Source organism: Nocardia sp. AB354 (assembly GCF_049538315.1).
Taxonomy (GTDB): Bacteria; Actinomycetota; Actinomycetes; order Mycobacteriales; family Mycobacteriaceae; genus Nocardia; species Nocardia nova.
This window is the reverse complement of sequence record NZ_JBMVFU010000008.1, coordinates 115,344-172,243: the sequence shown is the minus strand read 5'-3', so window position 1 is coordinate 172,243 and position 56,900 is coordinate 115,344. Positions and strand designations below refer to the sequence as shown.

The following is a 56,900-nucleotide window of genomic DNA, read 5'->3' as shown; positions in this document are numbered from 1 at the left end:
CTGGCAGCCGTGGCTGCGGTGGACGATCCTCGCGGTGACCGTCGTGGCCGCCGCCGCTCTCGTGCTGACGGCGCTGCCGGTGCTGTCGCGACGTGTGCCCGCCCGCGCGGTCGCGGTCGCCGTGGGCGCCGGTGTGCTGGCCGCGACGGCCGGGTCGAGCGCGTATGCGGTGGCGACGCTGCCGCAGTCGCATACCGGCGGCAGCCCGGTCGTCGGGCCGGCGCATCCGGACCTGCCGCAGGCGTTGAATCCGTTCCGCCGCCAGATCGGCATGCTGATGGGCGGCACGGACACCGATCCGAAGCTGGTGGAGATGTTGCGGGCAACGCAGACGACGTGGTCGGCGGCCATCGACCGCTCGGGACCGGCGGCCGGACTCGAACTGGCCAGCCGGACACCGGTGATCGCCATCGGCGGATTCACTTCCGAAGATCCGGTCCCCACCGTGGCGGGATTGCAGGACCTGATCCGCGACCACCGGATCACCTACTATCTGGCGCCCGAGATGAAGCTGCCGGACTCGTGGCGAACGCATGACCAGCACCGATCCCCCGGCGGCGCGCACACTCCGGCGACCGCACCGAACCCGCCGGCCACCGACGCGGAGCCGGAGATGTGGCATCCGGTCGGCAACACCGACATCTACGCCTGGGTGTCGGCGCACTACACGCCGCAACACCTCGGTGGTCTCGAGGTCTTCGACCTCACCGCACCGCCGCACTGACCCCGGCGTCGAGCGGCCGATCGCCCGCTCGACACGCCCTTGCGCACACCGGAATTCAGCAATCTCACAGCTACGATTGCTGGATGCGAGAGCCGAACCGCCGCCAGGTGCTGGCCACCGGACTGGCCGCAGCCGCCGCGCTGCTGCTGCCGGTCCGCGCGGGCGCCGACCCCGTCCGCCGGGCGGCGTCGGCTCTCGCTCCCCTGGGCCCCGAATTCGTGTGGGGGGTGGCCACATCCGGATTCCAGACCGAAGGCCACGCCCCCGACAGCAACTGGACCCGCTACATCGCGACCGGGGCGGCCGAACCGTATCGGGATTCGGTGCGCTTCCTCGACACCTACGCCGACGATATCGAGCGCGCCGCGCAGCTGGGCGCCAAGAGCTTCCGCATGAGTATCGAATGGGCCCGGGTGCAGCCCCATCCCGACGAATGGGACGAGCAGGCATTCGCCCGCTACGACCGGATCGTCGACGCCGTTTACGCCGCGGGTATGACCCCGATGCTGACCCTGGACCACTGGGTGTATCCGGGCTGGGCCGCCGACCGCGGCGGCTGGCGCAACCAGGGCATGGTCGACGACTGGCTGGCCAATGCGCGGAAAGTGGTGCAGCGCTACGGTTCTCGCGATCCGATCTGGGTCACGATCAACGAACCGGCCGCCTATCTCGGCACCGAGATCCGCATCGGCGCCCTCTCGCACGAGGAGTGGCCGGCGGCGATGGACCGGCTGGCGCAGGCCCACAATCAAATCTACGACGACATTCACGCCGCCTATCCGAAGGCGATGGTCACCAGCAACATCGGCTATGTGCCCGGCGCCGACACCGAGGTGAATCAGCCGTATATCGACAAGGTGCGCGACAAACTCGACTTCGTCGGCGTCGACTACTACTTCGGCCCCACCCCGGCCGCGGACGGCTCGTCGGCGACCTCGGCCGGTGCGCCCGCGATGTGGGAGTTGCCGCTGCAGACCGAGGGCGTCTACTACGCGCTGCGCCGCTATGCCCGCCAGTTCCCCGGCAAACCGCTGTACGTGGTGGAGAACGGGATGCCGACCGAGAACGGTAAACCCCGCCCGGACGGCTACACTCGCGCCGACCAGTTGCGCGACACCGTGTACTGGATCCAGCGCGCCAAGGCCGACGGTATCGATGTGCGCGGCTACAACTATTGGAGCCTCACCGACAACTACGAATGGGGCAGCTACACACCCCGTTTCGGCCTCTTCACCGTCGATGTCATCTCCGATCCGGATCTGGTGCGCCGGCCCACCGACGCGGTGGAGGTGTTCGCCTCGCTCGTGCGCGCGGGCGGGGTGCCCGCCGATTACCGGCCCACCCGCGCCCCCGTCGCCTGTTCCCAGGTCGATCCTCCGGCCAGTTGCGACGAGCCGGTGATGTTGCCGGGCGCGGATCCGGCCGCCACAGCGAGCCCGTAACCACCCGTCTCGGCGGGCGCACCACGCGATCGATTCCGCATACGGAGATACCGCGGCCAGGGCGCGCGGGTCACCGGTCTGCGGACCCCTGCCCTCTCACTCGAGGGAGACCGTGAATTTTTCGACGCCCAGCACCTTCAGCAACGCGAGCTTCTGCTGGTCCTCGGTACCCGGGGTAGCGGTGAAAATGAGAAGCGCCTGTCCTTGATCCGGCTCGAGCAGAAGCTGGCAGTAAAGGTCCAGCCGCCCGATCTCGGGGTGGACGAATCGCTTGGTGTCGCTGGAACGCAGGCCCACCTCGTGCCGGTCCCACAATCGGGCGAACTCGTTGTTGGTCTCACGCAGAAACTCGACGAGATCTGCCGCCGGCGAGCCGGGCCCGTCCCGGGTGAGCGCCGCGCGAAGCTGCGCCACATTGGCCCGGCTGGTCATGTCGTGATCGTCGGGGTGGTAGCGCGCACGCGCGGCCGGATCGGTGAACCAGCGGAACGCCGCGCTACGCGCGCGGCCGGTGTACCCCGTCTGTGTGCCCAGCAGGGCCACCGCGGACGCGGTCTGCAGCAACGTTTCCCCCAACGGCCCCATCACCTGCGCCGGCATGTCGCGGAGGCCGTCCATCACGCGCATCAATCCGGGACTCACATGCTGAACCTGCAGGTCGCGGCGAACTGTGCGGTACCCCGTGAGCAGGAACAGGTGATCGCGTTCGTCCGGGGTGAGCCGCAGGCCGCGGGCGATGGCCGCGAGCATGCTCTGTGATGGTAGCGGCCCGTCGCCGCGTTCCAGCCGTGCGAAGTAGTCCGCGGACATGGCGCACAGCTCGGCCACCTCTTCGCGCCGCAGCCCGGGTGCGCGCCGCCGCGGCCCCCGGCGCAGCCCGACGTCTTCCGGTTGCAGAGACGCTCGCCGAGCCCGCAAGAAAGCGCCCAGCGATGAACGGTCGAACCCACGATCCATGATGTGCATTCTGATCCGTCCGGCGCCGCTCAGCCGCGACCTCTCGTTCAGTGGTTGTGTGTGTCCTTCCGCGGCCGGACGGCGGCGCATTCACTGATCACAGCGATCACCGGTCGCTTCCGACGAGCACGGCATTCGAACAGCGAACAACGAACAACGGAGTGCGGACGTATGGCCACATGGAGCAGAAACGAACTTCCCGACATGACAGGACGGACGGTGGTGATCACCGGCGCCGGCCGCGGGCTGGGCCTGATCACCGCGCGAGAACTCGCCGGTGCCGGAGCACACGTCGTGCTGGGTGTGCGTGACACGCAGCGGGCCCGCCGCGCCGTCGCGGACCTCCCCGGCATCTTCGACGTCCGACCGCTCGATGTCGCGGAGCTCGGCTCGGTGCGCGCCTTCGCCGAGGCGTGGTCCGGCGACCTCGACATCCTGATCAACAATGCGGGTGTGATGGACATCCCCGCCGCACGTACCCGGGACGGCCTCGATCAGCAGACGGCCACCAACTACATCGGTCCCTTCCTGCTGACCACCATGTTGCTCGACCACATCACCGATCGTGTGGTGCATGTGACCAGTCAGCTGCACCGGCAGGGCAAGATCGACCTGGCCGATGTGGACTGGCGCACGCGCAAATACGACGCGATGGCGGCCTACCGGGCATCGAAGCTCGGTGTCGTGTTGTTCTCGCTGGAACTGCAACGCCGGCTGACCGCTGACGGCAGCCGGGTCCGCTCGGTGCTCGCCAGTCCCGGTATCGCTCGTACCGGTCTGGCCGCGCACTCCCGGGCGAACCTCGTCAACCGGTTCACATTCCTGACCAATTCGCCTGAGCGTGGTGCGCTGTCGGTGCTGTACGCCGCGACTCAGGACGTTGTCGGCAATGCGTACGTCGGGCCGGACGGGCCGGGAGGCCTGCGTGGCTATCCGGCGGTCGGCCGGCAAGGCAAGGCCGGTCTCGACGAGGAGCTGGCCGCACGGCTGTGGAACGCGACCGCCGAACTTCTCGCGGCAGTGGATCGATGAGCTGTCGGGCAGCCCCGAACCAGGCGTTCGCCGCTCAGGCGGGAAGTTGCAGCCCGGCCGCGAGGACCGGCCACGACTGGATCAGCGCGTCGTGCCAGTAGCCCCAGGAATGGGTTCCGGTCGGAGTGAAGTCGTAGGTCGCCGGAATGCCGAGACCGTTGAGCTTGGCCTGCAGGTTGTGGCTGCAGTAGTTGACCGCGGCCTCGATCACGCCGCCGATGATCACTTGATTGGCCAGGCCGCCCGGTCCGGGCAGCGTGTAGGGCCCGTTGAGCGTGTCCCACTGCCCGGGCAGTCCGGATCCACTGGAGATGAACAGGTTGAGCCCGCGCAGCTGGTCGGCGTGCACGTAGGGATCGTTGGCGGCCCACATCGGATCGTTCTGCGGCCCATACATGTTCACGGTGTTGCCGCCGCCCCACACGTTGACCGCGAGATTGACCGCGGTGTAGCCCACGGGGTCGCTGATCTGGGCGCAACCGCTGTAGGCGGCAACGGATTTGTACAGGCCGGGTTTGGCGATCGGCAACTGCAGCACCGAGGTGCCGGAGGTGGACAGCCCGGCGATGGCGTTGAGTCCGTTGGTGCCCAGGGCGCCGTCGATGATGGGCGGCAGTTCCTCGGTGAAGAACGTCCGCCACTTGTTGACGCCCAGCTTCGGATCCGGTGCGCGCCAATCGGTGTAGTAGCTCCAGGCGCCGCCGACGGGCTGGACGACGTTGACGTCCTTGTCGGCGAGGAACTTCAGCGCGTCGGGGGCCTTGTTGTCCCAGGTGGCGCTGTCCTCACCACCGCCGGCGCCGTTGAGCAGATACAGCACCGGGCGCGGTGTGGAGGCGTCGGCGGGCCGCTGCACGTTGATCGTGATCGGTTTGTCCATGGCTGCGGAGTACACCTTGAAGGTGACGTTGCGGCCGTCGACGACCGAGAAGTCGACGATCTTGGATCCGTCGGCGGATACCGGATGTGCCAGCGGGGCACCGGAATCGACGACCGGATCGCCCGCGGCGGCGGCCGGTCCGGCCGCCATGGTCGCCGATACCGCGGCCAGCACCGCCGCGGCCGCGACCGTCGCGATCCGGGTGCTCCCGCGTACCCGCTCTCGCACCGCCGATCTGCCTGCCCGAGTACTGCTCGCCACGTGCACCTCCGAATCCCGTTCGGTCTTGCGCGTTCCCCTGCTTGGGCAGACTAATTCAGCGGCAACCGTTTGGCGATCGGTTAGGCGGGCGCGTCGAGCAGGTCGTCACATTCGTCGCATCACGGACACGACTTTGCCGAGCACGACCGCACGGTCGCCGTCGATGACGTCGTAGGCGGGGTTGCGGGGTTCGAGGTAGACATGGCCGTTGCGCCGGCGATAGACCTTCACGGTGGCCTCGTCGTCGATCATCGCGGCCACGATGTCCCCGGAATGCGCTTCGTGCTGGCGGCGCACGACCACGATGTCGCCGTCGCAGATCGCGGCGTCGATCATCGAATCACCGCGCACTCGCAGCCCGAATACGGTTCCGCGCCCGACCAGTTGCCGCGACAGGGTGAGCTGGTCGTCGGCGTGTTCCTCGGCGAGGATCGGGGCGCCGGCGGCGATATCGCCGACCACCGGCACGATCACCGAATCCTGTTCGCCGCCATGGCTTTCGGCGGGGGCGAGGAACAGGCGCACGTCGATGGGCCGGGAGACACTGGCACTGCGGCGCAGGAATCCCTTGTCCTCGAGATCCTTCAGGTGTTTCGACACCGACGAGCCCGATTTCAGTCCGACGGCGGCCGCGATCTCCCGAGACGACGGCGCATACCCGTTGCGCTGCACCGCATCCCGGATCACGCCGAGGATGCGGCGCTGCCGCTCGGGCAGCCGGGAGGTGTCGAGATGGTCGTATGCGTCGTCGTATCCGGTCACCGGGGAATCGTAGACGGCCGCCGCCGCGGCGCCTCAGTTCACGCAGGGTATGTCGGATCCGATGCTGGTGGTGACCGGTTTACCGGAGTCGGGACGATCGTCGGTGGTGGCGGTGGTCGACGCCGAACTGCCGCCGCTGGTGGTCGTGGTGAGCCCGGTGGTGGGGTCGGTGGTCGTCACTGAGGACGCCGAGGACGAGGTGAGGCTGTCGGGCATGCTGAAGTCGCTGCCGATCACGATCTTCACCGTCCCCGGATCGAGGGATTTCGATGCGGCCGTGGGCAATCCGCCCAGCATGTCGGCGGCCTGGGTGGCGTCGGTGTCGGCGCCGGAGCCGAAGTACACGACCGAACTGGATCCGTCGCTGTAGGTGGCGTTCCCGACATTGCCCTTGCGGAAGCCCTTGTCCACCAGCGCGGTGGACACCTTGGCCGCCATGCCGCTCGCGCCGCCGGCGTTGACGACGTCGATGGTGCTGGTGGGGGTGGTGGTCGGGGCGCTCGATTGTGGTTCGGCCACGCCGAAGGCGGTGCGCACGGTCTTCTTGATAGCGGCCGGGTCGACGATGTTGACGTCCTGGCCGTCGACGGTGTCGTACGCCTTCACCGGCAGGGTCTGGAATTCGATCGGGATGGATCCGGCGCGGCCGAGGGTCTGGGCGAAGTCGAGCAGGTTCCAGCCCTGCGACAGCACGATGTCGTTCTGCGCCGCGCTGATCAGGTCCTGCAGTTTGCCGATATTGGTGAGCGTGCCCGAATCCTTGAGCTGTTTGGCGACCGAGGTCAGGAATGCCTGCTGGCGGTGGGTGCGGTCGAGGTCGCCGTTGTCGAGGCCGTGCCGCTGACGCACGAACGACAGCGCGTTGGCGGCGTCGAGATGCTGGCGGCCCGCGGGAAACACCGCGCCGGAGTAGTACTCGTCGTCGACGGCGTGGTTGAGACATACGTCGACGCCGCCGAGGATATTGGCCAGATCGTAGAAGCCGACCAGCGAGATCTCGGCGAACCGGTTGATCGGCACTCCGGTGAGCTGTTTGACCGTCTGCACGATCGATTCGCGCCCGGCCTCGCGGCCCTGGCGTTCGAGTTCGACCTTGTCCTTGACGCCCTGATTCTCCAGCTTCTGTTCCACCGAGGCCTTTTTCAGCCCGTAGGCCTCCTTGATCTTGGCGTGGTCGTAGCCGGGGATGCCCGAGACCGCGACGTAGTCGTCGCGCGGGATGGAGAAGGCGGTGACCTTCTTCAGATCCTTCGGAATGTGCACCAGGATCAGCGAATTCGCGTTGTAGCCGCCTTCGCTGCCGTCACCGGCGTGCAATTGGTCGAGGATGTTCTTGGGCAGGTCGTTGCCGTTCTGGTCCTTGCGGGTGTCCAGGCCGATCAACAGGATGTTCAGATCGCCGTCGAGGGCGGCGGCATCGGCCTCGCTGATCGCATTGGACCGGGTGAAACCCTGATCGACGCTGCGTTCGGTGTAGTAGGCCAGGCCGGTGCCGCTGACCACGACCACGGCCGTGACCGCGGCCAGCACACGACCACCGACCCGCACGGCCTTACCCCCGCGATTCGGGCGCGGCGGCGGTGCGGTGCGGGCGCGGCGGGCCCGCCGATTCGGCGGCGGCGCGGCGCCTTCGGCGGCGGCCACGGTCTCTGTCGCGGCGCCGGCAGCGGTCGGTGCGGCGCGGGTGGCTCGGCGCCGCGGTTCGGTGTCGCCGCGTTCGGGTGCGAGGGCCTGCGCGGGTGCGGGACGACGCCGGGGGCTCGGTTCGGCGGCGGCGTCGGGTTGTTCCCGTCGTCCCGGACGATGTGGCGGCGGGGCTGCTCGGCGGGTGCGTTCGCTGTCGCGCTGGTCGGCGGGTGCGGCCATGCCGCGACTCCAGGGCGGGGTGGCCGCCCGGACCGTGCGGGGGCTATGTCGACCGGACCGATCTTGCGGCGACTCGTCGTCGGGTCGCGCGTGCCGCGATCGGCCGCTGCCGCCGCGGGGATCCACCACCGGGATCGGTTCGGTTTCGTCGTTCATTTCGCCGTTCAGTCTTTCATTCCCGGATATGGGAAAGCTGAGAATGAGCTTTATCGGGTTGTGACATCCTGCACGATGGCGGTCACGAATGCATACCCGCCGCGCAGGCTAGTCCGCTGGGGCAGCGCGGAATCCGAGGATCGCGCACAGATTGTCCAGGTGGATGTCGAAAACCTGGGTGCGATCGGTGAAGGTCTGCGCGCCGTACATGTCGAACACGTCGAAGCTCACCGCGCCGAACAGGCCGGTCCACACCGTCAGCGTGCGCACCATCGCCCAGTCCGGCAGCTCCAGCCCGAATTCGGCCCGGATGCGCTCGATGTCGGCGGCCAGTTCGGCCGGGGTCGCCGGGACGGGGTCCGGCGTCGTGAGCTCTCCTGCGCGACAGGCGTTTTCGACGATCGCGAGCAGTGATCCGATCACCCGGGTGCCGGGAGCGGTCGTCTCCTGGGCGGGTGCGTCGTAGCCAGGGACGGGAGTCCCGAACAGCAGGCCGTAGCGGGCCGGTTCGGCCAGCGCCCAGTCGCGCACGGCATGGGCCAGCACCCGCAGCCGGGCGGCGCCGTCGGCGGGTGCGCCCGCCAGGGCGGCGTCGACGGCGTCGGCCAGTTCGGTGTAGCCGTCGACGACGAGCATGGTCAGCAGTTCGTCGCGGCTGCGCACGTAGCGGTACACCGCCGAGGAGACCACGCCGAGGTCGCGGGCGACAGCGCGCAGCGACAGCGCCGCGGCGCCGTGTACCGCCAGATGGTCACGGCCGATGCGCACGATCTCGTCCATCGTGCGGGCGCGGGCGCGGGATCGGGGAGTGCTCATACCCCCACCCTGCCATACAGAGAGCGGTGCTTACCAGAGTGATCGGCGATCTGGCGATGCGAGTCGTACTTGTCACAAATCGTGACGCAGATTACTGTTACCCGCCGGTAATGAGCGTGCCCGGCCACCGACCGGCGAACAAAAGCGAGGAGATCGACACCTGATCGATTCGAGATCGCCGCTCGCCCCGCCGTCGCCGCCGACCCGCACCGAAACTCGGCCGGACCTGCCGCGCCGGCCCTGCGGTCACGCGCCGATTTTCCCTCGATCCGCGCCATGAGCAGGCGCGACATTGTTTAGGGATACCGGGGGACACACCTAAACTACTCGGTAGTAGCGTTGATATTCGTCACCGGCGACACACACTCACGGAGGCCCGATGAGACACCATGCGCAGCCCGTTCACGGGGCCGACCGGTTGCGGGTTGCCCGCACCCGGCAGGAGCGGCCATGACCGCGCGCGACACCGATTTCGACGTCCTGATCGTCGGCTCCGGATTCGGCGGCAGCGTCACCGCGCTGCGGCTGGTCGAGAAGGGTTACCGGGTCGGCATTCTCGAGGCCGGTCGCCGCTTCGCCGACGACGAACTGCCCGAAACCAGCTGGGACCTCCGCAAATTCCTGTGGGCTCCCGCCCTGGGCTGCTACGGCATCCAGCGCATCCACCTACTGCGCGATGTGCTGATCCTCGGCGGCGCGGGCGTCGGTGGCGGCTCGCTCAACTACGCCAACACCCTCTACGTGCCGCCGGAACCGTTCTTCCAGGACAACCAGTGGCGCGACATCACCGATTGGCGCGCCGAACTGACGCCCTACTACGAGCAGGCCACCAAGATGCTGGGCGTGGTGCGCAATCCGCACATCACCCCCGCCGACGAGGTGTTCAAGCAGGTCGCCGACGACATGGGCGTCGGTGACACCTTCGTGCAGACCCCGGTGGGCGTGTTCTTCGGCGAGCCCGGAAAAACCGTGGACGACCCGTATTTCGGCGGTGCCGGCCCGCAGCGCACCGGCTGCCTGGAATGCGGCGAATGTATGACCGGCTGCCGCCACGGCGCCAAGAACACGCTGGTGAAGAACTACCTGTATCTGGCCGAGCAGGCCGGTGCGCAGGTGCTGCCGCTGACCACGGTCACCGCGGTGCGGCCGCTGCCCGACGGCAGCTGGCAGGTCGACACCCGCCGCACCGGCGCGAAGATCCGCAGATCACCGGCCTCCTACACGGCCGGACACGTCGTCCTCGCCGCCGGCACCCGCGGCACCCAGAAGCTGCTGTTCGACATGCGCGACAAGGGAATTCTGCCGCAACTGTCGCCGCGGCTGGGCGAGCTGACCCGCACCAACTCCGAATCCATTCTGGGCGCGGCGACCCCGACGGTGGACCCCGAGCGCGACTTCACCCGCGGTGTGGCCATCACCTCCTCCATCCACCCCACCCCCGACACCCACATCGAACCGGTCCGCTACGGCAAGGGATCCAATTCGATGGGGCTGCTGCAGACGCTGATGGTCGACGGCGGCGGCCGGATCCCGCGCTGGCTGCGGTTCCTGCTGGAAGTGCTGCGCCATCCGCTGACCCTGCTGCGGATGCTCAGCGTGCGCAACTGGAGCGAGCGCACGGTCATCTCGCTGGTGATGCAGCATCTGGACAACTCCATCACCACCTACACCAAGCGCGGTGTGTTCGGCCGCAAGCTGACCTCCAAACAGGGCCACGGCGAACCGAATCCGACCTGGATCCCGGCCGGCAACGATGTGACCCGCCGCGTGGCGGAGAAGATCGGCGGCACCGCGGGCGGCACCTGGGGCGAGGTGTTCAACATCCCGCTGACCGCCCACTTCCTGGGCGGCGCGGTGATCGGCGCCGACGCCGACCACGGTGTCATCGACCCCTACCACCGCGTCTACGGCTATCCGACGCTGAGTGTGGTCGACGGCGCGGCGGTGTCGGCGAACCTCGGTGTGAACCCGTCGCTGACGATCACCGCGCAGGCCGAACGGGCGGCCGCACTGTGGCCGAACAAGGGCGAAAAGGACACCCGCCCGCCGCAGGACAGCCCCTACCAGCGCATTTCCCCGGTCGCGCCGCGGCAGCCGGTGGTTCCGGCCTCGGCGCCGGCGGCGCTGGTGCTGCCGATCGTCGAAATCAAGCGCGACAGCGCCTGATTCACCCGCACCCGCGATCCGGCCGCCGTGGCGATCTGTCGCCGCGGCGGCCGGTTCAGTTCGCGGAGATGTGGGCGAAGCCCATCGGCGAGGTCGGCGGCGGCGCCGAGGTCAGCGGCGCCCGGAATTCCTGCAGCGCGGTGAGCACATCGACGTGACGTCCGGCATAGCAGCGCACCTGCGGTAGCGCGTGGGCGACCTCGCTGCGTTCCATGGCCTCGGCGTCGATGTAGCCGATCGCGTCGAGTTCGATCCGCAACTGTGCCGCGATCCGCGTGATCGCCGCCGATTTGCGACCCCACCCGACCTCGACGGCGGCGAACAGCCCGTGCAGGCCGTGACGTTCCAATTTGTCGGTCGTCCAGGACCATTCGCCGCGGCTGGCCACGGCGTGCATCACGCCCCGGCCGGTCAGCGTATGCAGCGCCCGCACCGCGTCCGGGCGCAGTGCACCACTGGTCGAATCGCAGACCACACCGTCCCACATGGTGTTGTCCAGTTCCCAGACAAGACATTTCACTGCCGGTGCTGTCATCTCGCCCCTACGGTCCACTCTCCTCAACACCCACATCGGCCACACCCGCGGGGCACAGCCGATGGGTACCGCCACCATCCAGGTACCGATTGTGCCGGACAAGCCCCCGCTTTCCTGGGCCGGTCCCGCGAGAGGTCATAGTAGGGATGCGGGGCCGCGCACACCAGCCCTGGCAAATCACTGGCTCGCGGCACGGCTCACAGCGTCGGTGTCACCAGCGGGACGGCCTCCACCGGATGCCCGGCCTGGATGGGGGCGCCGATCGAGGCCACCCGCCACACGCCGCCGTCGCGATACACCTTCGCCACCACCATGCCGGTGTGCGGCCCACCGCCGCGCAGATTGCCCCGCGCCAGCTCGGCGGTCGAGGAACCGTCGATCATGCGCCAGTAGCCGTTTCGGATGCGTTCGAAGGTATGCCCCGCATAGGAGGTGACCACGAAGACCACCGACGTCACCTGCGCCGGCAGCCGGGCCAGGTCCACGGTGATGACCTCGTCGTCGCCCTTACCGTCGCCGGTCAGGTTGTCCCCGGAGTGGCGCACCGCACCGTCACGGGAGGAAAGCTGCTGGTAGAACGCCACATCCACGAGTGTCTGCCCGACGAACAGCAGCGCCGAGGCGTCCAGGTCGATCTCGAGGGCGCGCAGCCCGCGCGGGCCGTGCACCTTCATCGGATCCCATCCGACACCCATCTTCACCATCGACAGCTCACCCTTGCGGATCTGGCTGAGCGCCACCTCCTGACCGGGCGCCAGCACCGCCGGTCCGCGATAGGGCAACTCGTCGGCCCCGCCGCCCACCGCGACACCGTGCGCGGTCACCAGCGCCGCGAACCCGGCCGGGAATCCGTGCCCGAGCGGGCGCACCTGCCAGGTGCTGCCGACACGGTCCAGATCGGCGACGATCACCGCCGGTTCCTCACCCAGGCCGTCGACGGTGTACTCGTACACCGCATTTCCGCTCGAATCGGCCACGATCAGCTGCGGCGGCGCGTAATCGCCGAAGCGATCCTGCTGATCCTCGAGCGAGGCCACGATGCGCACATGCTCGATTTCCGGTGGGAGCGAACGCAATCCGATCGACAACTCCGGGCGGCCGGAGGCCAGGCGCACCCCGTGCGCTGCGGGCTGGTTGTAGAAAATCAGATCGGTTTCGTCACGGACCCTGCCGGCCGAATTCAGCAGCAGCGCCGAGACATCGACGGGTTCGCTGTGCCGGACGGATACGACGACCTCGTCGTGGGTCAGACGATCCACCTGTCCCTTGGTCAACTGAGCGGCCACCCTCCCACTCTACGTCGACTCCCGGCGGTATTCGGGCAACACGGGCGGGCGGCCCCGCCGGTTCCGGTGCGCCCGGGCGTGGCGGGTAGCGTGAGCGGCGACGGTGGATCGCGACGTCGAAAGGGACGCGGATGAGGTCGGGGGCACGACGAGCACCCGGTCGCGGGCCGCGAGGGGCCGCGGCGGCAGCGTTGGTGGTGTCGGCCGTGTTCGCGGTCGCCGGATGCGGTGACGACTCGGCGAGCACCGAATCCCCCGCGCCCGCAACCACGACCACTGCCGTGCGCACCTCCGAGGCACCGACGAGCGCGCCGCCCGCCGAACCCACCACCGATCCGTTCGCAGGCAGCCCGCTGATCGATCACACCGAATGGACCGACGACCCCGACGGCCGCCGCCTGCACGTCTATCCGACCGCCGCCGGTCGCGCCGACCAATTCCCCACCGCCCTGGACCGCGCCTGGTCGGAGGTGCTCGCCGACTCCCCCGACGCCGATTCGCCCGGCATGTACGACCAGTTCCAATGCCATTGGGTGTGGGCGCGAATGGTCGCACCGAACAAGCCGAGCTGGAATCTGGAACCGTGGCGCCCGGCCGTCGGCTACCAGGCCACCGTCCAGGCGATGTGCAATCCCGGCGGTCCCGACCCGGCCGGCAACTGATCGCGAAACCGGCCTGCTCCGGCCACGATTCGCGGTTCTGGACGATCGACCGGTGAAAAGCGTTGTCCGCGACCGGCTTCGAAGGAGACCGCGGCGATAGGTATCGTGGATGTGGTCGCCAGCGTACGAGCCGAAGGGAGCGTCACGTTGCGGTCGCCGATCCCTCGGCCCGCGCACGCCCACCCGGCGAGCGCCCCGGCCTCCGCACCCACTCCCGCGCACTCCATCGCCCGGATCTCCTCACCCCCTGCGTGTTCGCCTTGCCGCCCGGTCGGCGAGGCCACCGCCCCGGCGGCCGTCCGCGATCTCTTCCCCGCGCTCACCGGCGACGGACCGGTCTATCTGGACAGCGCCGCGACCACGCAGAAACCGCTGCCGGTGATCGAGGCGATCGAGGGCTATCACCGCCGCCACACCGCCAATTCCGGCCGTGGCACCTACCCGTGGGCGACGACGCTGACGCGCGCGATCGAACAGGTCCGCGCCGATACCGCCCGCTTCCTGCACGCCGAGCCGGACGAGGTGGTGTTCACCGCGGGCGCCACGGCCGGCCTCAACGCGGTCGCCCTCGCCTGGGGGCTGACCACCCTCGCCGACGGCGACGAAATCCTCTACAGCCCACGCGATCACGCCTCCAACGTGTATCCGTGGCTGCAGCTGCGGGCCACACTCGCCCACTTCGGCCGCCGGGTGCGGCTGGTCCCCTATCGGACCACCGCACTGGGCGAGGCCGATATCGACGACATCGCCGCCAAACTCGGGCCGCGCACCCGGCTGCTGACCCTCAGCCATCTGCACCACGTCTACGGCGCGCGCACCACTCTCGAGGAGCTGCGCGGCCGCATCGACCCACGGGTGGCCGTATGTTTCGACTGCAGCCAGAGCGCCGGGCACATCCCGATCGATGTGCGTGAGCTGGGCGCGGATTTCGCGGTGCTGTCGGCGCACAAGATGTTCGCCGCGCCCGGCACGGGGGTGCTGTTCTGCCACCGCCGCATCCACGACCAGCTGAGCCCGTTCCTGCCGGGCGGCAACTCCGGTGTCAGCGTGCGCGATTCGGCGCTGCTGCCGGCTCGGATGCCGCATCGACTCGAAGGCGGAACCCACAACATCCCGGGCATCCTCGCTCTCGGCGCCGCCCTGCGGGTACTCGACTCGATCGGCATCGACACCGTCGAACGGCACAACCGGATGCTGACCCGCCGCCTCCTCGACGGCATGCGCGCACTACCCGGGCTGCGCCTGCTGCCCGGCCCCGGCCACGCCCCCTGCGACACCGGGTACGGCATCGTGTCGTTCACCCTCGACGGGATCACCGCCACCGATCTCGGCTTCGTGCTCGCGGAACTGGGTTTCCTGGTGCGCACCGGCGCGCACTGCGTCCCCACCGGCACCGCGAGCGACGACGCCGAAATGGTTGCGGCCGAGACTGATTCGGTGCGTGTGAGTACTCACGTCTACACCACGGCCGAGGAGATCGACCGTTTCCTCGGTTGCCTCACCACCATCGCCACGGAGGTCCGATGACCACACGCCGCGAAACCGCCGCAGCCGTCTCCACCGCCGCCCCCGAACCGGAGTCCGGGTCCGACGCCGGCAGCGCACCCGAAGGCAACGCAGCGGATTACGACCGCCGCAGCGCGTCCCGGATTCTCGCCGAACTGGCCCGACCCGGCCTGTTCACCACCGCCGCACCCACGGCGGCGCGCACCATCGCGGTGACCCGCACGCCGGTGCGACCCGAGCCGGGCAGCCACCTGACGCTGTCGCAGCGGATGTATCTGGAATCGTTCATGCGCCCGTGCCGTGCCGATCAGGTCACCAGCGCCACCCATCGGGTGGTATGGACCGACAGCGACGGCATACCCAATACCGGCCACGTTCGCGCCGGTGGTCTCGGGCCGATCGTGCCGGTCGCGGTCCGCGAAACCGTGCTGGCCCTGTGGCACAGCCTCGAGGCCGATACCGCACTGGCCGAACGGATCGCCGCGCTCACCCCGCACGATCGCGCGGTGCTGGGCGCGACCACCACCGATCAGGATGCGATCGACATCTTCCGCGTCGGTATCGAAGCCACCGGCCGGGCACTGGCACAGCACGCGCTGCTCGCCGCCGCGACTCCGTACCGGACCGCCACCGAATTCGCCCGCGGGCTGCGCGATTCCGGCATTTTCGCCGCGGTCGCCACCCGCTGGTACTGGGAGCAGCAGGCCTCCACCTATCGGCGCGGCATGATCGCGGCCGCCTTCGACACCCAGCCCGACGGCACCGTCCGCTACACCGCCGACACCATCGCCACCCTGCGCGCGATGAAGGACGCCACCATCCACGACGCCCACACCGTGATGCGGCGCGCCACGACCGAGGAAAACCTGTCGGTGGAGGCGGCCATCGGCAAGTATCACGACGAACTCGACCTCATCTCACGCCAATACGCACTGCTGCCGGCGGGAGTGCGCCCGTCGTGCCTGGCGGCGATGCCGCATCGCATCGACGGCGAACACTACAGTCTGCTGCCCGAGGTGGTCGATCGGTTCGTGGACCTGTTCACCCACACCGTGGCCGGACTCGACATCGTCGAAACAGCCGATGCCACAGGCGATCTCGCGGGAGCGGCCGAGCATCTGTTCTATGTGCCGGATATGAACTGCAAACATTGTGTGCGCACCATCGGCGGCGTGCTGGAATCGATGCAGATCGCGGTGCACGAGATCGATCTGACCAGCAAGCGGGTGCGCGCCGAATTCCGCAGCCCCCGCAACCGGCACCGGGCCTTCGAAGCGTTGCGCGACAGCGGTTACAACCCGACCCTCGCGGCCCCGGACCCGGCGGGATGAGCGCACCGCCCGCGTTACCGGCGCTGCTGCATCCCCTGGTCCGCGCCTACCTCGACTGCCCGCACGCCCTCACCGCGGCCGTCGCCCGGTTCGGCACACCCGCGCATCTGCTGTTCCCGCAGGTCTATCTCGACAATCTGCGACGACTGCGGGCCGTACCGGTGCGGCATCGGCTACGGCATCGGATCTGCTACGCGCACAAGGTGAATCATTCGACAGCGTTACTGGCGACCGCGCACCGAGCCGGTATCGGCGTCGACGTCGCCTCGGCGCAGGAACTCGCCGCGGCCCGCGAGGTGGGTTTCGCGCCCGGCGATATCGAGGTGACCGGACCGAAGGGCAGGCGATTGCTCACCGCACTCGCCGGTTCCGGTGTGACGGTGAACGTGGACAATCCGTGGGAATTGCGCGAGCTGGCCGGCCTGGCCACCTCGTCCGCGCCGATCCCGGTGCTGTTGCGGCTGAGCGGCTTCCCCGTCCCCGGCGGACAGCCGGCGGTGAGCCGATTCGGCATCGGCCCCGACGAGGTGGCCGAACAACTGGCGTTACTGGCCGCGAGCCGAGACCGGATCACGTTGCGCGGCTTCGCCTTTCACCTCGATTCCGGAGACATCGGTGAACGGGTGCGGGCGGTGGAGGCGTGCCTGGACTGGATCGAACGCGCCTATGCCCACGGCCTGGCCCCCACGGTGCTCGATATCGGCGGCGGGTTCCGGCAGGTGTTCACCGCCGACGCCGACCGGTTCGACCGCTACGCGCTGGCGCTGCGGGATTCGCTCGTCGGGCGCGGGGAGCCGATGAGCTGGGCCGGCAACACCTTCGGATACACGATCGACGACACCGGCGCGCACGGCATCCCGATCTTCCACAAATACGCCAACACGATGCCGGGGCCGCGCATGCTCGACGACCTGCTCGGCGCGCCACTGGCCGCCCAGGGCGGGCAACCGCTGGCCCGGGTACTCGCCGACAACCTGCTGGAACTGTGGTGCGAACCGGGGAAGGCGCTGGCCGATCATGCCGGGATCACGGTGGCGGGAGTGGAATTCGTCAAGCGCACGGCGGACGGCAGCACGGTGGTGACCGTCGATATCGGGCGTGACACGATCACGCCCGCCGACCAGGAGGTGATGGTGGATCCGCTGCTGCTGCCCGGACCCGAATCCGGCGACCGCCCTGTCAAGGATCCCGGCGGGCCGGTCGGGGTGTACATCGGCGGGCATCTGTGCCTGGAACGCGATCTGGTCAGCAATCACAAGGTGTGGTTGCCGCGGCTGCCGCAGCCCGGTGATCTGCTGGTCTTCCCGAATACCGGCGCCTATCACATGGATTTGTCGGCAGCGCGCGCATCGATGCATCCCCTGCCGCCCAAATTGGCCGTCGACTACCGCGACGACGGCTTCCACGTGGTGCCCGACGCCGAATACCGCCCCGGGAGGCCGTGATGCGCTACGACGACATCACCGATCTGATCGGTGACACGCCCCTGCTGCGCCTGGACCCGGCCGTGCACCGGCTGCCCGGGGTGCAACTGTACGCCAAACTCGAGTTCTGCAACCCGTTCGGTTCGGTGAAAGACCGCGTCGCCTGGGGCATGATCCGCGACGAGCTCGACGAGATCACCGCGCGCGGGCAGACACTCATCGAGGCCTCCAGCGGCAACACCGCCAAGGCGTTGCGGCTGCTGGGTGCCCGCCGCGGTGTGGGCCTGCACGCGGTGACCAACCGGATCAAGGTCGACGAGGTGCGCGATCTGCTGCAGCTGTTCGGCACGCGGATCGAGGAGCTGCCGGGACTGTCGGAATGCCCGGATCCGACCACACCCAACGACGTGTATTCGGTGATCGAGACGACGATGGCGAAAAGTCCCGGCGCCTACCATCATCCGTCGCAGTACACCAACGAGAAGAACATCGACGCCCACTATCACGGCACCGGGCGCGAGATCCACGAGGACCTGGCCGCCGCCGGACTGGGCGCCGACTATCTCATCGGCGGACTCGGCACCACCGGTTCCACCCGCGGCACCGCCACCTATCTGCGCAAACACCATCCGGACCTGCGCACGATCGCGGTCGTGTCGCAGCGCGGTGACTTCATTCCCGGCATCCGGTCGGAAACCGAGATGTGGGATGTGGGGCTGTTCCAGCCGGAGTTCTACGACCGGATCGTGACGATCGACGCAACCCGGGCGATCGAAGCCACCCTCGAATTGGCCACCGGCTACGGCATTCTCGCCGGCCCCACCAGCGGCGCCGGATACGCCGCCGCGCTGGAGGTGTTGCGCGAGCTGCCGCCGGGGCCGACGCCGATCGTGGCGGTGCTGATCGTGTGCGACCGCATCGAACCGTATCTGTCCTACATCAAGAAACGCCGCCCGGACCTGTTCGGCCGCACGGGTTCGGCTGTGGCGGCGCCCACCGACGCGGAACTGCACACCGTCCGCGAACTGTCGGCGGACCAGTTGCGCGAACTCGACGCCACCAGCCGCCCGACGATCGTCGACACCCGCGGCGCGATGGCCTACCGGATCGGGCACATCCCGGGCGCGATCAATATTCGCGACGACCAGCTGGACGACATGTTCGCCCACGGGGTGCCGTTCTCCCGTTCGCGCCCGGTGGTTTTCGTCTGCCCGGTGGGTGATCTGTCGCGCCGCTTCGCCGCCACGGCCGCCCGCGCGGGCTACGAGGCGGCAAGCCTCGCGGGCGGCATCGTCGCCTGGCGCGATGCCGGGTTCGAGCTGGAAAGGGCAGCGCCATCGGCGATCTGAGCGCCGACGGCTGGGCGGGCGCATTGCCCGAAGGGGTGCTGCTGTCGCATGCGCGCGGCGCGCACGACGCCGGGGTGGCCGAATGGGTTCTGGGAGCGTTGATCACGCTGTGCCGCGACTTCCCGGTCTTCGCCCGTGCCCGGCAGGAACGCCGCTGGGCCACCCGCCCCACCGACACCCTGTACGGGAAGAAGGTGCTCATCGTCGGCGCCGGCGATCTCGCCGATGCCCTGGCTCGCGCGCTGGCGCCCTTCCGGACTCCGGTGACGGTGGTGGCGAGTACCGCGCGGGCGGCGCGATTCTGGTGAACGTCTCGCAGGGTCGGGTGGTCGACACCGAAGCCCTTGTCGCCGAGCTGTATTCGCATCGGTTGCGCGCCGCGCTCGATGTCACCGATCCCGAACCGCTGCCGCCGGATCATCCGCTGTGGGGTGCGCCGGGGCTGTTTCTCACCCCGCATGTCGCCGGCACCGGCAGCCACAGCACGATCCGCGCCTATGCGGTTGCCGCCACCCAGACGAGCGGTTCCTCACCGGCCGGCTTCCGGACAACCTCGTCCGCCGAGCACGGTGAGCGTGCGCCGCGAGTCGTTGCGGCGCAACGGTTGTCAGCGTGAGCGCGGCCGGCGGATGTGTTCGGTCATGGCCTCGGCGATCGGCGCCGGTGGGGGCGCGGCCGGTGCGGCCTGGGTGCGCCCGTCGTGGGAGATGCGGATCAGCAGTGCCACGATCACGTAATTGGCCAGCAGCGACGATCCGCCGTAGGACATGAACGGCGTGGTCAGTCCGGTCAGTGGAATCAGCTTCGTCACACCGCCCACGACGACGAACAACTGCCAGCCCACCGAGAACGCGAGCCCGCCGCCGAGCAGTTTCCCGAACGCGTCCCGCGTGGCCAGAGCCGCCGCGAAGCCGCGCACGGTGATCACCCCGAACAGCAGAATCACCGCCGTCAGCCCGAACAACCCCAACTCCTCACCGATGGTGGAGATGATGAAGTCGGTTTTGGCGAACGGCACCTCCTGCGGCCGGCCCGCCCCGAGCCCGGTCCCCCACAGCCCGCCGGTTCCCAGCCCGAACAACCCCTGCGCGATCTGATAGCCGTTGGTGTAATAGGTGGCCATCGGATCCTCCCAGACCCGCACCCGCACCCGCACGTGCGCGAACAGGTGATAGGCGACCACGGCGCCGACGGCGAACATCGCCACCCCGATCAGCAGCCACGACGCCCGCCCGGTCGCGATGTACACCATCGCCAGCACCGTGCCGAACACCAGCAGCGAGAACCCCAGGTTCTTCTCGTACACCAGCACCAGCACCGACACGAACGTCACCACCAGCAGCGGCCCCAGATCACGCAGTCGCGGCACTGTGAAACCCAGCACCCGCCGTCCGGCCGCGCCGAACAGATCGCGGTTGGCAACCAGGAACGCCGCCACGAAGATCAGCAGCAGCACCTTGGCGAATTCGCCGGGCTGAATCGAGAACCCGGAGAACAGGATCCAGCTCTTACCGCCGTTGACCTCGCTGAAGCGAGCGGGCAGCACCGCCGGAATCAGCAATGCCACCACACCCGCCAGCCCGCACGTGTAGGCGTAGCGCGCCGGCTGCGTGTGATTGCGCACCACCACCAGCACGAGCGCGAACAACGCGATACCGGCTGCGGTCCAGATCAATTGGTGCGCGGCGTCCGAAGAGGGCGCGGCCGTCCCCTTGGCGGCGGCGCTCACGGCCTCGGCCCGGTCGAGCCGGTCGATCAACACCAGCCCGAGGCCGTTGAGCAACACCACGCACGGCAGGATCACCGGGTCGGCGTTGCCGGCGAACTGCCGCACCGCCAGGTGCGCCAGCAGCGTCAACGCGGCGAACACCAGCAACGACCACTGCAGCGATCGGCCGTCGTCACCCCCCGCGGCCGCGGACATGATCCACGCCGCGATCCCCACCACGACCACCGCCGCGGCACACAACGTCAATTCCGTACGCCGCGGCCGACCGCGCACGATCGGTCCCGACGACATCCCGGTCCGCAGCGCATTCATCGTGTCCAGTATGCGGATCCCCGCCGCCGCGCGCCGACCGGCCGCACCCGCCCGGATCGTCCCCGGTGCCCGGATGCGCGTACGACCAGGCGTAACTGGCACGATGGGCGGGTGCATATCGCGTTCGGGGTTGTGGCCGTGCTCGCCGTGGCGGTCGCGCTGGCGGCGCTGGCCCGCCGGATCGGCATGGCCGAACCGCTGCTGCTCACCGTCGCCGGGGTCGTCGCCTCCTACCTGCCGTTCGTCCCGCAGATCGATATCGATCCGGAGTGGGTGCTGCTGGGTCTGCTGCCACCGCTGCTGTACACGGCCTCGATCAGCACCTCGCTGCTGGAATTCAAACCGAAGAAGGTCTCGATCACCCTGCTCTCGGTCGGGCTGGTACTGGCCACCACCTTCGCGGTCGCGGCGGTGGTGTGGCGACTGCTGCCGGTGCCGTTCGCGGCCGCGGTCGCCCTCGGCGCGATCGTCGCGCCGCCGGACGCGGTGGCCGCCATCGCGGTGGCCCGCCGGGTCGGGATGCCGCGGCGCATCGTCACCCTGCTCGAGGGCGAATCGCTGTTCAACGACGCCACCGCGCTGGTGGCGTTGCGCACCGCGATCGCGGCGATGGCGGGCAGTTTCAGTGTGTGGCAGGCCGGCGGCGACTTCGTCTACGCGGCCGCCGGCGGCGCGGTGATCGGCATCGCCGCGGCCGCGGTGCTGGTGTTGGTGCGACGCCGCATCACCGATCCGGTGCTGGACACGGGTGTGTCGCTGCTGGCGCCGTTCGCGGCCTATCTGCCCGCCGAGGCCGCGCACGCCTCCGGGGTGATCGCGGTGGTGGTGTGCGGTCTGATCCTGGGCCAGGGTGCCCCGGTGTGGCAGTCGGCGGCCTCGCGCGTCGCCGAGCGCACCAACTGGCGCACCATCCAATTCCTGTTGGAGAGCGCGGTATTCCTGCTGATCGGCCTGCAGGTGCGCCATATCGTCGACGACGCCTGGAACAGCGGGCTCGACCACGCCACCATCGTGTTCACCGCCCTCGCGGTGCTGGTCACCGTCATCGTGGTGCGCCCGATCTGGGTTTTCCCCGCCACCTACTTCTCGTGGTTCGTCGAAAGCCGCCCCCGCGGCAATCCCAAACCGGCGTGGACCGGTCCCGCGGTGGTGGCGTGGGCCGGGATGCGCGGCGTGGTCACCCTCGCCGCGGCCACCCTGCTGCCCGACGACACCCCGCAGCTGGCGACACTGAAACTGCTCGCCCTCGTCGTGGTCGGCGGAACGCTACTGCTGCAAGGTATTTCGCTGCCCGCGCTGGTGCGGCTGCTGCAACTGCGCGGTCCCAGCCGCGCCGAGGACGCCCTGCAGGAGGCCGCGCTGCTGCAGCAGGCCACCGCCGCCGGACTCGAGGCCCTCGACGAGGCGGTCGCCCCCGAAACTCCACCCGAGGTGGTGGCGAGCCTGCGCGACCGGGTCGCGCGGCGCACCCACGCGGCATGGGAACAGCTCGGGCGCGCGGAATCGGTGCGCGTCACCCCCAGCGGCGAATACCGGCGGCTGCGCCTGGTGATGCTGCACGCCGAACGCGAGGCGGTGCTGCGCGCCCGCGACGGCGGCGGTATCGATCACGAAGTCCTCGAGCAGGTGATGACCGCGATCGATCTGGAAGAGTCCACGATCGACCGGATCAGCGAGGCCGACGACGACGAGGCCGCGGGTCCGCTCGCGGCCCCGGTCTCCGGCGGCTGCGAACATCTCGTCGCCGCCCCGCACACCCACACCCCCGACCACCCGGACTACTGTTCCGAATGCGTCGCCGAGGGGCTGACGTGGGTGCATCTGCGCATGTGCCTGACCTGCGGGCATATCGCCTGCTGCGATTCCTCGGTCGGCAATCACGCCACCAAGCACTTCCACGCCACGACGCATCCGGTGATGCGCAGCGTGGAGCCCGGCGAGAAATGGCGCTGGTGTTATGTCGACGAAATCCTGGGCTGAACCCACCCGTTAGGCTCGGGAACGTGCGAACAGGTCAGGACTCCGCCGACAACGACACCCGCATCTGGGGTGGTACCACGCTCACCGAACGCCGCGAGGCGCGCCGGACCGCGTTGCTGGAGGCCGCGTTGGACCTGATCGGCGAGGCCGGCGCGGGCGCGGTCACCATGCGCGCGGTGTGCCGGCGCGCGGGCCTGACCGACCGCTACTTCTACGAAAGCTTCACCGGCCGCGACGATCTGCTCGACGTGCTCTACCGGCAGGTCGCCGACGACTTCCGCGAACCGATGACCTCCTTCGCCGCGGCCGCCGACCCCGACCGCGACCGCGAACTGGCGACGGTGCTGGTCGACAAGGTGCTGGCCGATCCCCGCAAATCGCGGCTGTTTCTGGTCGAACCGTATTCGAGCACCGGATTGGGCCAGACCACCATCGCGGTGATGCCGACGTTCACCCGGCTCATCCAGGATCACCTGTTCACCGATATCGGCGATCCGATGCGGCGGCGGATGGCGGCGGTCACCATGGCCTCGGGCAATGCCGGACTGTTCGCGGCCTGGCTCAACGGCTCCCTGCGCGCCGACCGCGAGCAGGTGGTGAACCATCTGGTCGCGGTGATCGGGGCCTACCGGTCGATGTATCGCGACTGACTCCCGCCCCGGCGCCGATGAATTCCGGGCGCGGCTGCCGTCTGTCTCGGTGAGAGCCGGGTCCGGCGCGAGAGCCGAAGGAGCGAACAGATGGCGACAGTGGTGTGCGGGGCGAGCATGTCCCTCGACGGATATATCGCCGGGCCGGAGGAGTCCGGATTCGAGCATCTGTTCGCGTGGTACGAGGCCGGCGACCGAACCTACCCCAGTACCCATCCGGAGGTGCGGTTCTCGCTGACCGACGTCGACTACGACCATGTCAGCGCCTATCTCGACGCGGTCGGCGTGTTCGTGGTCGGGCGCCGGCTGTTCGACCTCACCGACGGCTGGGGCGGCGTGCATCCGTTCGACCGGCCGATAGTCGTTGTCACCCACCACATTCCGCAGGAATGGATCGACTCCCATCCCGGGGCGCCGTTCACCTTCGTCACCGACGGTATCGAGGCCGCCGTCGAGCGCGCCGCCGCCCTCGCCGGCGGCCGGGCGGTGGGCGTCAACGGCGGCACGATGGCGCGCCAGGCGCTCGAGGCCGGACTGCTCGACGAGATCTGGATCGATCTGGTGCCGGTGCTGCTGGGCGGCGGCACACCGATGTTCGATCATCTCGGCGCCGCACCGCAGCTGCTGGAGGATCCGGTCGTCGTGGCGGGCAGCCGGGTCACCCACCTGCGTTATCGGGTGCGCCGCTGAGTTCCGGGGTGCGGCTGCTCGGTATCCGGTGCCGGGCCGGGGCGGCCCAGATCGGCCGTGGGTGCCTCCCCCAGGCGCGCGGCCATCCCGTCCAGGACACAGACCAGCCCGAAGTCGAATGCGAGCGCTCGCGCGACTTCCGGATCCTGCGGTAGCGCGTCGCGGTAGTCGGCTCGCAGTTGCGGGTAGTCCGCGGCCAGCTGGTCCATCGAGGCGAGCACCGATTGGTGGTCGACCTCACCGCCGACGGCCTTACGATATGTCAGCTCCGGAATCACCTGTCCCAGAATGAAACTCATCACCAGGGCGCTGGCCAGATAGACGTCGGTGCCGTCGAATCCGGCCCGCAGGCAGGTGCGGCGCAGCCGGTCGGTGAGCCCGAAGGCGTTAGGGCCGACGCTGGGCAGCTGCCCCAGCAGACTCGCCGCCCACGGATGGGAGCGGATCGTGGCGCGCAGGCTGTAGGCGAAGGTGGTGAACACCTCCCGCCAGCTCGTGCGGTCGGGATCGGGGATCTTGACCAGGCCCCAGACCTCGTCGAGCGCCAATTCCAGCAGTTCGTCCTTGTTGGCCACGTACCAGTAGAGACTGGTCGCGCCGGCATTGAGACGGGCGCCGAGTTTACGCATGCTCAGCGCCTCGAGGCCGTCGGCGTCGAGCAGTTCCACAGTGGCCGCGACGATCTGTTCGCGGGTCAGCCCCGACCTCCTGGGCGGGCGGGCCTGCCGCGTCCACACCGAGCTGAACGGTTTGGTCACGGCACCACTGTAATTGCCTCGCACACTGTTCGAGTTTATCGTACGCTGCTCGAGTGGAATCGAACACTGTACGAGAACCCGCGGAGACGACCCCGCGCGATCCCCGCCGCTGGTGGATCCTGGGTGTGCTCTGCCTGTCCCTGCTGGTGCTGATGATCGACGGCACCGTCCTCAACCTGGCCATTCCGTCACTGATCCGGGAACTGGGCGCGAGCCCCTCCGACATCCAGTGGATCCTCGACGCCTACGTCCTCGTCTTCGCCGGACTCCTGCTCACCGCCGGCAGCCTGTCCGACCGGTTCGGCCGCCGGCGCATGCTCATCACCGGACTCGCGGTATTCGGCGCGGCGTCACTGCTGGCCGTCCTGGCCGACGAACCGTGGCAGGTGATCGCCGCCCGCGCCGCCATGGGCGTCGGCGGATCGCTGCTCATGCCCTCGACACTGTCGATCCTGATGACGACCTTCGAGGAGGACGAACGCCGCAAGGCGATGGCCGGCTGGTCCACGGTGTCCATGGTCGGCATCGTGCTCGGCCCCACCCTGGGCGGCTTTCTGCTGCAGCACTTCTGGTGGGGGTCGGTCTTCCTGCTCAACATCCCCGTCGCGATCGTCGCGATCATCGCCGCGGTGGTACTGATGCCCGAAACCTACGGGCAGCAACGCCCCGTCGACCTGGTCGGGGTGCTGCTGTCGATCGCGGCGCTCACCGCGACCGTCTACGTGATCATCGAACGCGAATGGAACATCCCCGTCATCGCACTCGCGGTGGTGGCCGCGGCCGGATTCACCTACTGGGAATACCGCTCCCCGCATCCGATGCTGCCGCTGGCGGTGTTCCGCAATCGCGACTTCACCGGCACCTGCCTGACGCTGCTGCTGATGGTGTTCGGCATGGGCGCGGTGATGCTGATGCTCACCCAGTACCTGCAGTTCGTCCTCGGATACGGCCCGATGAAAGCCGGGCTGGCACTGCTGCCGTACGCCGTGGCCGCGACGGTGTGCAACGGACTGGGCGCCACGCTCGGCAAGAAGCTGAGCAACAAGACCCTGATCGTCGCGGGCTTGGCGGTGATGGCGGGGGCGTTCGTCATCCTCGCCAACGCCGACAGCTACGCGTGGGTGCTGGCCTCCATGCTGGTGATGGGTATCGGCGGCGGCCTGGCCGGTCCCGCGGCCTATGCCGCGATCATGAGCGCGATCCCGCTCGAACACGCCGGTGTCGGCTCGGCGATGAACGACACCATCCAGCAGGTCGGAATGGCGGTCAGCATCGCGGTGCTCGGCAGTGTGCTGGCGGGCGTGTTCACCTCGCACATGCCCGCCGATGCTCCCGACGCGGCGCGCGAGAACATCGGCAACGCTTTCGCCCTCGGCTTCGGCGAACCGGCCAAGTCGGCGTTCACCACCGCCATGTCCTACGGAGCGTGGATCAGCGCCGGTTTCAGTCTCGCGGCCGCCCTGCTGGGCCTGATCCTGCTGCGACACCGCGCGGCGCAACCGGCTGCGCAACCCGAACCGGCGCAGGCGAGCTGAGCGCGGTCACGCCACGGCACGCGGATCGGTCCCCGCGGCACGCGCGGGGACCGATACCGTTGGGCGCAAGGCATTGTCGGGCAGCCACCGGGAGAACCGTTCCACCACTTCCAGCGCGCCTAGCCCCACGTATCCGGCCAGCACGCTTTCGGCCAGCGTCATATCGTCCTCGGGCAAACCGTAGACCGAGACGAGCAGACCACGCCGCGGTCCCGGCGCGAGCACCGCGCGGCCCGAGCCCGGCAGAGCCGTCTCCTCGACCAGCGCCGGACATCCCGAATGCAGTACGAGTGCGGCCTGCACTCCCAGCGACAAATCACGAATACGCGGACGATGGCCCGCCGCCGCGGCGCAGATCAGCGAGCCGGGCAGCAACTCGGCGCCGTCCAGATACCCCGGCTCGACGGCGCGCCAGCGCTGCACAGGCGGGAAATGATCGCAGTCCGGGCGACCCGACCAGCGGCGATACGCCCGTTCCAGCAGCACCTCGGTCGCGTCCCGGCAGCCGGACTCGTTCACGACCACGGCCCGCATCCGCAGTTGCCGGCACCGCAGCCGATCGGGCCGGGCCCGTTCGATATCGGCGATACTCATAGCCCACCGCCACTGTCGAATTCGGAACGCAGGGATTTCGTCCGCACCGCGGCGACGCTGCGCACCCGCCCCGGCGCCGGAGTGTGGGCCCGCCGCCATGCCGAGACGAACAGGGCGAAACCGCCCGCCACAGCGATGATCACGGCGAGCATCGCCAGGACCAGCGGTGTCGTCGCCGCCGCGTCGGTGCGGCCCGCCCCGCTCGCGCGGATCAGCATCGCCGCGAGCAACGGACCGAGCAGGGCGAGTCCGGCGCCGGTGAGCAGCAGGCCGCCGGTGGTCAACGCTTCCGGGGTCAGTGAGGCGCGAACGGGCGTGGCGGTTTTCGTACTCACCGATTCGGTTCGCGATCCCAGCAAACTCTTGCGCAACGGCATGACCGCCCCTTTCGTTCACCCGCTCGTCAGTGCATTTGAACTGGGAATTCAAACGTACAACTCGAAACGCCACGGGTTCATCCAAAGTGATCCAACTGTCACCGGAACGTTGGCAGCAATTCAGCAGCGACCAGCGTCGAGACGCCTCGGGCTACAGCGTGGAAACGACGCATGCCGCCCGGGCGGACCCGAAGGTCACGCCCGGGCGGCATGCGGTGCGTTCGTGCATCCGGTGCACGAACGCGGTGGGCCAACGAGGGCTCGGCGGCCCTCGCCGGTCAGTGCCCCATCAGCACCGGTGCGTCGGCATCTTCCTGGGGCAGTTTCGGTTTGGAGCGCGGCAGGAACGCCGCCGGGATCAGCGTCACCAGAACCAGCACCAGGGCGACGATGTAGGTGTGCGCGTAGGCGGTCGCCGCTTGGTCGAAGCCGGTGTCGAGTTGCTCGGGCGGCACCTTCTGCGCGATGGTCGGATCGAACTGCGATCCGATCGCCGCCTGCGCCAGCGGTTTGTTCTCCAGCATGTTGGTCAGCAGCACCGACATGGTCGCCGTGCCGATCGAACCGGCCGCCTGGTTGACGATGTTCATCAGCGTCGAACCCCGGGCCACCTGTGCGTGGGTCAGCGTCTGGATCGCGGCGGTCATGGTCGGCATCATCGTGCAGCCCATGCCCAGCCCCATCACGAACAACGCCACACACATCAGCGGCAGCGAGGTGTCGGCCGAGAGCTGGGTGAAGAACAGCATGCTCACCGCGATGACGGTCAGACCGCTCATCACCACCTTGCCGGGGCCGATCTTGTCGACCAGCTTGCCGCCGATAGGCATCGTGACCATCGCGCCCAGACCCTGTGGTGCGATGAGCAATCCGGTCACCAGTGTCGACTTACCCTGCACCTGCTGCAGATAGCTGGGCAGCAGCAGGCCGGAGCCGAAGAACGCCACCGCGAAGAACACCGCGGTCAGTACGGCGAAGGTCAGCTGGCGATTGCGGAACAGATGCAGATCGATCAGCGGATGTTCGGTGCGCAGCGCGTGGAAGACGAAACCGACCATCAGCACCAGGCCGATCGCGGCCGGCACCAGCACCCGCGCCGAGGCCACCGTGTGCTGTTCGGGAATCGAGGACACACCGAACAGGAACAGCGCCAACCCCGGTGACGCGAGCAGCATCCCGAGGAAGTCGAACGATTCCGAGGGTTCGGGCCGGTCCGACGGCAGCACCACGACCGCCAGGATCAACGCCACCACACCCACGGGCAGGTTGATCAGGAAGATCCAGTGCCAGCTGAAACTGCCGATCAGCCAGCCACCGAGAATGGGCCCGAGAATCGGCCCCAGCAGCATCGGCACACCGAGGACCGCCATCACGCGGCCGATCCGCTGCGGTCCGGCCGCGTGGGTCATGATCGTCATACCCAGTGGCATCAGCATGCCGCCGCCGAGGCCCTGCACGACGCGGAAGGCGATGAGCGACTCGATGTTCCAGGCCGTGGAACACAGCACCGAGCCGAGAATGAAGAACGTCAGCGCCAGGATGTAGAGACGTTTGGTGCCGAATCGGTCGGCAGCCCAGCCCGTCAGCGGGATCACGCTGGCCAGGGCCAGGGTGTAGCCGGTCATCGTCCAGGCCGCGATGGCGTAGCTGGTGTCGAATTCGTGCTGGAACGTCGGCAGTGCGACGGTTACGACGGTCACGTCCAGGATCGACATGATCGCGCCGAGCACGACCACACCGGCTACCTTGAACACCGCGGCATCGAGTGTGTCGGAAGCGGGATCCGACGTCGCCGCAGGAATATCCGGAGGAGAGGTCACCGCTTCAGCCTGCCAGGTGACCGATCGCTTGACCAGCCCCCTTTCCCAGGGGAGGCCATATCGAAACCTCCGACTTTTCGCGCCCGATTCGTCCGTTCCCACCGTTATCTTGCCGCCCGCGGCGCGGCCCCGGCGCGCGCACTACATTGGTCTCCATCAGTTCATTCGTTGTCCGGCAAGGAGTTCCCCGCGATAGAAGACCCGGTACTCGGTTCGACCGGTAGGCTCACATCGCCGATCCGGGGCGCAGGCATGCTCGGGGAGGTCCTGGTCGCGATCAGAGGGGGCACCGAGCTGTACATCGCGCGATCCACCGAACCCTTGGATGCCGGCACCACCGTACTCGTGGTCGAGGTGCATCCCGGCCGGATCGTCGATGTCGTCGAGTGGATCCCGCTGGATGTCGGACCGGGTGGGGATACAACGAAATAACAAGGGAGACACCAGTGCTGGGCTATCACGTGCCCGATCCCGACGAGGCCATGCTGATCAGCGGCGGCCGCGCCAAGGACAACGCCCCCTTCCGCGTCATCACCGGCCACGGCGCCTGGGTGATGCCGTTCTTCCGCAAGGTCAGCTACCTATCGCTGGCGATGTTCGAATCCGAGATCCAGGAACGCTGCGTCACCCGTCAGGCCATCCAGCTCGACGTGCGCGCGGTCATCGCCTTCAAGGTCGCCAACGACACCCAGTCCGTGGTCAACGCCGCACAACGATTCCTGTCCGAACAGGAACGCGAGATGTCGGTGCTGACCGGGCGCATCTTCTCCGGCCATCTGCGCTCCATCGTCGGTTCCATGACCGTCGAGGAGATCATCCGCGAACGCCAGAAACTCGCCGACGAGGTCCTGGTCGCGTCCAAGGTGGAGATGAGCAATATCGGACTGTGGGTCGACTCGTTCCAGATCCAGTCCATCGACGACGGCGGACTCGGCTACATCGCCGCCCTCGCCGCACCGCACAACGCCGCCGTTCAGCGCGACGCCCAGATCGCTCAGGCCGCCGCCGCCCAGCTCGCCGCCCAAGCCGAACAGGAATCGCTGCGCAAACAGGCGGAATATCAACGCCAGACCGCGATTCTGCAGGCCGAATACCAGCGCGATATCGACAAGGCCAAAGCCGAGGCCAGTCAGGCCGGGCCCCTCGCCGAAGCCATCGCCCTGCAGGAAGTGCTCACCGCCCAGGCCGAACGCGCCCGCAAGGAAGCACAGCTGCGCGAACAGCAACTGCAGGCCGAGGTCGTCAAGCCCGCCCAAGCCGAAGCCGAGCGCGTGCGCGTACTCGCCCAGGCCGAGGCCGACCGCACCCGCATCCAGGCCGAGGCCGCGGCATCCAACAACCGGATCGCGTTGGACCAGTTGCTGATCGAGCAGCTGCCCGAAATCGTCAAACAGGCCGCGCTCGGCCTGTCCAACGCCAATCTGACCGTCCTCAACGGACCCGACGGCGTCGGCGAATTGGTCAACGGAATGGTCGGGCAGGGACTGACGGTATTCAACTCGCTGCAAAAGGCTCTTTCCACCGACAACCACTCCGGGGCACCGATAGAGTGACCGCACACGGACGGCAATGAGGAGCAGGTGTAGGTGTCGATCGGGAAATTGGTGTCCTTCGACAGTTCTCGGGGGTTTGGATTCATCCGCCCCGAAGACGGCGGGCCGGACGTATTCGTTCACGTGAACGACATCGGATTGGACGAGGACGAACTGCGGCAGGGGCGTGTATTCGAATTCGAGGTCACCGAGGGTGATCGAGGACCCAAGGCGGTCAACCTGACCGCGGTCGGCGGCACACCGGCGCCGCCGCGGCATCGCGGCCGCGGCACCGGCCAGCTCACCGCCGCCGAACACAAACGACTGATCACCGAATTGCTGCTCGACGCCAGTCCCGCGCTCACCGCCGGCGAGATCATCACCATCCGCGACCGGCTCGCCGAATTCGCCGACCAGCACGGCTGGCTGGAGAACTGACCGGACCGGGCGAATGTCCCGCGACCGCGGATGCGGCTCTCGGCCTACGATCATGACGACGGTGCCGGGCGATGAATTTCTCCCGCCCGCACCGTCGGCATGGGTGAGACCGACCCGAGGAGGATCGCGTGGACCTGCCCGTCATGCCGCCGGTGAAACCGATGCTGGCCAAATCCGCCGGCGCCCTGCCCCACGAGGACACCCTCCTCTACGAGCCCAAATGGGACGGCTTCCGGTGCATCGTCTTTCGTGACGGCACCGATATCGAACTCGGTTCCCGCAACGACCGGCCACTCACCCGCTATTTCCCGGAAGTGGTGCGGCTGCTGGACACGGCGCTACCACCGCGATGCGTCCTCGACGGTGAAATCGTCGTCGTCACCGAACACGGCCTCGATTTCGATGTCCTGCAGAACCGCCTGCACCCCGCGGCCTCACGAGTGAACAAACTCAGCGTCGAAACACCCGCGAGCTTCGTCGCCTTCGACCTGCTCGCCCTCGGCGACGAGGATCTGACCACCAGGCCCTTCCACGAACGCCGGCAGCTGCTGGAATCCATCCTCGACACCCCGCACGAGGGCATCCACCTCACACCCGTCACCTCCGACCCCGACACCGCCCAGGACTGGTTCACCCGATTCGAGGGCGCCGGCTTCGACGGCGTGATGGTCAAATCCCGCGACCTGCCCTATATGCAGGACAAACGCGTCATGGTCAAGGTCAAACACGAACGCACCGCCGACTGCGTCGTCGCCGGATTCCGCTGGCACAAGGACGGCCAGGGCGTCGGCTCACTGCTGCTGGGCCTCTACGACGAGGACGACCATCTGCACCACGTCGGCGTCGCCAGCAGCTTCACCGCCGCCCGCCGCAAACAACTCGTCGACGAACTCGCACCGCTGCGCGAAGGCGCACTCGACAACCATCCTTGGCGCAACTGGGCCGACGCCGCCGCACAAGCCAAGGCCGAAGGCAAGATGCCCGGCGGCATCAGCCGCTGGACCGGCGGCAAGGACCTGTCCTGGGAACCACTGCGACCCGAACTCGTAGCCGAGGTCCGCTATGAACACCTCATGGCCGGGCGATTACGCCACGGCGGGCGCCTGGTCCGCTTCCGCGACGACCGCACCCCGCAATCGTGCACCTACGCCCAACTCGAAGAGGTCGCGCCCGCCGAACTCGCCGACGTCTTCACCGCCGCGAAAGCGCAGGCCCAGCCGTGAGCGAAGCCATCGACATCGACACCGACGGCGTGACCGTCCGCATCAGCAACCCGGACAAGATCTATTTCAGCAAACGCGGCGAAACCAAACTCGACCTCGTGCGCTACTACCAGGCCGTCGCCGAACCACTGCTGCGCACCATCGGCAACCGGCCCGTGCTGCTCGAACGCTATCCCGACGGCGCCGGCGGCAAATCCTGGTTCCAGAAACGCGTCCCGAAATCGGTCCCCGACTGGTTGCAGACCGTGCAGGTCTCCACACCCAACGGCACCGCCAGCGATGCCCTGGTCGCCGCCGACCTCGCCCATATCCTCTGGGCGGTCAACCTCGGCTGCCTCGGCTTCCACGTCTGGCCCAATCACGTTCCCGCAGGCGGCGTTCCGGCCCGCACCGAAGGCGAGATCGGCGACCTCGACATCAGCGACGAACTGCGCATCGACCTCGATCCCTCCCCCGGCATCGGCTTCGACGAGTTGCGCCGCGTCGCCGTGCTCACCCGCGAACTGCTCGCCGAACTCGGCATCGACGCCCGCGTCAAAACCTCCGGATCCCGCGGCCTGCACATCTACGCCGTCCTCGAACCCGTCTGGGACGGCTACCAGGTCCGCGCCGCCGCGGTCGCCATGGCCCGCGAACTCGAACGCCGCCACCCCGACCTGATCACCGCCAACTGGTGGAAAGAAGAACGCGGACAACGCGTCTTCATCGACTACAACCAGAACGCGCCACACAAGACCGTCTTCGGCGCCTGGTGCGTGCGACCCAAGGTCGGCGCCCAGGTCTCCACCCCCATCGCTTGGGACGCACTCGATGCGATCGTCCCCGACGAACTGACCATCGCCACGGTCCCCGAGCGGCTCGCCGCATCCGGCGACCCCTGGGCCGACCGCACCCCGCAATCGATCCAGCCACTACTCGAAATGTCGCGCCGCGACTTCGATTCCGGCCTGCTCGACGCCCCCTGGCCACCGAACTACCCGAAGATGCCCAACGAACCACCGCGCGTCCAACCCAGCCGCGCCCGCACCCCCGGCTGAGAACCACGCCGCGCCGGGTGCGCCGTCAGCGGGCCTGTTCGATCCGCGGAAACGTGGTCTGCACCAACGCCATCAACACATCCGCGAGCAGATGATGCACCTGCTCACGATTCAAGCTGCGGCGCGTAATCCATTCGCGCCCAGCAGTTTTCACCATACCGCTGTAGGCGCGGACCAGGGCCCGCAACTCGTCGTCACGCGCCGATCCGGACAGGCCCACCATCTCCAGCAGCCGGTCCGCCGCGGCGTCGTCGGCCTCGTCCAGGATGCGCTGCACCTCCGGATCGTCCCCGATACCCTCGTGCCCGGTCACCTTCACCCAGGTACTGCCCAACCCGCTGATCGTGTCCAGCAGCCACGACACACTCGCATCCACCCGCTCCCGCGGCGTACCGGTCGGCATCACCATGTAATCGGCGCGCGGCAACGTCACCATCCGCCGCACCACCGCCAGATACAGATCACGCTTGTTGCCGAAATAGTGATTGATCAGCCCGCGCGCCACCCCGGCGCGCTGCGCGAGTTCAGCGGTCGACACGGCCGCATACGGACGTTCGCCGAACATCTCGATGGCGCAGGCCAGAATCTGCGCGCGCCGTTCGTCCGGCTCCAGCCGGCGCCGCCGAGCCGAATCGGCATCGGCCGGCACCGGCTGGGTCGTGGTCTCAGAGTGAGCGGGCAATGAGATCCTTCATCACCTCGTTGGAACCGGCGAGGATGCGCAGCACGCGCGCACCGGTGTACAGCTGGGAAATCGGGTACTCCGTCATGTATCCATAGCCACCGAACAGTTGCAGACAGCGGTCCACCACAATACCCAACTGGTCGGTAAGCCAGTACTTCGACATCGCAGCGGTGGGAATATCCAGCTCACCCCGCAGATGCTTCCCGATCGCATCATCCAGGAACGTCCGGCTCACCCGCGCGATCGTCGCGCACTCGGCCAGCTCGAACTTCGTGTTCTGCATCGCGAACAGCGGCTTGCCGAAAGCCTCACGGCCCTTGGTGTATTCGACGGTCAACTCCACCGCCCGCTCCATCATCGACACCGCCATGATCGCGGTCACCAGCCGCTCCTGCGCCAGCAGCTGCATCATCTGATAGAAGCCCTGCCCCTCGGCCTCCCCCAGCAGATTCGACGCCGGCACCCGCAGGCCGTCGAAGAACAGCTCCGCGGTGTCCTGCGCCTTGCCGCCGATCTTGTTCAGGATCCGGCCGCGCCGGAAGCCGGGCGTCTCATCGCTCACCTCGGCGAAGATCAGCGACACACCCGCCGCACCCTTCGTCGGATCGGTCTTGGCCGCGATGATGATGCCGTCGCACAGCCAGCCGTTGGAGATGAAGATCTTCGACCCGGTGATCACGTACTCGTCACCCTCGCGCACCGCGCGGGTCTTGATGTTCTGCAGGTCCGAACCCGTCCCCGGCTCGGTCATACCGATCGACAGCACCATCTCACCGCCGGCCGCCTTCGGCAGCACCCGCCGCTTGAGGTCCTCGGTCCCGAAATGATGGATGTAGGGCGCGATGATCGACGAATGCACCGGCATACCCAGTGAACCGTCCCCGGCATAGGACTGCGCCTCGATCAACGCCGCCTCGTGCGCGAAAGTGCCACCGCCACCGCCGTATTCGGACGGAATCGCGGCACACAGCAGACCCAGCTCACCCGCCCGGTTGTACAGCTCGCGGTCCGGATGGCCCTGCGCGACGAACTTCTCCTCATTCGGCAGGACTTCCTTCTCGAAAAAGGTCTTCGCCAGATCCCGGACGGCCTCGACCTCATCGTCGCTCCACGCGGCGCGCGCCATCGTTACTTCCTTCGTCTCGTACCCGGAACCGGACCGCACCGGCCCCGCGCACCAGCCTGGCGCACTATTGGCGGCATGTCAACAACGCGGGTTCAGTGCGCTTCCCGCGCGATATTCACCTCCGCCAGCGTGCTGAAAATCGGAACCTCCGGATCCGCCACGATCCGCTGCCGCCGCAGAAACCCGTCGATCAGTGACCAGACCAACTCGGTCAGCTCCGCGACGAAATCCGCACTGCTCCGCCGCGGCGACTCCGCCCCCTCGAGCCACAGATCCGTTGTCGCCACCACCACGCCGACGACCGCCCGCGCCAGATAGTCCAGGCCCGCCGTCTCGATCGGCACCGCCTCCGCGATCGATTGCGCGAGCTTCGCGAACCGCCGCGCCGCATCGCGCCCCAGATCGAACTGCAGCACCGCCCCCACCGCCTCTCCCCCCGACCTGCTCGCCTGCGCCGTCTGCACCACCGGCGCCTGCATCAGAAACCGAAAGACATTGGGATGCTGAAGAATTCCGGCCGCATACGCGGTGAACACCCGCCGCAGCGCGGGCCGCGGCGGCTGCAGCAGCAACGTCATATCCTGCCCGGCGGCCGCGAACGCGTCGCGCGACATCCGATCGGCGATCTCGGTGTACAGATCCGCCTTGTCCGCGAACTGCCGATACAACCGCGGCTTCGTCATCCCCGCCGCACGCGCGATGTCGTCCATACTCGGCTGCGGGCCGTCCCGGTCGATCACCCGGATCGCCGCATCGACGATCTCCTCCCGCGTGACCCTAGGCGCGGCAGCTCGCCGGCCGACCCGAGACACCATGGGCACCTCCCCAGCCGAGCGAACAGTCGCACCCACGTTACACATACCGCCGGTACGAAATCGATGACCACCCCGTGCACCAGCCGAAACGGGGGCTGAATAAGGAGATACCCCACCGAGGTCCGCCGACCGACAGCCGATCGCGTACTGTCGCTACCGTTGACCGTACCGGCAGTACGAGCGGCTCCGACCCCGCGCTCACGAGGTAGACCGATGAACTCAGCCCGCACCCCCTCCCGCCACCGCACCGTCACCGCCCCCGGCGGCGACCTCGCCGTCTACGAATACGGCCACCCCCAGGCCGACACCATCGTGCTCATCCCCGGCATCACCGACACCCATCGCATCTGGAACCGCGTCGCCACCGGACTCGCCGACAGCTTCCACGTGGTCACCTACGACGTCCGCGGCCACGGCCGCTCCAGCGCACCCACCCGCACCCACCGCTACCGCCTGCCCCACCTCGCCGACGACCTCTTCGCCGTCCTCGACGCCGTCAGCCCTCGCACACCGGTCCACCTCGCCGGCCACGGCTGGGGCGCGATCCAACTCTGGTACGCCCTCGGTGACCCGCGCGCCAACACCCGCATCGCCTCCGCCACCGCGCTGTCGGCGCCCCACCTCGACCACCTCGCCCTCGCACTGCGCGATCTCCGCTGCCCCCGCAGCCCCTGGTGGCGGCTCCCGCGCCTGAGCTGGCTGGTTCTCGGCCGCCGCCTCCTGCACTGGCCCCGCCTGCGCGCCCGGGTCCTCCCGCAGGCCACCACCTGGCCCGCCGACCTGCTGGCCGGCGCCCGCATCGTCGCCGCCAACCTCGCCCACCACCTGCGCCATCCGCGCCCGCAACATACCGCCGTGCCGGTCCAACTCATCCTCGACCGCGCCGACACCGCCGCCCTGCCCAGCCTGCGTGCCCATATCCGCCGCGACGTCGACCGCCTCTGGCTGCGCGAACTGCCCGCCGATCCCTGGCTGCCGCTGACCGAACCCCTGCTGGTCGTCGAAGCCATCGCCAACTTCATCGACGATCAGCACACCGACCACCGGCCCATCCACTACACCCCGCGCTGAGGAGCCCCGGCAGCCTCCAACAGCCGCGATGCGACAATAGGCGTCGCACATTCCCGCACACGAAGGATCATCCGGCAGCACGATGGCTGAGCACACCACGACGAACGCGCCCACCACTCCCCTGCCGGACACCATCGATCCCGAGGAGCTCGCGATCTGCCTGCGCGTCCTCGACCAGGCCGCACTGCTCGACGACGACAACCCCGATTCCATCGCGGTGCAGCGTGCGGTCGGGCACATGTTCAAGAGACTGAAGCGGCGCCGCCGCACTCAGGCCCGCGACGCCGTCGCCGCCGCCGACCGGGCGGTGGTCGCCGCCACCGCCACCGGCTCCCCGAACCGCATCGACGACGAGACCGCCGGCATCCCGCTCTCCACGTCCGTCGACGGCGACGCCGCCGGCACCCTGCTGCGCCCGCGGCCCTGCTACATCTGCAAACAGCGCTACACCCGCGTCGACCGGTTCTACCACCAGCTCTGCCCGGACTGCGCCGCCCGCAACCATGCCAAACGCGATGCCCGCACCGACCTGTCCGGCCGCCGCGCGCTGCTGACCGGCGGCCGCGCCAAGATCGGCATGTACATCGCCCTGCGACTGCTGCGCGACGGCGCCCACACCACGGTCACCACCCGCTTCCCCAACGACGCGATCCGCCGCTTCACCGCCCAGCCCGACAGCGCCGAATGGCTGCACCGGCTGCGGATCGTCGGCATCGACCTGCGCGATCCGGCCCAGGTCGTCGCCTTGGCCGACGATGTCGCCGCGCAGGGACCGCTGGACATCATCATCAACAACGCCGCCCAGACCGTCCGGCGCTCGGCAGGCGCCTACGCCGCACTGGTCGAGGCCGAATCCGCCCCGCTCCCCGCCGGCGAGCTGCCCGACACCATCACCTTCGGCCACACCACCCAGGCCCATCCGAACGCACTCACCGCGTCCCTGCACTCCGTGTCGGCACCGACCACGCTGTCCGCCGCCGAGGTCACCGATCTCGCACTGGTCGCGGGATCGGCCACGCCCGAACGCATTTCGCGCGGTGTGGCGATCGACGCCGGTGGCCTGGTACCCGATCTGGCTCACTCCAACAGCTGGGTGCAGACCGTCGCCGAGGTCGACGCCACCGAACTGCTCGAAGTGCAGCTGTGCAACTCGACCGCACCGTTCCTGCTGATCTCCCGGCTGCGGCGCGCCCTCGCCGCATCACCGGCCCGCCGCAAGTACATCGTCAACGTCTCGGCCATGGAAGGTGTGTTCAGCCGCGGCTACAAGGGCCCCGGCCACCCGCACACCAATATGGCCAAGGCCGCGCTCAACATGCTCACCCGCACCAGCGCCCGCGAGATGTTCGAAACCGACCGCATCCTCATGACCGCCGTCGACACCGGCTGGATCACCGACGAGCGCCCGCACTACACCAAGCTCCGCCTCGCCGAGGAGGGATTCCACGCTCCCCTCGACCTCGTGGACGGCGCCGCCCGCGTCTACGACCCGATCGTGCGCGGGGAAGACGGCGACGACCTCCTCGGCTGCTTCCTCAAGGACTACGAGCCATCCAACTGGTGACCCCGGTCCTGTCGCGGCTGCTCTGTAGGGGTGAGTTTGTGGTGTGTTCGAGTGGCATGCGCCAGGGCTACACATGTTTAGATGCGCATATCGACGTATCGATATTGAATGCGGCTTCCAGGCGCCTGAGGACATTCCTGCAGCTCCGACACGACTCGAATCACCTCGTGGTGAAAGCACTGCAGGCGCTTCCCCCTCCCAGCCGGCCGGCCCGTACTCCCCCGCGGAAGGCCACGGCGCTTTTTCCCATGTCGTTGGCCTTGTTCGAGATGGACCGCTCCCCCATGTGTCGGCCGAGAGCCATGCCGAGCGATTAATTGTTCAATGCGCATATGTGCGTACCGATATCCTTTTACGCTCCGAGTCGCCGACCGCGGCCGGAAGGCCGTGGGAGACACGGTCGTTCACCCGGCAGGCGCCGACGCCCGAATCCCGCGCACGCCGGCGACAAGCGCCCTAATCTGGATTACGTGATGTACCGGCTGCTGGCAGATGCCACCGCGGGTGTGCATTTTCTGTTCATCGCCTACCTCGTCGTCGGCGGATTCGTCGCGTGGCGGTGGCGTTGGACGATCTGGACCCATATCGCCGCGGTGGCCTGGGGTTTCAGCACGGTACTCATCGGGGTCGACTGCCCCCTGACCTACCTGGAGACGTGGGCCCGGGAACGCGGCGGCGAAGCCGGCCTGCCGTCGACCGGCTTCATCGACTACTACATCACCGGGGTGCTCTACCCCCGCAGCGCTCTGGATCTCGTACGCATACTGGTCGTCGTGCTGGTGGCGGTGTCGTGGATCGGCTTCGTCCGGCTCGGTAGGCGGCGGCGGTACCGCTCTCACCACGCAGTCGCCGAATAGCGCACCCGCGCGAGCTATTCCCGGCTCATCGCTCGCACCGCACGGACGACGTCGTCGCCGGTCAGCTGATCACCCGCGGGCGCGATCAGCCACTGCAGCGCCATACCTTGGAACAGCGCGAAATAGAGCTTGGCGACGGCGCGGGCATCGCCGGCCGACAGCTCCGGATGAACTTCGCGCAGGGGCTCGACGAGTGCGGCATAGACCTCCTCGGTCGCACCCGAGAAGTACTCCTGGGATTCCGGCGACCGGGCCACTCGCACCCCGTTCTCGAAGCTGAGAATCAGCTCGTCCGGATGGTTCTGGATGACGTCCAGCATGCCGTTCCACGTGGCCTCCAGCGACTGCGCCAGGGTCCGCCCCTCCCCCGCGTCCCGGATGGCCGCCTCCATACCGCGGCCGATCTCGTCACCGGTCGCCTCGGCGATGGCCTCAGCGACCAACCGATCCTTGGTACCGAAGTGGTAGCCGATGGCCGCCAGGCTGACCCCGGCCGCGCCGGCGATGTCGCGCGCGGTCACCTTGGCGAGACCTCGCTCCAGAATCGCCTTCCTCGCCCCTGCCAACAGATCCTCTCGATTACCCATAAGCCCAGGTTACAACGTCTTAGACATTTGTACTAGACAAGCGTGCCAACCATATGGCACATTTGTCTAAGACGTTCGGACCAACCGATAGGAATCACCCCCATGAGCACCATCTCCCGCCCCCTGCACATCCTCGTCTCCGGCGGCGGCATCGCCGGCAATGCCGTTGCGCTGCAATTGCTTCGAGCCGGTATCGCGGTCACCGTCATCGAGCGCGCCACCGCTCCCCGGCCGGGCGGACAGGCTGTCGATCTGCGCGGACCCAGTCGCGAAGTGGCCGAGCGCATGGGCCTGATGCCGGGCATCGCCGAATACCAGCTCGAAGAACTCGGCATTTCCTACATCGACCACAAGGGACGCACCTACGCGAACATGGCGATGGAACATTTCGAGGGCAAGGGCCCGGTGGCCGACATCGAGATCACCCGCGGTGACCTCAATCAGGTACTGCTCGACGCCGTCGCCGCGGCCGGCGGTGAGCTGGATTACCGCTACGGCGAGTGGATCGAATCGCTGACCCAGGACGACACCGGCGTGACGGTGACGTTCGCCTCGGGACGCAGCGGCCACTTCGACCTCGTCGTCGGCGCCGACGGCGTGCATTCGGCGACCCGCCGGCTGGCCTTCGGTCCGGAGGAGCAGTTCAGCACCTTCCTCGGCGGCTACGCCTCGTTCTTCACGATGCCGACCCCGGCGGGGATCACGCCCGGCTGGTTCGCCATGCAGCTGGTTCCTTCCGCCGCGGTCGGCTTGCGGCCCGACCGCGATCCCGCGACCGCCAAGGCGATTCTCACTCTGCTCGGCGACCCCGATCCGGCGCTGCGCCGCGATACCGCCGCACAGCAGCGGCTGATCTGCGAGAAGGTCGGTTCGCAGCCGCACTGGCACGCGCCGACCATTCTGGCGGCCATGACCGAGGCCGACGACTTCTACTTCGACGAACTGGCGCGCATCGATATGCCCACCCTGGCGGCCGGGCGCGTGACGTTGGTCGGCGACGCCGGCTACTGCGGCTCACCGATGACCGGGATGGGCACGGCGATGGCGCTCGTCGGCGCATACATCCTCGCGGGTGAGCTGGCGGCCGATCCGGCCGATGTCCCGGCGGCGCTGCGCCGCTACGAGGAGAAGGTCACCCCGTTTCTCGACAAGGCCAAGGAACTCCCAGGCGGCGGAATCGATATGATGCTGTCCCCCAGCGCATTCGGCACATTCATGCGGCGAACCGCCAACCGGATCATGATGTCGAAGCCGATGCGGCCGGTCATGATGAAGCTGTTCTTCGGCAAGACCGACGACTACGAACTGCCCACGTACGAGAGTTCCGCCGCCACGACCGGACGGTAGGCACGGTCACAGCTGGGCCGTCGTGCCCGGCGCCAACCCCTCCGCGAGCCGCAGCTTGGCGGCCAGATCCGACAGCAATTCGATCGAGGAGGCGGACAGTCCGGCCGCTGTGCTCAGCAGACGCCGCAGCGCCGGATCGTCCACCGCCGCCGACACCAGGTCGTCACCGGGCACTGGATCACCGGGCCCACCGTCGTTGAAACGGGTCAATTCCACCGCCAGCACCCTGGCCACGGTTTCGACCAGAGCTCGGGACGGATTGTCGCGATTGCCCGACCGCAGCTGGGACAGATAGGTCGCCGAGACGGGATGCCCGGCCTGGGTCACGCGAAAAGCCAAGGCGCGATTGGTCATCCGGATACCGTGCGCCTGCTCCCACTGCGAGACGACCTCGTTGAAACGGTCCGCGAATCTCACCGGCGAAACACCCCCAGGCCGCTGCGAGGAACGCGCACGGTCCACAACACGAGAATTGACATGTCGAAACTACCCTCGTCCGCATCGTTTCGCCCGCCGACAGGCCGGACGGGGCGGCCCGGCGGCGGGCCGCTAGTCTCGCACCGTGCGGCAGACGATCATGGTGGACGTAGACACCGGAATCGACGATGCGCTGGCACTGCTGTATCTGCTGGCGGACCCGCAGCTGGAGATCGCCGGAATAGCCTCGACCGGAGGCAATGTCCCCACCGCGCAGGTCGCGGCGAACAATCTGGCCCTGCTGGATCTGTGCCGGGCGCCGGCCATCGAGGTGGCACTCGGCGCGGCGCAGCCGCTGGCGATCCCGCTGCGGACCACCGAGGACACCCACGGTCCGCACGGGATCGGCTATGCCGAACTGCCGCCCTCGCCGCGCCCGCTCTCGGATCGTTCGGCGGCGCAGTTGTGGGTCGACACGGTGCGGGCACGTCCGGGTGCGGTACTGGGCCTGTGCACCGGGCCCTTGACCAACCTGGCCCTGGCGCTGGAACTGGAACCCCGGCTGCCGCAACTGCTTCGGCGACTGGTGATCATGGGCGGCGCGTTCCGGCATCCGGGTAACACCACCCCGACCAACGAGTGGAACGTGCATGTCGACCCGGAGGCCGCCAAAGTGGTCTTCGACGCGTTCTCCGCCGCCCCGCAGGATCATCGGCCGATCGTCTGCGCGCTCGACATCACCGAATCGATCGAGATGTTCCCGGACCATCTGCGGCGGATCGCCGAGCGAGCGCACTGCGGCGGCGCCGCGATGCCGGCTCCCGGGGATCCGTCCGGCCTCCGGTCCGAGGCGGCCAATCCGATCGTGCGGTTCCTGATCGACGCGGTGCGGTTCTACTTCGAGTTCCACCAGCATTACGACCAGGGGTACCTGGCACATATGCACGATCCGTTCGCCGCGGCGGTCGCGCTCGAACCGACCCTGGCGGTGCTGCGCCCGGCAACGGTGGACGTCGAGCTCGCCGGAACGATCACCCGCGGCACCACGGTCGCCGATTGGGCGGGCATGTGGGGTCGCGCACCCAACGCCGATATCGCGGTCGGCACCGACCCGGCGGCCTTCTTCGACCGCATGATCGAGCGGATCGGTGATTTCGCGGCGGCGCTGTATCCGCCGGTGGCACAGGAGGTTCGGTGACGGTCGACGAGAGTGACCAGGCGGCGGTCGCGCAATTCCGGAGCCGGATGGAGCTGCCCGGAATCATCGATGTGCACACCCACTTCATGCCCGATCGGGTGCTGCACAAGGTGTGGGCGTATTTCGATTCCGCGGGTCCGCTGATCGGACGGCCGTGGCCGATCACCTATCGCGACGACGAGCAGCAGCGCCTCGATACGCTGCGCGGCTTCGGAGTGCGGGCGTTCACCTCCCTGGTGTATCCGCACAAACCCGATATGGCGGCGTGGCTGAACGAATGGGCGGCCGACTTCGCCGCGCGCACCCCGGACTGCTTGCACACCGCGACCTTCTACCCCGAGCACGGCGCCGGAAGTTATGTAAGCGCCGCGGTCGAATCCGGAGCGCGCATCTTCAAATCGCATATCCAGGTCGGCGATTATCATCCGGGCGACCCGCTGCTGACCGAAGTGTGGGGGCTGCTGTCCGAGGCTGGGATTCCGGTGCTGATCCACTGTGGCTCGGGGCCGGCGCCGGGTGAATTCACCGGTCCGGAACCGATAGCGGCACTGCTGCAGCGGTTTCCGCGGCTGACGCTGATCATCGCTCATATGGGCGTGCCGGAATACTCGCAGTTCCTCGACCTCGCCGAGCGCTACGACAACGTGCACCTCGACACCACGATGTCGTTCACCGATTTCATCGAAGAGCGAAACCCGTTCCCGCGCAACGAATATTCGCGCCTATCCGAGCTGGGCGAGCGAATCCTGTTCGGCAGTGACTTCCCGAACATCCCGTACTCCTACGCCCACGCGCTGGAAGCGCTCGAACGACTCGACTTGGGCGCGGACTGGGTGCGCGCGGTCTGCTACGACAATGCGGCGCGGCTGTTCCGGATGCGATGAGGTGTCCGGGCGCGAATTCTCGTCGCCCGGACAGCCCTGCTACTTCTCGTCGAAGGCGCGCAGCAGTTCCTCGGCTGCGAGGGCCGGGGTCAGCGATCCGTCGCGGATCTGCTTTTCCACCTGCGCGCGAATCGCTTTCACGCCGGGACTGTCGGCGAGCCGGCGCAGCAGCTGGTCGTGCACCATCGTCCAGGTCCAGTCGACCTGCTGGCGGCGGCGCTTCTCGGCGAACTCGCCCGCCTCGGTGAGAACGCGCCGGTGTTCGAGGACCGTATCCCAGAAGGTGTCCAGACCGGTGCCGTTGAGCCCGCTCATGGTGAGAACCGGTGGGCGCCAGAGGGATTCGCGCGGATGGATGAGTCGCATCGCACCCTGCAATTCGCGTGCGGCGGCCCGCGCCTCCACCTCGTGGCGGCCGTCGGCTTTGTTGACCGCGACCAGATCGGCCAGCTCCAGCACACCCTTCTTGATGCCCTGCAACTGATCTCCGGTGCGGGCCAGGGTGAGGAAGCAGAACACGTCGACCATATTCGCGACGGTCACCTCGGACTGGCCGACGCCCACCGTCTCCACCAGGATCACGTCGTAACCGGCGGCCTCGAGCAGCACAATGGTCTCGCGGGTCGCCTTGGCGACACCGCCCAGCGTGCCCGCGGTCGGCGACGGGCGGATGAACGCGTCACGTTCCACCGACAAACGCGCCATGCGGGTCTTGTCGCCGAGAATCGATCCGCCGGTGCGAGTCGAGGACGGATCCACCGCCAGCACCGCGACCCGATGCCCCTGGCCGATCAGATACATCCCGAGCGCGTCGATGAACGTCGACTTGCCCACGCCCGGAACGCCGGTGATACCGACGCGATTGGACGCGGCGGCGCCGGCTTCGGCCGTCAGCTCGAGCAGCAGCCGCTGTGCCGCCTCGCGGTGATCGGCGCGGGTGGATTCGACCAGCGTGATCGCGCGGGCGAGCGCGGCGCGCTGATTCTCGCGAATCGCACCCGCCAGCTCCGCCACATCGATGGTCCGGCGTTGGCCGCCGCCCGGCGACTGCGGTCCGTCCACGCGCAGCGCGGGAGGCAGGCCGCGGGCGGTGGACAGAGCCTGGCTTCCCGGCAACTCCGCCTTCGTGGGCACCTCAGCCCCAGCGGGCGCATCGCCCGCCGGGGTCCGGTCGGCGTCGCTCATTCCGCCTCGGCTTGTCCGCCGATCTCGTGGCCGAGTTCGGCCGCCAGCTTCTGCAGCAGACCGATCGCGGCATCGGCGATCACGGTGCCCGGCGGGAAGATCGCCGCGGCGCCGGCGGCATACAGCTCGTCGAAGTCACCGGGCGGAATCACGCCGCCGACGATGACCATGATGTCGGGGCGCCCGACATCGGCCAGTGCCTGCCGCAGGGCGGGCACCAGCGTGAGGTGACCGGCCGCCAGCGAGGAGACACCGACGATGTGCACGTCGTTGTCGGCCGCCTGCTGGGCCACCTCTTCCGGAGTCTGGAACAGCGGGCCCACATCGACGTCCATGCCGAGGTCGGCGAAGGCGGTCGCGATCACCTTCTGGCCGCGGTCGTGGCCGTCCTGGCCCATCTTGGCGACGAGGATGCGGGGGCGGCGGCCCTCGGCCTCGGCGAATTCCTCGACCAGCTCGATGGCCCTGCTGATGTTGGTCACCTTGCCGGCCTCCTCTCGGTAGACGCCCGACAGTGTGCGGATCTCGGCCTGATGGCGACCGTACACCTTCTCCAGCGCGTCGGAGATCTCGCCGACCGTGGCCTTGGCGCGGGCCGCGTCGATGGCCAGCGCGAGCAGGTTGTTGGCCATCCCGCCCTCGGAAGACGCTGCGGCCCTGGTCAATTCGGCCAGCGCCCGCTCAACCTCGGCGCTGTCGCGTTCGGCGCGCAGGCGGCGCAGCTTCTCGTTCTGCTCCGCGCGCACGCGCGAGTTCTCGACCTTGAGGACCTCGATCTCCTGGTCCTCGGTCACCTGGTACTTGTTGACGCCGATCACCGGCTGCGCGCCGGTGTCGATGCGCGCCTGGGTGCGGGCCGCGGCCTCCTCGATGCGCAGCTTCGGGATGCCCTCCGAAATCGCCTGCGCCATACCGCCGTGCGCCTCGACCTCGGCGATGTGGGCCCGGGCCCGCTCGGCGAGCTGGTGGGTCAGCCACTCCACGTAGTAGGAACCGCCCCACGGGTCGATCGGCCGCGTGGTCCCCGACTCCTGCTGCAGCAGCAGCTGGGTGTTGCGGGCGATGCGCGCGGAGAAGTCGGTGGGCAGCGCCAGCGCCTCGTCGAGGGCGTTGGTGTGCAGCGACTGCGTGTGGCCCTGGGTCGCGGCCATCGCCTCGACACACGTGCGCGCGACGTTGTTGAACACGTCCTGCGCGGTCAGCGACCAGCCCGAGGTCTGCGAGTGGGTGCGCAGCGAGAGCGACTTCTGGCTCTTGGGCTCGAACTTCGACACCAGCTCGCTCCACAGCAGGCGGCCCGCGCGCAGCTTGGCGACCTCCATGAAGAAGTTCATGCCGATGGCCCAGAAGAACGACAGCCGCGGCGCGAACTGATCGATCTCCATGCCCGCGTCCAGGCCGGCGCGAATGTATTCGACACCGTCGGCCAGTGTGTAGGCCAGCTCCAGGTCGGCGGTGGCTCCGGCTTCCTGGATGTGGTAGCCGGAGATCGAGATCGAGTTGAACTTCGGCATCTTCGCCGAGGTGTAGGCGAAGATGTCGGAGATGATCCGCATCGAGGGCTTGGGCGGATAGATGTAGGTGTTGCGGACCATGAACTCCTTCAGAATGTCGTTCTGAATGGTTCCGGCCAGCTGTTCGGGCTTGACGCCCTGTTCCTCGGCGGCGACGACGTAGAGCGCCAGGATCGGCAGCACCGCGCCGTTCATGGTCATCGACACCGACACCTGATCCAGCGGAATCCGGTCGAACAGTTCCCGCATATCCAGGATCGAGTCGATGGCGACGCCGGCCATACCGACGTCACCGGTGACGCGCGGGTGATCGGAGTCGTAGCCGCGGTGGGTCGCCAGGTCGAAGGCGACCGACAGGCCCTTCTGGCCCGCGGCCAGGTTACGCCGGTAGAAGGCGTTGGAATCGGCGGCGGTGGAGAAACCCGCGTACTGGCGGATGGTCCACGGCTGATTCACGTACATGGTCGGGTACGGTCCGCGCACGAACGGCGCCACACCGGGCACGCTGTCAAGCGGATAGCCTTCGGCCACAACGGCATCGCGGTCGGCCTTGGTGTACACCGGCGCGACGTCGATGCCTTCGGGGGTGGCCCAGACCAGTTGTTCGGGCGCGTAGCCGTTGGCGGCCGCCGATTCGGCGACGAACGCCTCGACGTCGCCGCCACCGGTCCGCCCGACCGCCGGTTCACCCAGCGGTACCTCGGCGAAGCTGCCGATCACGTGGTTCACATCTCGAGTAGTCATTACGCTCCCAGCTTCTCCAGCAGGCCGGACAGGGTCGCCACCGCGTCCATGCGGGCCGTGAGGAATCCGTCCGGCCGCTGTGTGCCGCTCACCTCGGCCACCGCCTTCTCGGGCCCGGCCAGCAGGACCGTCGTCACGCCGGCGTCGCGCAGCTGCTGCACGGCGGGCGCGGCCTCGGTGCCGTAGCGGGCGTCGCTGCCGCACAGCACCGCCATGGTCGCTCCGGATTCGGTTGCGGCAGAGCCGATCCCGGACGTCTCCAGCGCTCCCGGGTTCACCGTTTCGATGCCCCCGGAGGCCAGTACGTTCGCGGTGAAGGTCACGCGCACGTTGTGCTCGGCGACCGGGCCCAGCGGTACCAGCAGCGCCCGGGGCCGGCGGCCGTGGGCGGCCAGGTAGGCGTCCGAACGGTTGCGCAGCGCCTCGAAGGCCGCGCCGTAGCGGGCCACCCCGTTCGTGTCGCGCGCGGCCTCCGACAGCGGTTCCTCGGCGAGGTTCGGGAATTCGTTGACGCCGGTGACCGCGGTGCGGCGGTGGGCGATGTCGGATTCGCGGCGGGTCCGGGTGTCGGCGATGCGCTCGGCCAGCAGGCCGGACTCCAGCGCGGCGCGGTATCCGCCGGCGCGCTCGAGCTCCTGCATGAACGCCCACGCCGCACCGGCCACCTCCGCGGTGAGGCTTTCCACGTGCCAGGAACCCGCGCCCGGGTCCTGCACATGTCCGAGATGCGACTCCTCGAGCAGCAGCAGCTGCGTGTTGCGTGCCATGCGTTCCGAGAATGCTTGCGACACACCGAGTTCCCCGGCCGGCAGGGCCGCGTCGAAGGGCAGCACGGTGACCAGGTCCGCGCCGCCCACACCGGCGCCGAAGGCCGCCAGGGTGGTGCGCAGCATGTTCACCCACGGGTCGCGCTGGCTCAGCATCGCCTCGGAGGTCACGGCGTGTTGCGGGGCGTTGCCGAAGTCGGGCGCGGCCAGCTCGTGGGCCACCCGGGCCCACAGGCGCCGCGCGGCGCGGAATTTCGCGATCGTCTCGAACTGATCGTCGGTCGCCGCCAGCTGGAAACTCACCTGGTCCAGCGCGTCGGCGGCATCGAGTCCGGCGTCGGTGAGCGCGCGCAGGTAGTCGAGGCCCGCGGCGACGGCCGCGCCGATCTCCTGGGCATCGGACGCACCCGCGTTGTGGAAGACGGTGCCGGACACCGTGATCGCCCGGACGGTCTCGGTGCGGCCGGCGGCGGTGCGCGCCAGCTCGACCGCGGCGTCGAGGTCGGTGTCCGCCACTCCGGCGAAGCGGCTGGTCAGCGGCGCCGCGCCGAGGAAGACGTGGATATCGGAGCGGTCGGCCACCTCGTAGCCGTCCAGCAGGGTCAGCACCTGCGCGGCGGCGGCGGGGGTGTCCGCGCCCGCCCACAGGCTCAGGGGAGCCAGTTCGAACAGCAGTCCGCGCAGCGTGTCCGCCAGCCCGGCCACCGGGACGCCGTTCTCGCCGACCCCGAGCCATACGGAGCTGACGCCGTTCTCCAGAGCGGCGAGGATCTCCTCGTTGACGGCGGCCGGATCCGTTCCGGCGAAGCGGGCGCTGACATGCCAGCCCCGATGCACGTCGCGGGTGGCCTCGTTGCCGCGCACGAACGGGAACCGTCCGGGCAGAGGCTGTTCGGGCAGTTCGTCGCGACGGGTGTACAGCGGCGCGACGGTCACTCCGTCGTAATTGGTGACCTCGAGCAGGCGCTCCGGCTCGTCACCGAGTTCGGATGCCTCGACCTTGCGGGACTTGGCCAGCACTCCGGCCACACCCTTGCGCCATGCGGCGTATCCGGGCACGGTGTCCGCACCCGGATCTGAACCAATCGGCATCGCTGCTGTACCTCTTCCACTCGACTCCGATACTTCACTCGTACCGGATACCTACGCTGGGACCCAACTCTTCGCAGCGCCTTCGCAACCGCCTGTGTGACCCATTCACAGTGCGACGGGCGTGCGAAATCGGCAGGTCGACGACCAGTTCGGTTAACGATCATTCATCAACCTTCATTCGATGCTAGCCCGGTGTTCGCATACTCTTCGCACAGCCTGGCCATACCGACCGGTAACCTGTCGCGGTGCCGAGGACGACGAATGTGGCCTTGCGACTACTGCGCAATCGACGGGTCGTGATGCTGGCCATCCTCGCGGCCGCGCTGGTCGCGGTCGCCGTACTGGCACCGCATCCGGCCCCACAGCAGATCCGGGAGTGGGCCGATTCGGTCGGCCCGATGTTTCCGCTGCTGTTCTTCCTCGTCCATGCGCTCGTGACGGTGGCGCCGTTTCCGCGCACCGTCTTCACGCTCAGCGCCGGCCTGTTGTTCGGGCCGATTCTCGGCATCACCCTCGCGGTCGCCGCGACGACGGTCAGCGCGGTGCTGGCGTTGCTGCTCGTGCGAGCCCTGGATCGGGAGCAGGTCGCCGCGCGGTTGACTCATCCCGCGGTACGGGCGGTGGATCGGCGACTGGCCCGGCGCGGCTGGCTCGCCGTCGGCTCGCTGCGGCTGATCGCACCGGTGCCGTTCTCGGTGATCAACTACTGCGCCGGACTGTCCTCGGTGCGGATGATGCCGTACCTGCTGGCCACCTTCGTGGGCATCATCCCCGGCACCATCGGCGTCGTCGTCCTCGGCGACGCGTTGACCGGGCGGACGAACCCTGGTCTGCTGGTGCTGTCGGGCGTCTGCATCACCATCGGCGTGATCGGCCTGGTAGTCGACGCACGGTGGGGCGCGGACCAATTCGCGGCGCTGGCCACCGAGGCGGCCGAGGAACCGGCACCGCGCTGAGGCCGCGCGGCCTCAGCGGGTCCGCAGCTCCAAACTCGCCGGCACCGCCGCGAAGGCCTCCCGCACTCTCTCCGTCAGCGCGGCGCGGCCGCCCCGGCCGTCGGCCCGGACCCATTCCCGTCCGGCCACACTCCACGCCGAGGTCACCAGTTCGGCCAGGACCTGCAGTCGCAGATCGTCCGCGGGCAGTCCCAGGCGATCGGCGAGGATCGTGACCGCGTCCGCCTCCACCCCGTGGCGGTGGTACTCGACGTAGGCGAGCAGTGCCGGGGTGGTGCGGATGAGCCGACGAGTGGCGACATACCGGTGATCCCATTCCGGCTCCAGATCGGCGACGGCCGCGGTCAGCGTCTCCCGTATCGCGTCCAGCACGACTCCGGTCAGCGGTCGATCCGTCAGCGCCGCGAGATATGCGGACCACAATTGCGCCTCCGCCTCGATCGCGACCGCTTCCTTGGCCGGATAGGTGCGAAAGAAGGTGCTGCGAGATACCTCGGCCTCGTCGACGAGTTCATCGAGTGTCGTCGCGTCGAATCCGCGCTCGGTGAACAGCCGCAGGGCGGTGTCGGCCAGTACGCGCCGAGTACGCAGTCGTTTGCGCTCTCGCAGCGGGAGTGTGCGGTCGGATGCGGGATCGGGCATGCCGAGATGCTATCCGAACCGATCCCGAGGCACGTAAGAAACTGGAACACGAACGATACTTGCGCCCGTATGGAACTGAGTGCCAGAATTGGGGCCACAGTCCGGCAGTCAGGAGTTCGTCATGTCCCCCGCCATCACGCTCGATCCGTCGATCATCGGCCAGGCCGAAAAGCACCACAACGCGCTTTTGCACCGCGTCCTCGCCGGTACCGGCATCGACGAGGCGCAGTGGATCACGCTCAGCCAGGCCGCCGCCGCCGGCGGCACCGTCGATCGGGAGCGGCATATCGCCACTCTCGCCGCGAAGACGACCTGGGCACCCACCGTCGTCGCGACCGCCGCGACGCGGCTCACCGACCGTGGTCTGCTGCTCGCGGCGCCGGGCGGTGAACTCGTGGTCACCGAGGCGGGCGGCCGCCTCGTCGCGGACCTCCGCTCCCGCACGAGCGCCGTCCTCGGCCGCGTCTACGGTGTGGTTCCGGCGGCCGACCTCGCGATCGCGGGGCGGGTCCTCGCCGCGATCACCGCGGGTTTGTCCCGCGAACTGAAAGACTGATCGTCGTCACGCCCGCCGGAATTCCCGGCGGGCGGCGAAGCGGGATGATCGGCTCGCGCTGCGCAGAATCATTGCCCCACGTCCCTTGTCGGACCACAGTGCCTATATCACTTTGGGTCCGGCAGGAGGATGGATGGCCGCCACCGATGAATCGCGTTCGGGCGCACGCGTTGTCGAGCAGGCGAATGCGGCGCCGACAGCCGGACCCGGCGGACGGGCACGCGGCGTGCTGACGCGACGGCGCACGGTCGATCTCATGCGCGTCCCGCACGGGATCTGTCGCGCCTGAACCCGGGGGCGCCATCGTCGTCGCCGAAAGCCGTTGCCAGGCAATTCGTTTCGCCGATCTACCGGTCACCGCACCCGGATGTGCGCGGGACCGCAGACGCATTCAGTGAAAGAACCGATCATGTTGTCGTTCAGACGACCCCGGGTCGTGCGCGCGTTCGCCGCCGCCCTCGCCCTGCCCGTGCTGGCCGCGCTCGCCGCCGGCTGCTCGAGTTCCGGCGCCGGAACCACCGCCGACGGTAGGACCATCCTCCGCTACCAGGGTCAGGCCGGCACGGTCACGCCCTACGAACTGGCCGCCGACCTCGGCTACTTCTCCACCATCGAGCTGAAGTGGGAGGGCGACACCACCAGCGGTCCGGCCAATATCCAGGCCGCCACCACCAAGCAGATCGAATTCGGCAGCGCGTTCAACGGCGCGGTCGTCAAGCTCATCGCCGGCGGCGCACCGGTGACCTCGGTGCTCAGCTCCTACGGCGCCGACCGGCAGAGTTTCACCGGCTACTACGTCCGTGACGATTCGAGCATCAAGACGGCCAAGGACCTGATCGGGAAGAAGGTCGGCGTCAACACCCTCGGCGCCCACCACGAATTCATCACCCGGCAATGGCTGCACGATCAAGGGCTCACCGACGACGAGATCAGACAGGTGCAGCTCGTGGTGCTGCCGCCGGTCAATACCGAGGACGCGCTGCGCAAGAGCCAGATCGACGCGGCGGCACTGGGCGGCCCGCTGCAGGACATCGCGCTGGCTCACGGCGGCATCCACGCGCTCTACACCGACAAGGGCCTGTTCGGCGAATTCGACTACGGCACATACGTCTTCCGCAACGACTACATCGCCGGCCATCGGGACGCGGTGGCCGACTTCGTCCAGGGCACGGCCCGCGCGACGCGCTGGCTGCAGATCACGCCACGTGATCAGGCGGTGGTGCGACTGGCCGACATCATCCACAAGCGCGGCCGCAACGAGAACACCACACTGCTCGCCTCCTACAAATCGTCCGGCATCCCGGTGCCCGGCGCGGTGATTCAGGAGCGAGAGCTGCAGATCTGGATCGACTGGCTGGTCCGCAACGGTGAACTGCCCGCCGGGAAATTCGCGGCCAAAGATCTGTACACGAACAAGTTCAACCCCTACGCCAACGGCAAGTACCCGGCCGACAGCGGGCCGGCCGGAGAGGTGGTGGCCACCAAATGAGCGACACGGCAATCAAACTCGCGCTCGACGGGGTGCGCAAGGAATTTCCCGCGCGAGGCGCCGGAACACCCTTCACCGCGCTGGAGAACATCACCGTGGACGTGCGCGACGGTGAATTCCTCGTCCTGGTCGGACCCAGCGGTTCGGGTAAGTCGACCCTGCTGGATCTGCTGGGCGGGCTGACCCGGCCGACCCACGGGCAGATCCTGCTCGACGGGCGGCCGGTCACCGGCCCCGGTCTCGATCGGGGCATCGTCTTCCAGCAGTACGCGCTGCTGCCGTGGCGCACCGCGCGCGGCAATATCGAATTCGGCTTGGAGGCCAAGCGCATCCGCCCGCGTGAGCGACGCCGGATCGCCGACGAATATCTGGAGCTGGTCGGCCTCACCGGCTTCGGCGACCGGTACCCGCACGAGTTGTCCGGCGGCATGAAACAACGCGTGGCCATCGCGCGCAGCCTCGCCTTCGATCCCGAGGTGCTCCTGATGGACGAGCCGTTCGCCGCGCTCGACGCCCAGACCCGCGAATCGCTGCAGGACGAACTGCTGCGCATCTGGCGCACCACCGGCAAGACCATCCTGTTCATCACCCACGACATCAACGAAGCCGTGTATCTGGGTCAGCGCGTGGCCGTGCTCACCTCACGGCCGGGACGGGTCAAGGCGGTGGTCGATATCGATCTCGACCGCGAAACCGCCCCGGAGGCCGACATCCGCTCCAGCGAGCACTTCAGCGAAGTCCGGCACCGGATCTGGTCGCTGCTGCACGACGAGGTGGCCCGCGCACAGGGGCTCGAGCAGGCCGACCTCGCGGCCACCGACAGGAGGTAACACCGTGTCCACCACACTGCCCGCCACCGCCGAACCCGTGCTGGTGTCGAAGAAGTCCTCTGTCTCGGCCGGGAGTGCAGCCGAGACTCCCGCTCGCTCCACCGCCGGCACGGGACGGCAGCTGGCCACCCTGGCCGGTCGCTGGGGCTGGCGGCTGTTCAAGCCCGTCCTGGTCATCGGCCTGTTCCTGGCCTTCTGGGAACTCGCACCCCGATTCGGCCTGGTCGATCAGATTTTCCTGCCGCCGTTTTCCACCGTCGTGCAGCGCGGCGACGAGCTGGTCCGCAACGGCCAGCTCTGGGACAACACCTCCGCCAGTCTGGGCCGTTCGCTGGTCGGCTTCGCGATCGCGGTGGCGTGCGCCGTTCCGGTCGGCGTCGCCATCGCGTGGTACAAGCCGGTGGCCGACTTCGTGAACCCGCTGCTCGAACTGTTCCGCAACACCGCGGCGCTGGCGCTGCTGCCGGTGTTCATCCTGATCCTCGGCATCGGCGAGACCTCCAAGGTCGCGATCGTGGTCTACGCGGGCTTCTTCCCGATCTTGCTGAACACCATCAGCGGCGTGCGATCGGTGGATCCGTTGCTGATCAAATCGGCTGTGTCCCTCGGCTTCTCACCGCTGCGGCTGTTCCAGAAGGTGATCCTGCCCGCCGCCGTGCCGACCGTTTTCACCGGCATCCGGATGGCGGCCTCGGCCTCCATCCTGGTCCTCATCGCCACCGAGATGTCCGGTGCGCGAGCGGGACTCGGCTACCTCATCACCGCCGCCCAGCAGAATTTCCAGATTCCCGACATGTATGTCGGGATCGTCGCCATCGCGATCGTCGGCCTGGTCTACAACGCCGTACTCGTCGCGATCGAACGCCGCCTCACGCGCTGGCGCCCGCAATCCGATCGTTGAAGCACTACACCGAAGGGACGACGACGCTCGATGTCGCCATCACCGAAAACCTTTCATCTCAACGCCTTTCTGATGGGCGTCGGTCATCACGAAGCCGCCTGGCGCCATCCGCGCACCGAGGAACGGCGCGTGCTGGACGTGAAGCATTTCCAGGAATTGGGCCGCATCGCCGAGCGCGGTAAACTGGATTCCGTCTTCTTCGCCGACGGCTTGGCGGTGGGCCCGCGCATTCAGCGCAATACGCTCGCGGTGTTCGAACCGGTGACACTGCTGTCGGCCATCGCCGCCGCCACCGAACATATCGGTCTGATCGCGACGGCCTCGACGACCTATAACGAACCGTTCAATCTGGCCCGTAAATTCGCCTCGCTCGACCACATCAGCGGCGGGCGGGCCGGATGGAACATCGTCACTTCCGGCACGGTCGACGAGGCCTACAATTTCGGCTACGACGCCATTCCCGACCATGCCCGCCGATATGAGCGCGCCACCGAATTCGTCGATGTCGCATTGCAGCTGTGGGACAGCTGGGAATCCTCGGCCATCGTGCTCGACCCCGAGGCCGGAGTGTTCGCCGACCCGGACAAGGTCCACACCATCGACTACGACAGCGACCGGTTCCGGGTGCGCGGTCCGTTGAACTCCCCGCGCGGTCCGCAGGGCCGGCCACTGCTCGTGCAGGCCGGATCTTCCGAGAGCGGAAAGGAATTCGCCGCCCGCTACGCCGAGGCGGTGTTCACCGCGCAGCGCAGTCTCGAGGACGGGCAACGTTTCTACCGCGATCTGAAATCACGGCTGCCGACGTACGGCCGTGGCGCCGACGAGCTGAAGGTGCTCCCCGGTCTCGTGCCCTACATCGCCGATACGCCCGCCGAGGCGCTCGCGCTGGAGCAGGAGTTCACCGATCTGATCTCCCCCGACTACGCGTTGCGGCAGCTGTCCACGCAGCTGGGCATCGATCTGACCGGCCATCCCCTCGACGCGCCGCTGCCGCCGCTGCCGGTGGAGAGCGAGATCGAAGGGAACAAGTCCCGGTTCACGCTGGTGAAGGAGTTGGCCACACAGGAGCGGCTGACGGTGCGGCAGCTGATCGGCAAACTCGGCGGCGGGCGCGGACATCGCAGCTTCGCCGGCACCCCGGAGCAGATCGCCGACGAACTGCAGACCTGGTTCGAGGCCGGCGCGGCGGACGGATTCAACATCATGCCGCCGTATCTGCCGGGCGGACTCACCGATTTCGTCGACCGGGTAGTGCCCATCCTGCAGGAACGCGGCCTGTTCCGCACCGAGTACACCGCCGATACCTTGCGCGGGCACTACGGCCTCGCGCCGGTGGAGAGCCGTTTCGCGACGGGAGCCGCGATCAGCGCCTGACCGGCGGATACAACGCGACAGGCCCCTTCCGGGTAGATCCGGGAGGGGCCTGTCTGCACGCTTGTGTATGCGGACGAACCGCGGGCGGCGAGCCTTAGAGGTTGGCGCCGCAAACCGGCCAGGCGCCGGGGCCCTGGCTGGCGAGCACGTTCTCCGCGACGCGGATCTGCTCGGCGCGGCTGGCGTTGGCCGGGTTGCCACTGCCGCCGTTGGCGTTCCAGGTGCTCTGGGTGAACTGCAGGCCGCCGTAGAAACCGTTTCCGGTGTCGGCGCCCCAGTTGCCGCTGGCCTCGCACTGCGCCACCGCATCCCAGTCGTGGCCGCCGTCGGCAGACGCGGTAGCGGTCAGGCCGAAGGGGACGGCGACGATGGCGCCGGCGACGGCGGCGAAGCCGAGTGCGCGAGTGCTGAACTTACGGTTACGAGACATGTGGTTTTCCCTGCCTGCGCCCAGCCGGCCCGATGGTGA

55 protein-coding genes (1 of these 55 only partly in view) are annotated in these 56,900 nt (G+C 68.3%); 33 read left to right on the top strand and 22 right to left on the bottom strand.

The features are described from left to right. A protein-coding gene (locus ACPCUW_RS14160) for a glycosyltransferase family 39 protein (RefSeq protein WP_423425222.1) crosses the window boundary here: on the top strand, positions 1–724 show its 3' portion. It extends 1,310 nt beyond the left edge of the window; 724 of the gene's 2,034 nt are visible here — the last part of the coding sequence; its start codon lies beyond the left edge, outside the window; the stop codon is at positions 722–724. 83 nt (positions 725–807) lie between these two features. After that, a complete protein-coding gene (locus tag ACPCUW_RS14155; RefSeq protein WP_104365310.1) occupies positions 808–2,166 on the top strand; it encodes a family 1 glycosylhydrolase in 1,359 nt (452 codons plus the stop codon). A 96-nt stretch (positions 2,167–2,262) separates the two neighbouring features. On the opposite strand, the gene ACPCUW_RS14150 is transcribed toward ACPCUW_RS14155, so the two are convergent. After that, positions 2,263–3,123 carry a helix-turn-helix transcriptional regulator gene (locus tag ACPCUW_RS14150; RefSeq protein ID WP_423425220.1) on the bottom strand — a complete coding sequence of 287 codons (861 nt, stop codon included), beginning with the start codon at positions 3,121–3,123 and terminating at the stop codon, positions 2,263–2,265. A gap of 204 nt (positions 3,124–3,327) precedes the next feature. Between ACPCUW_RS14150 and ACPCUW_RS14145 the strand changes: the two genes are divergently transcribed. Continuing rightward, positions 3,328–4,155 (top strand): SDR family NAD(P)-dependent oxidoreductase, encoded by an 828-nt coding sequence (locus ACPCUW_RS14145; protein ID WP_423425219.1) that lies wholly within the window; start codon positions 3,328–3,330, stop codon positions 4,153–4,155. 34 nt (positions 4,156–4,189) lie between these two features. On the opposite strand, the gene ACPCUW_RS14140 is transcribed toward ACPCUW_RS14145, so the two are convergent. The 4 genes from ACPCUW_RS14140 to ACPCUW_RS14125 form a co-directional block, all read right to left on the bottom strand. Then, entirely contained in the window at positions 4,190–5,185 is a 996-nt protein-coding gene (locus ACPCUW_RS14140; RefSeq protein ID WP_063030303.1) for an alpha/beta hydrolase, read from the bottom strand. Positions 5,186–5,401: 216 nt separating this feature from the next. Continuing rightward, positions 5,402–6,058 carry a transcriptional repressor LexA gene (gene lexA / locus ACPCUW_RS14135; protein ID WP_423425218.1) on the bottom strand — a complete coding sequence of 219 codons (657 nt, stop codon included), beginning with the start codon at positions 6,056–6,058 and terminating at the stop codon, positions 5,402–5,404. Between the two features lie 33 nt (positions 6,059–6,091). After that, complete coding sequence (locus ACPCUW_RS14130) at positions 6,092–7,924, bottom strand: LCP family protein (protein ID WP_423425217.1); 1,833 nt, start codon at positions 7,922–7,924, stop codon at positions 6,092–6,094. Positions 7,925–8,188: 264 nt separating this feature from the next. Next, entirely contained in the window at positions 8,189–8,896 is a 708-nt protein-coding gene (locus ACPCUW_RS14125) for a TetR/AcrR family transcriptional regulator (RefSeq protein WP_195074036.1), read from the bottom strand. A 450-nt stretch (positions 8,897–9,346) separates the two neighbouring features. Between ACPCUW_RS14125 and ACPCUW_RS14120 the strand changes: the two genes are divergently transcribed. Then, positions 9,347–11,062 (top strand): GMC oxidoreductase, encoded by a 1,716-nt coding sequence (locus ACPCUW_RS14120; protein WP_423425215.1) that lies wholly within the window; start codon positions 9,347–9,349, stop codon positions 11,060–11,062. A gap of 55 nt (positions 11,063–11,117) precedes the next feature. On the opposite strand, the gene ACPCUW_RS14115 is transcribed toward ACPCUW_RS14120, so the two are convergent. Both ACPCUW_RS14115 and ACPCUW_RS14110 read right to left on the bottom strand, forming a co-directional pair. Continuing rightward, a complete protein-coding gene (locus ACPCUW_RS14115) occupies positions 11,118–11,597 on the bottom strand; it encodes an HAD-IIIC family phosphatase (protein ID WP_030514463.1) in 480 nt (159 codons plus the stop codon). A 197-nt stretch (positions 11,598–11,794) separates the two neighbouring features. Further along, positions 11,795–12,883, bottom strand: coding sequence for a TerD family protein (locus ACPCUW_RS14110; protein WP_104405886.1), 1,089 nt, complete (start codon positions 12,881–12,883; stop codon positions 11,795–11,797). Between the two features lie 206 nt (positions 12,884–13,089). Between ACPCUW_RS14110 and ACPCUW_RS14105 the strand changes: the two genes are divergently transcribed. From ACPCUW_RS14105 to ACPCUW_RS14075, 7 genes are all read left to right on the top strand, one after another. After that, a complete protein-coding gene (locus tag ACPCUW_RS14105; RefSeq protein WP_227462929.1) occupies positions 13,090–13,545 on the top strand; it encodes a DUF2599 domain-containing protein in 456 nt (151 codons plus the stop codon). 147 nt (positions 13,546–13,692) lie between these two features. Further along, positions 13,693–15,072 (top strand): aminotransferase class V-fold PLP-dependent enzyme, encoded by a 1,380-nt coding sequence (locus ACPCUW_RS14100; RefSeq protein ID WP_245007379.1) that lies wholly within the window; start codon positions 13,693–13,695, stop codon positions 15,070–15,072. Beyond that, a complete protein-coding gene (locus tag ACPCUW_RS14095) occupies positions 15,069–16,382 on the top strand; it encodes a heavy-metal-associated domain-containing protein (protein WP_423425213.1) in 1,314 nt (437 codons plus the stop codon). Before ACPCUW_RS14100 ends, ACPCUW_RS14095 begins: the two co-directional genes overlap by 4 nt. Then, positions 16,379–17,827, top strand: a complete 1,449-nt coding sequence (locus tag ACPCUW_RS14090; RefSeq protein ID WP_423425211.1) for a decarboxylase — start codon at positions 16,379–16,381, stop codon at positions 17,825–17,827. Before ACPCUW_RS14095 ends, ACPCUW_RS14090 begins: the two co-directional genes overlap by 4 nt. Then, positions 17,827–19,155 (top strand): pyridoxal-phosphate dependent enzyme, encoded by a 1,329-nt coding sequence (locus ACPCUW_RS14085; protein WP_423425210.1) that lies wholly within the window; start codon positions 17,827–17,829, stop codon positions 19,153–19,155. The genes ACPCUW_RS14090 and ACPCUW_RS14085 overlap by 1 nt, the downstream gene beginning before the upstream one ends. 23 nt (positions 19,156–19,178) lie before the next feature. Continuing rightward, on the top strand, positions 19,179–19,463 hold the full coding sequence (locus ACPCUW_RS14080; protein ID WP_423425208.1) for an NAD(P)-dependent oxidoreductase: 285 nt from the start codon (positions 19,179–19,181) through the stop codon (positions 19,461–19,463). A gap of 17 nt (positions 19,464–19,480) precedes the next feature. After that, on the top strand, positions 19,481–19,771 hold the full coding sequence (locus ACPCUW_RS14075) for an NAD(P)-dependent oxidoreductase (protein WP_423425206.1): 291 nt from the start codon (positions 19,481–19,483) through the stop codon (positions 19,769–19,771). Here ACPCUW_RS14075 and ACPCUW_RS14070 read toward each other — a convergent pair. Beyond that, a complete protein-coding gene (locus ACPCUW_RS14070) occupies positions 19,763–21,196 on the bottom strand; it encodes an FtsW/RodA/SpoVE family cell cycle protein (RefSeq protein WP_423425204.1) in 1,434 nt (477 codons plus the stop codon). The genes ACPCUW_RS14075 and ACPCUW_RS14070 overlap by 9 nt on opposite strands. Positions 21,197–21,307: 111 nt before the next feature. On the opposite strand from ACPCUW_RS14070, the gene ACPCUW_RS14065 reads away from it, so the two are divergent. The 3 genes from ACPCUW_RS14065 to ACPCUW_RS14055 all read left to right on the top strand — a co-directional run bounded on the left by ACPCUW_RS14065 (position 21,308) and on the right by ACPCUW_RS14055 (position 24,516). Then, on the top strand, positions 21,308–23,176 hold the full coding sequence (locus ACPCUW_RS14065; RefSeq protein ID WP_104389835.1) for a Na+/H+ antiporter: 1,869 nt from the start codon (positions 21,308–21,310) through the stop codon (positions 23,174–23,176). A 23-nt stretch (positions 23,177–23,199) separates the two neighbouring features. Further along, on the top strand, positions 23,200–23,826 hold the full coding sequence (locus ACPCUW_RS14060; RefSeq protein ID WP_030514473.1) for a TetR/AcrR family transcriptional regulator: 627 nt from the start codon (positions 23,200–23,202) through the stop codon (positions 23,824–23,826). A 90-nt stretch (positions 23,827–23,916) separates the two neighbouring features. Further along, on the top strand, positions 23,917–24,516 hold the full coding sequence (locus ACPCUW_RS14055; protein ID WP_104365316.1) for a dihydrofolate reductase family protein: 600 nt from the start codon (positions 23,917–23,919) through the stop codon (positions 24,514–24,516). Here the strand turns inward: ACPCUW_RS14055 and ACPCUW_RS14050 are convergent. Then, positions 24,498–25,274: a TetR/AcrR family transcriptional regulator gene (locus ACPCUW_RS14050; protein ID WP_423425201.1), complete on the bottom strand. Its 777-nt coding sequence runs from the start codon at positions 25,272–25,274 to the stop codon at positions 24,498–24,500. The genes ACPCUW_RS14055 and ACPCUW_RS14050 overlap by 19 nt on opposite strands. Positions 25,275–25,327: 53 nt before the next feature. Between ACPCUW_RS14050 and ACPCUW_RS14045 the strand changes: the two genes are divergently transcribed. Beyond that, positions 25,328–26,809 (top strand): MFS transporter, encoded by a 1,482-nt coding sequence (locus ACPCUW_RS14045; protein WP_245921234.1) that lies wholly within the window; start codon positions 25,328–25,330, stop codon positions 26,807–26,809. 6 nt (positions 26,810–26,815) lie between these two features. Here the strand turns inward: ACPCUW_RS14045 and ACPCUW_RS14040 are convergent, their stop codons facing one another. The 3 genes from ACPCUW_RS14040 to ACPCUW_RS14030 form a co-directional block, all read right to left on the bottom strand. Next, complete coding sequence (locus tag ACPCUW_RS14040) at positions 26,816–27,403, bottom strand: hypothetical protein (RefSeq protein ID WP_104389837.1); 588 nt, start codon at positions 27,401–27,403, stop codon at positions 26,816–26,818. Then, positions 27,400–27,780 carry a hypothetical protein gene (locus tag ACPCUW_RS14035; RefSeq protein WP_063015080.1) on the bottom strand — a complete coding sequence of 127 codons (381 nt, stop codon included), beginning with the start codon at positions 27,778–27,780 and terminating at the stop codon, positions 27,400–27,402. Before ACPCUW_RS14035 ends, ACPCUW_RS14040 begins: the two co-directional genes overlap by 4 nt. Before the next feature lie 278 nt (positions 27,781–28,058). Then, a complete protein-coding gene (locus ACPCUW_RS14030; protein WP_064907008.1) occupies positions 28,059–29,600 on the bottom strand; it encodes a DHA2 family efflux MFS transporter permease subunit in 1,542 nt (513 codons plus the stop codon). 252 nt (positions 29,601–29,852) lie between these two features. On the opposite strand from ACPCUW_RS14030, the gene ACPCUW_RS14025 reads away from it, so the two are divergent. The 5 genes from ACPCUW_RS14025 (at position 29,853) to ACPCUW_RS14005 (ending at position 33,830) form a co-directional block, all read left to right on the top strand. Then, the gene (locus ACPCUW_RS14025; RefSeq protein ID WP_104362599.1) at positions 29,853–30,032 is read left to right on the top strand and encodes a hypothetical protein; all 180 of its coding nucleotides are present in this window, start codon (positions 29,853–29,855) and stop codon (positions 30,030–30,032) included. A gap of 14 nt (positions 30,033–30,046) precedes the next feature. Next, positions 30,047–31,153, top strand: a complete 1,107-nt coding sequence (locus ACPCUW_RS14020) for an SPFH domain-containing protein (RefSeq protein WP_082941099.1) — start codon at positions 30,047–30,049, stop codon at positions 31,151–31,153. A 33-nt stretch (positions 31,154–31,186) separates the two neighbouring features. After that, positions 31,187–31,570, top strand: a complete 384-nt coding sequence (locus ACPCUW_RS14015) for a cold-shock protein (protein WP_063910793.1) — start codon at positions 31,187–31,189, stop codon at positions 31,568–31,570. A gap of 128 nt (positions 31,571–31,698) precedes the next feature. After that, on the top strand, positions 31,699–32,793 hold the full coding sequence (locus tag ACPCUW_RS14010; RefSeq protein ID WP_423425198.1) for an ATP-dependent DNA ligase: 1,095 nt from the start codon (positions 31,699–31,701) through the stop codon (positions 32,791–32,793). Further along, entirely contained in the window at positions 32,790–33,830 is a 1,041-nt protein-coding gene (locus ACPCUW_RS14005) for a DNA polymerase domain-containing protein (RefSeq protein WP_423425196.1), read from the top strand. The genes ACPCUW_RS14010 and ACPCUW_RS14005 overlap by 4 nt, the downstream gene beginning before the upstream one ends. A 25-nt stretch (positions 33,831–33,855) precedes the next feature. On the opposite strand, the gene ACPCUW_RS14000 is transcribed toward ACPCUW_RS14005, so the two are convergent. The 3 genes from ACPCUW_RS14000 to ACPCUW_RS13990 form a co-directional block, all read right to left on the bottom strand. Continuing rightward, positions 33,856–34,512, bottom strand: a complete 657-nt coding sequence (locus ACPCUW_RS14000) for a TetR/AcrR family transcriptional regulator (protein ID WP_051755639.1) — start codon at positions 34,510–34,512, stop codon at positions 33,856–33,858. Then, positions 34,496–35,641 carry an acyl-CoA dehydrogenase family protein gene (locus ACPCUW_RS13995; RefSeq protein ID WP_063015076.1) on the bottom strand — a complete coding sequence of 382 codons (1,146 nt, stop codon included), beginning with the start codon at positions 35,639–35,641 and terminating at the stop codon, positions 34,496–34,498. The genes ACPCUW_RS14000 and ACPCUW_RS13995 overlap by 17 nt, the downstream gene beginning before the upstream one ends. Positions 35,642–35,733: 92 nt before the next feature. Then, complete coding sequence (locus ACPCUW_RS13990; RefSeq protein WP_393528343.1) at positions 35,734–36,456, bottom strand: TetR/AcrR family transcriptional regulator; 723 nt, start codon at positions 36,454–36,456, stop codon at positions 35,734–35,736. Positions 36,457–36,669: 213 nt separating this feature from the next. Between ACPCUW_RS13990 and ACPCUW_RS13985 the strand changes: the two genes are divergently transcribed. The 3 genes from ACPCUW_RS13985 (at position 36,670) to ACPCUW_RS13975 (ending at position 39,948) form a co-directional block, all read left to right on the top strand. Further along, complete coding sequence (locus ACPCUW_RS13985; protein ID WP_423425194.1) at positions 36,670–37,527, top strand: alpha/beta fold hydrolase; 858 nt, start codon at positions 36,670–36,672, stop codon at positions 37,525–37,527. A gap of 82 nt (positions 37,528–37,609) precedes the next feature. Beyond that, positions 37,610–39,091: an SDR family NAD(P)-dependent oxidoreductase gene (locus ACPCUW_RS13980; RefSeq protein ID WP_423425192.1), complete on the top strand. Its 1,482-nt coding sequence runs from the start codon at positions 37,610–37,612 to the stop codon at positions 39,089–39,091. A 473-nt stretch (positions 39,092–39,564) separates the two neighbouring features. Next, on the top strand, positions 39,565–39,948 hold the full coding sequence (locus ACPCUW_RS13975) for a DUF2784 domain-containing protein (RefSeq protein WP_228793512.1): 384 nt from the start codon (positions 39,565–39,567) through the stop codon (positions 39,946–39,948). A 14-nt stretch (positions 39,949–39,962) separates the two neighbouring features. Here ACPCUW_RS13975 and ACPCUW_RS13970 read toward each other — a convergent pair whose 3' ends face one another. Then, complete coding sequence (locus tag ACPCUW_RS13970) at positions 39,963–40,535, bottom strand: TetR/AcrR family transcriptional regulator (protein ID WP_030514491.1); 573 nt, start codon at positions 40,533–40,535, stop codon at positions 39,963–39,965. Positions 40,536–40,637: 102 nt separating this feature from the next. On the opposite strand from ACPCUW_RS13970, the gene ACPCUW_RS13965 reads away from it, so the two are divergent. After that, a complete protein-coding gene (locus ACPCUW_RS13965) occupies positions 40,638–41,882 on the top strand; it encodes an FAD-dependent monooxygenase (protein WP_423425190.1) in 1,245 nt (414 codons plus the stop codon). 6 nt (positions 41,883–41,888) lie between these two features. Here the strand turns inward: ACPCUW_RS13965 and ACPCUW_RS13960 are convergent, their stop codons facing one another. Next, positions 41,889–42,299, bottom strand: coding sequence for a hypothetical protein (locus tag ACPCUW_RS13960; RefSeq protein ID WP_423425188.1), 411 nt, complete (start codon positions 42,297–42,299; stop codon positions 41,889–41,891). A 160-nt stretch (positions 42,300–42,459) separates the two neighbouring features. Between ACPCUW_RS13960 and ACPCUW_RS13955 the strand changes: the two genes are divergently transcribed. Both ACPCUW_RS13955 and ACPCUW_RS13950 read left to right on the top strand, forming a co-directional pair. Beyond that, positions 42,460–43,497, top strand: a complete 1,038-nt coding sequence (locus ACPCUW_RS13955; protein ID WP_423425391.1) for a nucleoside hydrolase — start codon at positions 42,460–42,462, stop codon at positions 43,495–43,497. Between the two features lie 47 nt (positions 43,498–43,544). Further along, positions 43,545–44,381 carry an amidohydrolase family protein gene (locus ACPCUW_RS13950; RefSeq protein WP_195074277.1) on the top strand — a complete coding sequence of 279 codons (837 nt, stop codon included), beginning with the start codon at positions 43,545–43,547 and terminating at the stop codon, positions 44,379–44,381. A gap of 39 nt (positions 44,382–44,420) precedes the next feature. Here ACPCUW_RS13950 and meaB read toward each other — a convergent pair whose 3' ends face one another. The 3 genes from meaB to ACPCUW_RS13935 are packed head-to-tail and all read right to left on the bottom strand — an operon-like array spanning position 44,421 to position 49,683. Continuing rightward, positions 44,421–45,566 (bottom strand): methylmalonyl Co-A mutase-associated GTPase MeaB, encoded by a 1,146-nt coding sequence (meaB, locus tag ACPCUW_RS13945; RefSeq protein ID WP_423425187.1) that lies wholly within the window; start codon positions 45,564–45,566, stop codon positions 44,421–44,423. Then, the gene (scpA, locus tag ACPCUW_RS13940; protein ID WP_423425185.1) at positions 45,563–47,824 is read right to left on the bottom strand and encodes a methylmalonyl-CoA mutase; all 2,262 of its coding nucleotides are present in this window, start codon (positions 47,822–47,824) and stop codon (positions 45,563–45,565) included. The genes meaB and scpA overlap by 4 nt, the downstream gene beginning before the upstream one ends. Beyond that, positions 47,824–49,683, bottom strand: coding sequence for a methylmalonyl-CoA mutase family protein (locus ACPCUW_RS13935; RefSeq protein WP_423425183.1), 1,860 nt, complete (start codon positions 49,681–49,683; stop codon positions 47,824–47,826). The genes scpA and ACPCUW_RS13935 overlap by 1 nt, the downstream gene beginning before the upstream one ends. Positions 49,684–49,982: 299 nt before the next feature. On the opposite strand from ACPCUW_RS13935, the gene ACPCUW_RS13930 reads away from it, so the two are divergent. After that, entirely contained in the window at positions 49,983–50,639 is a 657-nt protein-coding gene (locus tag ACPCUW_RS13930; RefSeq protein ID WP_423425389.1) for a TVP38/TMEM64 family protein, read from the top strand. A gap of 12 nt (positions 50,640–50,651) precedes the next feature. On the opposite strand, the gene ACPCUW_RS13925 is transcribed toward ACPCUW_RS13930, so the two are convergent. After that, entirely contained in the window at positions 50,652–51,281 is a 630-nt protein-coding gene (locus tag ACPCUW_RS13925; protein ID WP_063015060.1) for a TetR family transcriptional regulator, read from the bottom strand. Positions 51,282–51,402: 121 nt separating this feature from the next. On the opposite strand from ACPCUW_RS13925, the gene ACPCUW_RS13920 reads away from it, so the two are divergent. From ACPCUW_RS13920 to ACPCUW_RS13895, 6 genes are all read left to right on the top strand, one after another. Then, positions 51,403–51,837, top strand: coding sequence for a hypothetical protein (locus tag ACPCUW_RS13920; protein WP_064904720.1), 435 nt, complete (start codon positions 51,403–51,405; stop codon positions 51,835–51,837). A gap of 133 nt (positions 51,838–51,970) precedes the next feature. After that, positions 51,971–52,126 (top strand): hypothetical protein, encoded by a 156-nt coding sequence (locus tag ACPCUW_RS13915; RefSeq protein ID WP_156511364.1) that lies wholly within the window; start codon positions 51,971–51,973, stop codon positions 52,124–52,126. Between the two features lie 120 nt (positions 52,127–52,246). Continuing rightward, complete coding sequence (locus tag ACPCUW_RS13910) at positions 52,247–53,326, top strand: ABC transporter substrate-binding protein (protein WP_423425180.1); 1,080 nt, start codon at positions 52,247–52,249, stop codon at positions 53,324–53,326. After that, a complete protein-coding gene (locus ACPCUW_RS13905; RefSeq protein WP_423425179.1) occupies positions 53,323–54,156 on the top strand; it encodes an ABC transporter ATP-binding protein in 834 nt (277 codons plus the stop codon). Before ACPCUW_RS13910 ends, ACPCUW_RS13905 begins: the two co-directional genes overlap by 4 nt. Before the next feature lie 4 nt (positions 54,157–54,160). After that, positions 54,161–55,057, top strand: coding sequence for an ABC transporter permease (locus tag ACPCUW_RS13900; protein WP_064908482.1), 897 nt, complete (start codon positions 54,161–54,163; stop codon positions 55,055–55,057). Positions 55,058–55,087: 30 nt separating this feature from the next. Continuing rightward, positions 55,088–56,431 (top strand): LLM class flavin-dependent oxidoreductase, encoded by a 1,344-nt coding sequence (locus tag ACPCUW_RS13895; protein ID WP_423425178.1) that lies wholly within the window; start codon positions 55,088–55,090, stop codon positions 56,429–56,431. Positions 56,432–56,525: 94 nt separating this feature from the next. Here ACPCUW_RS13895 and ACPCUW_RS13890 read toward each other — a convergent pair whose 3' ends face one another. Next, complete coding sequence (locus ACPCUW_RS13890) at positions 56,526–56,861, bottom strand: transglycosylase family protein (RefSeq protein ID WP_030514506.1); 336 nt, start codon at positions 56,859–56,861, stop codon at positions 56,526–56,528. Positions 56,862–56,900: the final 39 nt, after the last annotated feature.

Bases quoted from the DNA above. Each gene is read 5' to 3' on its own strand.
- ACPCUW_RS14125 (WP_195074036.1), bottom strand. From the start codon at position 8,896: ATGAGCACTCCCCGATCCCGCGCCCGCGCCCGCACGATGGACGAGATC.
- ACPCUW_RS13925 (WP_063015060.1), bottom strand. From the start codon at position 51,281: ATGCCCGATCCCGCATCCGACCGCACACTCCCGCTGCGAGAGCGCAAA.
- ACPCUW_RS14070 (WP_423425204.1), bottom strand. From the start codon at position 21,196: ATGAATGCGCTGCGGACCGGGATGTCGTCGGGACCGATCGTGCGCGGT.
- ACPCUW_RS13920 (WP_064904720.1), top strand. From the start codon at position 51,403: ATGTCCCCCGCCATCACGCTCGATCCGTCGATCATCGGCCAGGCCGAA.
- ACPCUW_RS13985 (WP_423425194.1), top strand. From the start codon at position 36,670: ATGAACTCAGCCCGCACCCCCTCCCGCCACCGCACCGTCACCGCCCCC.
- ACPCUW_RS14090 (WP_423425211.1), top strand. From the start codon at position 16,379: ATGAGCGCACCGCCCGCGTTACCGGCGCTGCTGCATCCCCTGGTCCGC.
- ACPCUW_RS13990 (WP_393528343.1), bottom strand. From the start codon at position 36,456: ATGGTGTCTCGGGTCGGCCGGCGAGCTGCCGCGCCTAGGGTCACGCGG.
- ACPCUW_RS14055 (WP_104365316.1), top strand. From the start codon at position 23,917: ATGGCGACAGTGGTGTGCGGGGCGAGCATGTCCCTCGACGGATATATC.
- ACPCUW_RS14140 (WP_063030303.1), bottom strand. From the start codon at position 5,185: ATGGCGGCCGGACCGGCCGCCGCCGCGGGCGATCCGGTCGTCGATTCC.
- ACPCUW_RS13910 (WP_423425180.1), top strand. From the start codon at position 52,247: ATGTTGTCGTTCAGACGACCCCGGGTCGTGCGCGCGTTCGCCGCCGCC.
- ACPCUW_RS14155 (WP_104365310.1), top strand. From the start codon at position 808: ATGCGAGAGCCGAACCGCCGCCAGGTGCTGGCCACCGGACTGGCCGCA.
- ACPCUW_RS14035 (WP_063015080.1), bottom strand. From the start codon at position 27,780: ATGCCGTTGCGCAAGAGTTTGCTGGGATCGCGAACCGAATCGGTGAGT.
- ACPCUW_RS13905 (WP_423425179.1), top strand. From the start codon at position 53,323: ATGAGCGACACGGCAATCAAACTCGCGCTCGACGGGGTGCGCAAGGAA.
- ACPCUW_RS13970 (WP_030514491.1), bottom strand. From the start codon at position 40,535: ATGGGTAATCGAGAGGATCTGTTGGCAGGGGCGAGGAAGGCGATTCTG.
- ACPCUW_RS14040 (WP_104389837.1), bottom strand. From the start codon at position 27,403: ATGAGTATCGCCGATATCGAACGGGCCCGGCCCGATCGGCTGCGGTGC.
- ACPCUW_RS13965 (WP_423425190.1), top strand. From the start codon at position 40,638: ATGAGCACCATCTCCCGCCCCCTGCACATCCTCGTCTCCGGCGGCGGC.
- scpA (WP_423425185.1), bottom strand. From the start codon at position 47,824: ATGACTACTCGAGATGTGAACCACGTGATCGGCAGCTTCGCCGAGGTA.
- ACPCUW_RS13995 (WP_063015076.1), bottom strand. From the start codon at position 35,641: ATGGCGCGCGCCGCGTGGAGCGACGATGAGGTCGAGGCCGTCCGGGAT.
- ACPCUW_RS14120 (WP_423425215.1), top strand. From the start codon at position 9,347: ATGACCGCGCGCGACACCGATTTCGACGTCCTGATCGTCGGCTCCGGA.
- ACPCUW_RS13980 (WP_423425192.1), top strand. From the start codon at position 37,610: ATGGCTGAGCACACCACGACGAACGCGCCCACCACTCCCCTGCCGGAC.
- ACPCUW_RS13930 (WP_423425389.1), top strand. From the start codon at position 49,983: ATGCTGGCCATCCTCGCGGCCGCGCTGGTCGCGGTCGCCGTACTGGCA.
- ACPCUW_RS14085 (WP_423425210.1), top strand. From the start codon at position 17,827: ATGCGCTACGACGACATCACCGATCTGATCGGTGACACGCCCCTGCTG.
- ACPCUW_RS14150 (WP_423425220.1), bottom strand. From the start codon at position 3,123: ATGGATCGTGGGTTCGACCGTTCATCGCTGGGCGCTTTCTTGCGGGCT.
- ACPCUW_RS13915 (WP_156511364.1), top strand. From the start codon at position 51,971: ATGGCCGCCACCGATGAATCGCGTTCGGGCGCACGCGTTGTCGAGCAG.
- ACPCUW_RS14025 (WP_104362599.1), top strand. From the start codon at position 29,853: ATGCTCGGGGAGGTCCTGGTCGCGATCAGAGGGGGCACCGAGCTGTAC.
- ACPCUW_RS14115 (WP_030514463.1), bottom strand. From the start codon at position 11,597: ATGACAGCACCGGCAGTGAAATGTCTTGTCTGGGAACTGGACAACACC.
- ACPCUW_RS13895 (WP_423425178.1), top strand. From the start codon at position 55,088: ATGTCGCCATCACCGAAAACCTTTCATCTCAACGCCTTTCTGATGGGC.
- ACPCUW_RS14095 (WP_423425213.1), top strand. From the start codon at position 15,069: ATGACCACACGCCGCGAAACCGCCGCAGCCGTCTCCACCGCCGCCCCC.
- ACPCUW_RS13975 (WP_228793512.1), top strand. From the start codon at position 39,565: ATGTACCGGCTGCTGGCAGATGCCACCGCGGGTGTGCATTTTCTGTTC.
- ACPCUW_RS13935 (WP_423425183.1), bottom strand. From the start codon at position 49,683: ATGCCGATTGGTTCAGATCCGGGTGCGGACACCGTGCCCGGATACGCC.
- ACPCUW_RS13890 (WP_030514506.1), bottom strand. From the start codon at position 56,861: ATGTCTCGTAACCGTAAGTTCAGCACTCGCGCACTCGGCTTCGCCGCC.
- ACPCUW_RS14130 (WP_423425217.1), bottom strand. From the start codon at position 7,924: ATGGCCGCACCCGCCGACCAGCGCGACAGCGAACGCACCCGCCGAGCA.
- ACPCUW_RS13950 (WP_195074277.1), top strand. From the start codon at position 43,545: ATGGAGCTGCCCGGAATCATCGATGTGCACACCCACTTCATGCCCGAT.
- meaB (WP_423425187.1), bottom strand. From the start codon at position 45,566: ATGAGCGACGCCGACCGGACCCCGGCGGGCGATGCGCCCGCTGGGGCT.
- ACPCUW_RS14145 (WP_423425219.1), top strand. From the start codon at position 3,328: ATGACAGGACGGACGGTGGTGATCACCGGCGCCGGCCGCGGGCTGGGC.
- ACPCUW_RS13955 (WP_423425391.1), top strand. From the start codon at position 42,460: ATGGTGGACGTAGACACCGGAATCGACGATGCGCTGGCACTGCTGTAT.